Origin of the sequence: Sphaerochaeta halotolerans, assembly GCF_003429665.1 — a bacterium.
GTDB classification, from domain to species: Bacteria; Spirochaetota; Spirochaetia; order Sphaerochaetales; family Sphaerochaetaceae; genus Sphaerochaeta; species Sphaerochaeta halotolerans.
On the sequence record NZ_QUWK01000007.1, the window covers coordinates 1 to 56475 of the forward strand.

The window sequence follows — 56475 nt, forward strand, 5'->3', positions numbered from 1 at the left end:
ATCAACAATCATGCTTGTGGCTTTCTCAATCGTATCCTTCCTCTGGTTGGCAATCTTTTCATGAATGCGGGCAACCTGTATCCTGGCCTTCTCCCTGTTCCTGGAGCCTTTGGCTTTCCTGCTTAGATCCCGCTGGAGCCTCGCCAGTTTCTTCTCCGATTCCGCCAGGTGCTTATGGTTCGGGAACTCCATGCCGTTGGAACATACGGCCAGGGTCTTGATGCCAAGGTCGATACCGACTGTGGTTTCCCTCAGTATGGGTTTTTCGACCGGATATGGGACTGCTGTGGTTTCCACCAGAACCTTGGCAAAGTACTTTCCACTTGGTTCCTTGACAATGGTGACCGTCTTGACATCACCTTTGAACCTTCTATGGAATACACAGGGTACCAAACCGACCTTGGGAACATACAGCTCCTGCTTCTGGAAATCAACCTTGCAGTTCTGGGGACATTGGAAACTCTGGCGTCCGCTTCGTTTCTTGAACCTTGGGAAGCCCGCTTCCTTTCTTTGGAAGAAGTTCTTGTAAGCGGTGTCCAGATTCCTCGATGCCATCTGCAGGGCCTGGGAGTTGACCTCGCCAAGCCAGGGGTAGGCTTTCTTGAGAATGCTTTTGATCCTCTTGTTGCATTCGAAGCAGGAGAGAGACTCCTTTCTCCTCTGGTAGGCCTTGATCCTCATATCCAGAAGCTTGTTGTAAACAAAGCGCACACTGCCGAATGTCTTGGCCAGACACTGAATCTGAGACGCTTCGGGATATAGGCGATAGGAATAGGTCTTCAACATTTATTTCTATTGCAACCATATATTATTCGTTTCTATTTTTCAAGAAAACAAATACACAAGTTCACCTGTTCGTATCCTCAACCTCCGCATATGCTCCGCAGTTCGTGGTCAACCAGCTCAAAGGGTCCACTTCCAGAACATTGAGGCAGAGGCGGAGGTGGTTGAGGAGCAGACGCCAACACTCTGGACCCGTTCCTATTACATTGGCAGTGTGGGAGCGGTCTCATCTGATACTGTTAGGAATTTTATTCCCCAACGGAGCGAGAGGAAAGGAATCAGCATGATGGTTCCTCTCCCGAGCGAGTGCCAGGAAAGCAAGGTGAGATACCCCGTCCCTTGGGGCGGAAAAGGAGGCAACGCCTCCTGAGTCCAGGGCTTGCCCTGAGGTATTGATACCTTTCATTGCCAATCAGAAAAACGTATGAGCACTAGCATCTCCCGCCTAAAGTCGGGAGTCTTCTCGTGCTCTTTCTTATAAAAATTCGTTTCCCTTTGCAATATTGCTTCGCTCATTCATTGCCTGTACACTGCTCCCATGAAATGCTCCTGGGGTTCTCACAAGAAGCCGAATCTATTCACCCTCCTCTTCCTCTACTTCCTGATAGTTCTCATAGTACCTCTGGGCCTTTTCTCTGCATACTATGCAATTGCAGGAAATACAAACCAAGAACGGTACCTGATGAGACAAGCGATGAACATGACCACAGGTGATGCAAACATCGTTGCACAAACTCTCGAGTCATATCGTCACAAGGCATACCAACTCTCCACCAACCCACTGGTTGTGGAAATACTGAAGGCCGATAGTCTTGCTTTAGAATCATCGCAAAGCAGGGAACTCTATGAGCTCCTGTTCACCGTCATGCATGGTGATATCTATCTTGCCAGTGCAAATCTTGTCAGCAATAGCGGAAAGGTGAGAGTATCCACCCATGTATTTCCCGAGGTGTACGACCTGCGTTACCATGGGAATGACTGGGATGTGGCCTCCATCATCAACCAGAACAGCCAGGTCTCCCCTACCGCTAGTCTCATCAGCATCCAGGGCCACCGGATAGCAGAAAACGGAAGGCAGGTCGTTGCATCCATTCTCCGCCGCGTCTATGACCAAGAGGGAACAAATCTTGGTTACCTGGTGGTGGATATCTATGCAGAGGCACTCTCTGCCCAGGTGAACAACGACCAGGTGCTCAATGATGTGTTGCTGGTTGACACCAAGTCTTTTTACGCCACCAGCTTGGTTCATCCTGAACAATTTGGATCTTTTGACCGTTTTCCAGCGCTCAACACCCTTGATGGAGATTACACGCCCCGTTCACTCCACTCTGAGAACTCCATCATCGCTGTATCGGCGATAGGGGGAACGGGTTTGCATCTGGTAGGCTCCCTGAGGAGCACTCCATTCTTCCAGAGCATGGAGAACTGGTTTTCGGTATTCATTACCACCATGTTCATCGGTTTACTACTCGCATTGGGACTCTCCTATCTCTTTTCACGCTCCATAGCTCGTCCGATCAAGAGCCTTGCCAGGCGGATGCGTGAGGTGGAACAAGGAAAACTGGAAAGCCGGGAAGTCAGCAGCTCAATCAGCGAGTTCAGCCAGCTGGAACACTCATTCAATGTCATGATCAAACAGATCATCAGTCTCCTCGACCTCACCCGGGAAGAGCAGGCGAAACTCAGCGAAGCCGAGAGAAAGGCTCTTGAAAGTCAGATGAATCCCCATTTTCTCTTCAACACCCTCAATACAGTCAAGGCATTGGCCCGTCTGCACGGGGAGAAGGACATCTACACCATTACCGTCAAATTGGGCAAACTCCTGCGTTCCTCAGTAGACAACAGGGAACGTGAGGCAACACTTGAGCAGAGCATGGCCTTGATTGAGTCCTATCTCACCATCCAGAAACTACGATTCGCTGACAAACTGACCACCAGTCTGTATCTGGACCCCAGCTGCAAAAATACCAAAACACCAAAGCTCATCATCCAGCCATTGGTGGAGAATGCAATCATCCATGGACTGGAGCCAAAGGTAGGGAGTTGGCATCTCAGTGTTCGTGTAGAGAGAAAGGGAGAAAGAATTTTCATTACGGTAAGCGATAATGGAGTTGGATTCCCTCCTGGCAGCCTACCTGAGAACGTCGACGAACTTGCCAACTCACCGCACGTCGGTGTATACAATGTATATAGAAGATTATTCCTAAAATATGGAAGGGAACTGAACTTCTCCCTGAAATCCAGAGAGGGTGAAGGAACCTGGGCAACCATATCATTTCCGGACGAAGAAGCGGTAAAGGAAGAGAAAAAATGAGTTACAGCGTCGTGTTTGTGGAAGACGAGCAAATCGTCCGTGAGGAGATTGCCTCCTCAATTCGATGGGACCTTCTTGGTCTGGAATTGGTGGGGACCGCTTCTGATGGGTTGAGTGGAGAGAACCTGATCAAGGAAAAGGATCCCGACATCGTCATCACTGACATTCGCCTGCCTGCTCAAGATGGATTGACCATGCTCAGCAACTGTCCGGTCAACCATGCCATCATCCTTACCGGACATGCTGACTTCTCCTATATGAAGAGTGCCATACGTCTTGGTGTATTCGATTACCTGCTCAAACCAATCGATGATGAGGAGCTCGAAGAGACGCTCGCATCCTTGGTGAGAAAATTGCAGGAAGAAGATCGTGAATATGAAGAGCTGAAAAAAAAGGAGCACTCGCAAAGTGAGCTTATTCCCCTCCCCAAGCAGGTGGGCAACCATGTTATCAATGCAACCATCGGCTATATCACCAACATGTACTCAGAACCGGTCGGGCTGCAAGAGGCAGCTACCTTCCTCGATCTCTCAGAGAGCCATCTCAGTCGTCTCTTCAAGGAAGTGACAGGATTGAACTTCCTGCAGTACCTGAATGCATACCGGATTAATCAGGCGGCTATCATGATGAAAGATCCCAAGAAAAACATCAGCGAAATCGCTATCAATTGTGGGTTCCCCACCCCAGGCTATTTTGCAAAAATCTTCAAACGCTTTACGGGAAAGACCCCGACCCAGTTCAGGGATGAGATAGATACGCTCTAAAAATCTTGTAAAGTCTCTCATCCTTTTTGCCGGAAGGAAGGTCAGCATAGAGAAAACTTGCAATGCCAAGACTCCTGCTACTTTCAATATTGTCCATTCTGTCATCAATGAAGAACGCTTGTTCTGCCACTACCCCTTCTGATGCAAGTATTGATGTGTAGAACTGGCTTGATGGTTTACTCAATCCCATCTCGTGGGAGGCATACGCTTTGTCAAACAAAGCCAAGGCACCCATTTCCTCAAGAACGTTCCAATGACTTTGGATGGTGTTGCTAGCACATACCACGCGGTGGCCTTTTGCACGCAGTGCTCCAATCAAGGTAACAATCGGTTCGTTGAATACAGGCTTGAATGCCTCTGCAAACGGGTTGCCAAGAACAGAGACTCCAAAGACATGGGTGATGTGCTGCCAGTACTGTGCTTCAGATACGAGGCCTTCCATCAAGGGGAAAACGTAGTGCCGATAATCGGCAATGAGTGCTTCCTTCTCTATTCCCAAAAGGCCTGAAATCTTCCCAAGCATCGAGATATTGTTCACCACCACATTGCCAATATCAAACATAAAAAGCTTGTGCTTGCTACTGAGCACAGGGTTACAGCTTGCAAACTGAGCTTCAGTACGCTTTGCTTCCAGGCATCCTTCCCTCTCCAAGTTCTTCCTGGCGTCCTCCCGAGCAGCTTCAGACATGCTCACGAGTAGGTACTGGGAAAAGGAATCCTCAGGTGGAGTGGTGACCAGATATGGCTTAAAACGTTCCAATACCGGAAAATCTGCATCATCCTCTTTCAGAAAATCGTACATGATCATCCCTTCCTCGATTCATATATTGCCGCTCCCCCAATGAAGTACTTGGTCAAAGACATGAACAGTATGAACATAGGGATGGATGCAAGCAAGGCAGCCGCCATCATGGCTCCCTCATCCGTGTTTCGTTCAAGTGCAAACGTGCTGATGTACTGCGGAATTGTCTTCATCTCTTTGGTTTGGCTTACCAAGAGCGGCCAGAGCAGGTTGTCCCACTGACTGCGGAAGGAGAGGATGGAGAGCGTTGCAATGACCGGCATGCAGTTGGGAAGCACAATTCTCCAGTAGATGCCAAACTCTCCCATCCCATCGACACGTGCCGCATCAAGGAATTCAGTGGGGAATGTTGTGAGGTACTGGCGCATCTGGAATACACCAAAGGCACTGACGAGAAAGGGAAGAATCAAGCCGGTGTAGGTATTCTGTATCCTGAGCATCATGACAACCATGTAGAGGGGGATCATGATGGCCTCAAAGGGAATCATCATGGTAGCCATAATCATGATGAAGATGGTGTTTCGTCCACGGAAACGGAACTTTGCCAAGCCATACCCGGTGAGACTTGCAATCAAGACTGTGGTAATGGCAACCGTACTACTTACAAAGAGCGAGTTGGAGAGATTACGGACAAAGATGTAGCTCTGGTCGTTCCCTGCGACTGCCTTGATGAAGTTCTCTCTATTGAATGATTCGGGAATCCATGAGAACGGCATACGCATAATCTGGTTCCGTTCCATCATGGATGCGCTGATCATGAAGATGATCGGGGTCATGGTGAACAGGAGCATCACTGCCAAAACAATCCAGATGACTATGTTGGTAACGTTAATTTTCTTGGATATCTGCATCGTTTAATACTCCACCTGTTCACTATTGGTCGTTTTGAATTGCAACAAGGTAAGTACCAGCATCAATAGGAAAAGCACAACGCTCATGGCACTTGCCCTTCCCAGGTACTGTTGCTGGATACCTGTTACATAGATGTTGAATGTGATTACATTGATCGGAGCACGGGGTGCACCGTTGGTGTACAACATGTACTGGGTGCTGAAGGTCTTCAGACACTGCAACATTGCCATGACAGAGACCAGAACCACCGTTGGTTTGAGCAAGGGAAGTGTGATGCGCCAGAATACCTGGTTCTTGGTTGCGCCATCAATGGTTGCAGCCTCATAGATGGTGGAGGGAATGGAGGCAAGGCCGGTGATAAAAAGGATGATAAAATACCCGATGTACTTCCAAAAGTAGATTACCATGGTGGAGACTTGTTCCATGACCGGGTCAACAAGCCATCGATGATCGACTCCTGGGGTATTCATCAGGGTATTTACCCACTGATTCCCCAATCCTCTTGGGTCGAAGATGATCATCCAGATGGTTGCTGCAACCACACTGGAAAGGATTGCCGGGGTGTAATACGCGATCTGCAGGAATTTCTTTGCCTTCCTGCTACTGAGATTGCTGATGAATACCGCAAGCAGCAGGCTGAGGATTAGAAGGGGGATAAACGTACCGACCGTAAAGACCAACGTGGCTCTCAAGCTATTGAGGAACGAGAGTTCACTGGCTGCTCTGCTGGGATCAAAGAGCCTGATGTAGTTTCCCAGCCCCAGGAAATCCGGTGGAGCCTTGCTCAGTGCACGCTTATCAAAGAGGCTGGTGTAAAAGGCGTTGATGATTGGATAAAAACTGAACAAGGAGAAAAAAAGCAGGGAGGGGACCACAAAGAAGAATCCCCACCGAGCTTGTTTTTTCTCGATGCCTCGGTATTTTTTCATACCCATGAAATACTCCTACAAGATTGATGTGCAAGGATTCGGCCCTGCCGGAAGGCAGGACCGAGCATTGGTTACTGTTCGTCGATAATCTCTTGAACAGCGGAGCGAAGGGTTGCCAGTGCCTTCTGGGGGCTGACACCACTGAGCATGACCGACTCTACCGCATAGCGGATCTGGGTCTGGATCTCTGCTGAGTTTGCTCCGTAATAGATCATGTGTGCACGTCCCATATCATTGATGAACACATCACTGTATGGCATGTTCTTCAGTGTATCGCTTGCAAACAGTGCCTTGGTGGGCTGGATGATGTTGCCACCACGGGTGAGGTAGTCCTCTCCATGGCTGAGCAGGAATCCTGCCAGCTTCCATGCTGCCTTCTGCACAGCAGGGTCACTATCTATGTTTACCATGAAGAAGTGACCATAGTAGCAGGATGCCACATCACGTACTGCATCCTCAAATACGGGATACGGAATGACCATCCACTCGCCACTCTCAAAGAATTCTGGGTTGTCTGCTTCAATTCTTCCCTCTTGGTATAAACCAGAGTGGGCCATTGCTATGTCATTGTTATCCAAGTTGAACAATTTCCTGGCATTCTTATAGGTTGGAGAACCCAGATTCCGTCCTGAAGGACCCCATTCCTGCATGTAGGTAAGTGCCTTGATCCAGGCATCATCATTCACAATGGCCTGTTTGCCATCGCTGCTGATAAGTTCTCCCCCGAGCTGTTCAACCATGGGTACGAAGAACGTCAAATAGTAAGGATAACGGAAATCAAATCCACGACGGATGAGGATGTCCCCATCGCGGATTACGAGTTTCTCTGACACATCAGCCATTTCTTCCCAAGTCTTGGGATAATCGGTCTCCGGGTTGAGTCCTGCATCGCGGAAAATCTTTTTGTTCACATAGATTGCCCAGTTGGTAAGTTCCAAAGGCAAGCCGTACACCTCACCATCAACGGTGACGGTATCCAGTACTCCCTCTACATAGTTGTCCAACAAGTCTTGCTTGTTTGCATACCCTGCTGCCTGGTAGTCTACAGGGGCAACCCGGTAGTTGGTTATGTAGGCATACTGGTTTTCAATCGGAAGATTGAACATGTCAGGTCCCTGGTTCGCGGCAAATGCGGTCTGCACCAGTTCAATCTGCTTTGCAGATGACTGGGTTGTCCTCACTACCGTGATGTTCGGGTTCTGCGCCATGAAGGTAGCAATCAATTCATTTTCCAGATCCGTACGAGCGGGATCCTCGTGTGTCCAATACTGCACTGTTACCGGTGCATTTTCATCTACGACAGCTTCTTTCCCGCCTTGCGCAAACAAGGAGAAAGGAATCAGCAATGTGGCCATCAATACCAAAGCAATTGATCGTTTCATGTGTGACCTCCTCAAGTCTTACTACTTTCAGTGTAGATGGTTGAGGGAAATCCTCAAGAAAAAGGTTTTGCGTTTATAGAGACAGGTTTGTGCAGAAAATGAACAGGGCATCAAGATTGATTACGAAATGTAAAAAGTAAAGACCACTAGGAGAACTCTTTTTTTACCGAACGTAGATAACTGGCAAGCTTCTCCATCGTCTCACTGGAGACGTCATGCTCGATCAGGCAGGCGTCTTGTTCTGCAATGACCGGGTCTACACCCAACACTTCCTGAAAGAAACTGGTGAGGGTCTTATGTCTGAAGTAGACCTGGGAAGCTTTCAGCCTCCCCTTCTCGGTCAGGTGAATGTCCCCATAGGTCTCCTGCTTCACATAACCGTCGGAGGAAAGTACCTTCATTGCACGGTTCACACTCGGCTTGGAGACACCAAGACGGAGGGCGACATCGGTCGTCCGAACCTTTTCATGTTGTTCGCTGAGTGCCAAAACAGCTTCAAGATAATCTTCCCCTGACTTTTGCATGGTTAGATAGTATCACGCATACAGGTTTTTGTCATCTTAGATACAATATCTTGACACAGATGTTTGATATGGCTAACTTATAAGCAAGGATGAATGCGATGCAAATGACCATGGATGAATTGACCGTAGGACAGAGAGGGGCGGTAAAAGCGATTCATGCCCCAAAGCAGCTTAAGCGACGACTGATGGACATGGGCTTCACCAAAGGCGTAGCTATTGAAGTTGTCAAGCTGGCTCCGATGGGCGATCCCATCGAGGTATCCGTTCGTGGATATCATCTTTGCCTGAGAAGAGCAGAAGCACGCAAGATTGAACTGAGATAGCCTATGCAAACAATAGCCCTCATCGGGAATCCCAACTCAGGGAAAACGACCTTGTTCAATGCATTAACAGGTACCAGTGCCTACGTAGGTAACTGGCCAGGAGTTACCGTGGAAAAAAAGGAGGGAATGGTGGGCGGCCATACAATCCTGGACCTTCCCGGCATCTACTCCCTCTCCCCCTACAGCCCGGAGGAGAAACTTTCCCGCCGTTACATACTCGATGAACATCCAGATCTCATCATAGACGTCATTGATGCAACCAACCTGGAACGCAGTCTCTACCTGACCACCCAGCTCGCTGAGCTGGGCCGTCCCCTCCTGCTTGTGCTCAATATGGAGGACCTTCTGGAGAAGGAAGGAATCAAGATTGACACCAAACGGCTCAGCCAGATGACCGGCTCTCCTGTGGTAACCGTTTCGGCAAGCAAGGGAACCGGCATTGATACACTGAAGCAAGCAATCGGCCAGAGCCTGGAAGAGAAACATGCAGCACTCTGCCCGCTATTCTCCAATGTTGTTGAACGCTATATATTGCACATAATTGAAGATGACTACCTCCATGCGATACCTAAGGAGAGGCAGAGGCGATGGGCAGCTATCAAACTCATTGAAGAAGATGAACTCTTCCTCTCATCCATGCCTCCCCTTCCAGAAGCCTTCAGCACGTATCTTGCCCAGGTACGTACTGAGTTGGTAGCCCACTATGATGATGACCCAGAAGCAATTATCATTGACCAGCGCTACAAGGTAGCCGAACAGATAGCCAAGGATTGTCAAATCCGAAAGCAGAAAGCGAAGTCTTTCAACTTCGATTCCATTGCCACCAATCGTATCGCAGCAATCCCACTCTTCATTCTCATCATGGGAGCAGTATTCTACCTCTCCATAGGTTTGGTAGGAGGATACACAACCCCGATCCTTGAGAACCTCTTTGGTTATCTGGGCCAACAAATAGTAACGCTCTCTGATTCTTTGGGCGTATACCCCTTGCTCTCAGGAATACTCGTGGACGGAATCACGTCAGGGGTCGGGGCAGTCCTTTCCTTCGTACCCCAGCTCTTTGTACTTTTTCTCCTGCTTTCCATTCTGGAGGATTGTGGCTATATGGCACGAATAGCCTTCATCATGGACAGGATGATGCGCACGCTGGGACTCTCAGGCAAGTCGATCATTCCCTTGGTCATCGGAACCGGTTGCTCGGTACCTGCAATTATGAGCAGCAGAACCATCGAGCACCAGAAACAGCGGGAACTTACTGTCATTGTTACTCCATTCATTCCCTGTGGTGCAAAGATGCCGGTTTTCGCGCTCATGCTTACCTATTTTTTCCCCGGCCAGTGGTATATTGCCCCCCTGATCTACTTGCTTGGCATTGCTGCAGTCATCGTCACTGGATTACTTGCTCGTGCAATCGACAAGCACAAGGAAACCAATGCGTTCATCCTTGAGCTACCCCGATACCAACTTCCTACGGTCAAAAATGTCTGGCTCCAGACGAAGGAGAGGACCCTTGGCTTCATACAGAAGGCGGGAACAATCATCCTGCTCTCTTCGGTGATCATCTATCTACTCTCCTCCTACTCCTTTACCCTTCAGGCAGTTGATGCTGAAGCAAGTATGCTTGCAATCCTGGGACGGATTATAGCACCGTTGTTTGCCCCACTGGGATTTGGTTTCTGGCAGGCTAGTGTTGCGCTCTTGACTGGAATCGCAGCCAAAGAGACCATTGTCAGTACGTTGAGTGTTACCGTCGGGACTGCCAATCTCGGGTCTTTCTTTAATCCTGCATCCGCTCTTTCCTTTATGACATTCATCCTTCTTGCCTCTCCCTGTATTGCCGCTATCAGTGCAATGTTCAGGGAGCTGGGAAGCAAAAGAAAACTTCTGTACGCCCTATTGTGGCAGACAGGATTCGCCTATGTGTCAGCGCTTTTGGTTCATTACATAGTGCTGTTGTGTATATAAGGAATGCCTATGATTACGATTATCGCAAATGTGTTTGTTGCAGCTTTGATCATCTCCCTGGTCGCCTACGCCATAGCTGCCTTGACAAAGCAGAACAAAGCAGGGAGTTGTGCCTCCTGCTCAACAAAGAAAGGGAGTGTATGCGAAGGGTGCCAATTCGCTGATAACTGTAATAAAACTATTCATTAACTGAATATTTATGCAGTAAGTCTGGATATTTCCCTTTGTTTTCGTTACACTCTCCCTAACACCCGAAACGGGTAGTATTGTTTGAGGAGAGATAAATGAAACGAAGCATTGTTGTACTGTTGTCACTGGTATTGGTTTCGGCGAGCCTTTTTGCTGCAGGAACCAAGGAACAAGCGCCCGGTGTTGATAATTCCCTCCAGAAAATCATGGACAAAGGCACAATCGTCATGGGTTTGGATGACAATTTTCCCCCGATGGGTTTCCGTGATGAAAAAGGGGAGCTCGTGGGTTTTGATGTAGACCTCGCCAAGGAAGCAATGAAACGCCTTGGTGTTGAGCTCAAGCTCCAGGCCATCGATTGGAACGCAAAGGAACAGGAATTGAATACCGGAAACATTGACTGTATTTGGAATGGTTTCACGATTACTCCTGAGCGTCAGGAAGCCATGACGTTTACCCCTGCCTACATCCACAATGCTCAAGTTGTTGTAGTGCGAGATGACAGTCCGTATACAACACTGGCTTCCCTTAGTGGAAAGACTGTTGGCTACCAGGCTGGATCTTCCGCCTCCAATGCCATCGATGACACTCCTGAATTCAAGCAATCTGTCAAAAGCTTTGTTGAGTTCAAAGAAAACCTGACCGGTCTGATGGATCTTGAGATCGGCGGAATCGATGCCTTGGTGGTTGATGTCACTGTTGCAGAAGACAACATCAAACGCAGTGGAAAACCCTTCAGAATCCTGGAGGAGGAACTTGCTCCCGAAGATTACGGAATAGGATTCCGCAAGGGTGAACAGAAGCTTGCAGACGCTGTATGGCAGCAGCTTGAGGCTATGGCTGCTGATGGTACACTTGCAAGAATTTCCACCAAGTGGTTCGGCAGCGATATTACTGTTGTCGCAAAATAATGAAAACGTTATGATGACGGGGAGCTTTGCTCCCCGTTTTCTTTTTTCCAACACCTTTCATCGAGGAGACACTGATGGGAAACCTCTTACTACAGATGCTGGTTGCTACAATGACCAGTTTGAAGATATTCGGCCTAACCCTGCTTTTCTCCCTTCCCCTGGGTATGCTGGTAGCAAAAGGCAGAATGGCAAAGAACCCAATCATATCCAATGTGGTAAACGTCTACATCATGATCATGCGGGGAACTCCCCTTATCCTGCAGCTCTTGTTTGTTTACTTTGCACCCTATTACATCTTCGGGTCCTCCTATGATCGTTTCACTGCAGTTATTGTCGGGTATACCATCAACTATGCAGCATACTTTGCCGAGATTTACCGCGGGGGGATTCAATCGATCCCAGTTGGGCAGTATGAGGCTTCCTTGGTGCTTGGGTTCTCCAAGGCACATACGTTCACCCATGTCATCGCGCCCCAAGTCGTCAAGCGTATCATTCCTGCAATGGGGAATGAGGTGATCACCTTGGTAAAAGATACCGCCCTTGCCCAGACAATCGGAGTTGCAGAACTCTTCAGGGTAGCCCAGAATGCCTCTGCCAGGGAGTTCTCGACCATGCCCATCTTCATTGCCGGGGTGTTCTACTTCCTGATGAACGCGATAGTCTCCCGTTCATTCGACCTCCTTGAGAAAAAGCTCAACTACTACCGTTAGGAGACAAAGATGGAAATCATAACCATAGACAACCTACAGAAATCATTTGATGGCCTTGGCGTACTCAAGGGCATCTCATTTACCTTGAATGAGGGTGAGGTTCTCTCCATCATTGGCCCTTCTGGAAGTGGCAAGAGTACACTGCTTCGTTGCCTCACTCAGCTTGAACCGGTCAATGGTGGTACGATCAATGTGTGTGGACAGACTATGGTCTCCTCAACCAAGGAAGGGGTTGTTTCCTACGCAGACAAGCAAACACTGCGGTCGGTTAGACTCAATCTTGGCCTTGTATTCCAAAACTTCAATCTGTTTCCACATATGAGTGTACTCAGGAACATCACTGAGCCCCAGATGCATGTGCTGAAACGGAGCAAGCAGGAAGCTGAGAAAGTCGGACGTGAACTCTTGAAGAAGATGGGCTTGGAAGAGAAGGAGAAAGCATATCCTGACCAGCTCTCCGGTGGTCAGCAGCAGCGGGTATCCATCGCACGGGCCTTGGCGCTCAATCCCACTGTATTGTGTTTTGATGAACCCACCAGTGCACTCGACCCGGAGTTGACCGGTGAGATTCTCCGCGTCATCAAGGACTTGGCAAAAGAAAAGATGACCATGATCGTGGTAACCCATGAGATGGCCTTTGCCCGGGATATTTCCGATCGCATCATCTTCATGGATGACGGTCTCATCGTAGAGGAAGGCACACCAGAAGCGTTGTTTGGCAACCCACAGAACCCCAGGACACAGAAGTTCCTCAACCGCTACGAATAGAGCAAGAGAGACCCACTGGTGCTGTCATGGTACGTCCCACCCTGGTAGGCTACTACACCATTTACAATCACCAGCGAAATACCTGTTCCCGTAACCTCAGGATGCTTGATGTCATTGTGTTCAGCGAGATGTCGCCAATCGAGGAGCACCAAATCTGCTTTGTACCCGGATGTAATGAAAGGTATCAATACGCCAGGGCAAGCTCTGGACTCAGGAGGCGTTGCCTCCTTTTCCGCCCCAAGGGACGGGGTATCTTACCTTGCTTTCCCGGCACTCGCTCCAGAGAGGAACCATCATGCTGATTCCTTTCCTCTCGCTCCCTTGGGGAATGAATCCTCTGTCCTTTAATCCCAATCGTTTTGCAGGTTTGCCTGTCATTCTTGCAATCAAGGAATGGAGGGGAAGCACTTGCTCTTGTTTGCCATACCTGTCAAGCAAGTGAAGGGTACTCTGGTAGGATCGCGGATGAGAGAGTCTTCGCTTTGGGTACTATCGGTCATCAGCGCAGTTCCCTTCTCTCCCTGGATCAAATCAAAGAAGGCATCGTACGGATTACTGCCCCGCTCAATTGCTATCTCACTCAAGCTCATCATTTCATACTGCCTATTGCCCTCCAAACTCAGAATGCTAGCCAGGTTCCATCCACAGAGTTCAGCAATGGAATCCCATCCCTCCGGATGGGCCATCTCTCTCTTTGTTTTCTTCCGGACTGAAGCATCCTTTAGGAGGACCTGTACCTACTCACGGGGCAATCGCAGGTAAGAAGGAGGAAGAAGACTGAACAGACTGGTTGATCCATAGCAGTAGGGATACTGATCAAACTGTACGTCCAGCCCTCTCTCGTGTGCCTGATCGATCAAGGAGAGCGCCTCATCTACCAGATGCTGGTTCTTCTTCCCGATTACCTTGAGATGACTGATTTCCAACCGCACCCCAGTTCGCTCTGCAAGCGAGAGAACTTCTTGGAAGGAAGCGATACTGTCACTCCCTTCACAACGCATATGTACTGCGAAGAGTCTCTTGTACTCAGCGACAACCTTTAGAAGAGCAAGCAATTCCTTCTCTTCGGCAAAGATACAAGGTGCATAATACAAGCCTGTGGACATACCTAGGCATCCTTCCTACAAGCTCTCGCCGAGAAGGGAACACATCCTGGATATCTCATCATCAGTTGCAGGTCTATTCACATTGCCAGTCATGCCCGCTCTACGCAAGGTACTATGAGCCTGCAGGAAAGCCATGTTGGTACCACTTTCCCAGTGCTGTTTGTAGGAAACGTAGAATCTCCAGCCAGCTTGTGGATAGGCACCCAGGACATCCCCACACAGTTCATTCAGAAAGGCACTTCCAGGGACAGAAGGAAATACACCAATGCCGCAGTTCATTCCCTGGCCAATTTTGGAGCGTATCGGAGGATTCCGCAACACTTCAAGGTCACTATGCCCATGCATGTCGATAAACCCGGGACAGAGTACTTTGCTGGTGCAGTCTATCACAGTGTAACCCTTTCCTACCGGGGATAGAGGAGGAAGCACAGCCTTGATTGTATCTGATGCAACAAGAAAATCGCCCCGAAATGGGGCGTAATCAGATCCATCTATGATTTCAGCATTCCTGAGGTGATAGTGATTCATGCTTCACCCTGCAAATTTTTACTCTCACGCAACACTACTTGCTCGATCATCCTAAGCACATTCTGGTAGTTACCTCTGCTCCTGGTAAGAATCATAGCAGCTTTGAACTCATCTTCATGCTCCTTCTCCACCAAGGCTGGAGGAAAGCCTCCATTCATCAGTTCCTGTGCAAAGGCAAGGGAAGCGAGGAGTCCATCATAGGCTCCAAAGGGTTTTATCCTGATCAACTCGCCATAGAGGAAGACTGCCCGTACTACCGGATGGAGCTCCGTCCAATCCCGGTCCCACTGTACAAACAACGTTTCCATCTGTTGAAGAACCGTTACACGCTTGTTTTGGTCGATGACACACTCATTACGGTAGGACACATCCCCTTCCGTATCCAATCCTTGCATCAGCATCTGGTAGAGTTGCATCAAACGCTGTTCACTCATTTGAGGATGACTTTGCCCCACAACAGGGCCAAGTCCGTACTGGTGCAGCATTCTCATCATAATACTTCGGATGTTCAAGGCAAGCACCTGGATGTCGAATTGCAGGGAGGGGACAAAACTTTGACTAAAGAGTACCGCAAGGTCTTGGGGATTGAGTTCCAGATCTTCAGCTGCAAAGGAAGCAAGAACGAAGCGATTCACCAAGTGCTTGTAGGAACGCACAAATTGTTCTGCATCATCGAGGGATTGCAGTGTCATACGTGCCTGTTCCAGTTTGGAGAAGTCCATCATCCCAATGCGAAGGTCGAGGTTCTTCATATGCCTAAGCTGCCTTCCATCGCCAGGTTTCGGGGCATCACTGGGAATATTCCAAGCCCAAGATGAGCGCAGCACTCCATCCACCCTTCCCTCTGCACAGAGAATCCTCACCCGTCTCTCACTGATTCCCCATTTTTTCGCAGCTTCTTTGGCACTGATGTACATACTATTCTTTCCCTCTCATTTTAATCATTCCTATGTAGGTATAGTACTATAAATCTGTGCGCTGTACAAGGCTTCCTATACCCAGAAGGGCTTGAGCAAAGCAGAGAGAAAGGGGATAATTGGTTGGAAAGGGGAACCTTTCCTATCACAACCGGGAGGGTACTCCATGGATCAATATGATGTTGTCATTGTAGGAAGTGGACCAGCAGGAATGGGTGCAGCCTTTACACTCAGGGAGAAAAAACCGGGTATAAAGATTTTGATGCTTGATCGGGAAAAGGTGTCTACAGGTGGCATGCGCAATGACTGTAAGATGAACTTCACCTATCCGATTGGGTTTCCCGTTGAATACTGGACTGAGGAAGCTGCGGAGCACTATCTGAAACAGGTTATCGACTTTCTCAAGCCTACATTTCTGGAAAAAAACAATATAGACATCTATCAGAAGCGTGCCGAGCGGCTGGGCTGTTCACTTTTGGAAATCAAGCAGACCCATCTTGGTACTGATGGGGGGCTTAAGCTCATCAAGGAACTGCTTGCCCGTCTTTCCGAGTTGGGTATCGACCTTGCTCTTGGGGAAGCGATGGAGACGGTGAATGCAGAGAAGCAGTTTATTGTTACTGAGAAACGCGAAATTGGGTACAAACGATTGCTGATTGCACCAGGAAGAAAAGGTTTCCAGTTTCTCCAGGACATGATGCGCATACTCGATGTTCCCTTTATCGACAATATCGTCGACATCGGGGTGAGAATCGAGACAAGAATTGAACACTACCCCATTGTCAGGGATTATTATGACCCAAAATTCTATTTTCCTGAAAAGGTGCGTACATTCTGCACAAATAGTGGCAATGCCCATGTGGTTCGTGAGCGCTACGCAACGAACAGAGGGGACCAGTGGTACTCGGTAAATGGACATGCCTTTGCCCCAGACAACAAACACGACAACGGGTTGGTAAACTTTGCTCTTTTAAAAACAGTACGCTTTACCGCCCCACTTGCCAGTGGTCAGGCTTTTGCAGAAAACCTCGGCCTGCAGGCCGCCCTTATGGGAGGGGGGCACCCCCTCATGCAACGAGTTGGCGATTTCCGACTGGGTTCCAGGAGTAAGGAAGCCAGCTTCAGCGGGGATCTCTATGACTTTGAGCCATCCCTGAGAACTTGTTGCCCCGGAGATATCTCCCTCGCAATTCCTGCGAAGATTCTCCGTGCAATCTGGAAGGCAATGAAGAACCTGGATACCATCGTACCTGGGGTGCTTCATCCCTCCACCATCATGTACTACCCCGAGATCAAGCTGTATGCTAACAAGCCAGCCTACCAGGATGAACGATTTCGTGTGAAAGAGGATATCTGGTTTGCCGGAGATGGTGCTGGCACAAGCCGGGGTATTACCGGTGCCTGGGCCAGCGGAATCCGTAGTGCTGAGGGTATCCTCGACACGCTATAAGGTATGGGCGAAGCGGTTGTTCAGCCAATTGGAGGCAAGCGCCACCCATTGGCGACACGCTTCGTGAGGAGTACCTACCTCCTCAGTGCACATTGAAAGTCCATGGTCCCCGCTTTCGAACAGATGAAGTTCGTAGGGAATCTTTGCTTTCTGTAGGTTCACAGCCAACTGAAGACTATTCTCCACTGGTACACTCTCATCAGTGACGGTGTGCCATATGAATAGGGGGGAGGCATCCTTAGTGACCTGGTTTTCCAAGCTGAGAAGGGAACGAAGTGCAGGATCCTTCCCACTCACCCAGTCCAGACTCTCCTCATGGGCGTATTTCCCACCACTGATCACAGGATAACAGAGTATAGCTGCATCCGGTTTGTTGTTCTCATCCACAATCTTTTGCTTCGCAGTAACCAGGGGATGCTTGTGCAGCAGAGCCAAGGAGGCTGCCAGATGGCCACCTGCACTGAACCCCATGATTGCAATCCTGGTGGGGTCACACATCCATTCAAATGCATGCTCACGAATCTTGATCAAGGCATCACTGGCTTCCAGCAAGGGATTCAGATCCTTTGCCTGCTCCTGCACTGAATAATCAAGGATGAAGACATTATAGCTCATGGAAAGGAAGTGCAACGCCACTGGGTCGCGTTCACGTTCAGAGCGAAATCGATAGCCACCTCCTGGGCAGATGACAATTGTCGGCCGAATGTTCCTGATTCCCCCATCACCGGTGATATCCTGGAGGTATCCTGTCAGCGGAACCTGGTTTGGTCCTACAGCAATCTGTATAATTTTCATAGGTGTATACTACCACATACTTCACTACTGGGAGTATGTAAATTTCTTGTAAACACCTTCTTCCTTATGGGAGAACATCTTTCTTCCATCGCAGCAATTGCCATACAGGGGAGGAAACTGGTACTATCTGGAAGGATGAATTACCTGAACATCTCGATTGCAGAACTCTCTGCAGTACAGAGTATTGGGATAGCCTGCTACCCTGAGACCTTCAATGTTTGGTGACCGGCAGGTGTCACAACAGTAGTAGCAGTTGCTTTGCATATCATGGTACCAAAGAGGAATTAGATGGAACGAGTCATTCTGGATGTCGATACCGGTCTTGATGATGCGGTTGCGCTGTTTCTTGCAGCAGGTTTGGATACACTCCAAATTGAGGCGATTATAGCCACCAACGGGAATGTAGGGTTGGAAAAAACCCTTGAGAACACGCTGAATATTGCTGAGACTGCCGGCCTGTATTGTCCGGTCTACAAAGGTGCAGCAAAACCTTTGGTTCGAGAACCTGTTGCTGCTGGGAATTTCCATGGGGAATCGGGTCTCGATGGTCCAGTATTCCCTCCCCGGCAAAGACAAGAGGTACAAGAAGAGAGCGGCATTGATGCAATTATCCGATTGGTACATACCTATCCTCATGAGATAACCATCATCAGTGTAGGACCGCTTACCGATCTTGCCTTGGCAATGCAGAAAGACAGTGAAGTGGCACACATTGCCAAGCAGATTATCATCATGGGTGGTTCGTTCAGTGCGGGAAATGTCACAGATTTTGCCGAGTTCAACATCTATGCAGATCCTGAAGCTGCACAGATTGTCTTCTCCAGTGGCGCGAACCTGGTACTCTTCCCGCTCGACTGTACCAGACAAGTTACCTTGAGCCCCTCTCGCTTGGAAGGCTACCATACGATCAAGACAAATTCTGCTCAGGTCTTTGCTGCTTGCATGGATACCTACCAGGCAAACTATGCGCGGCAGAAGCAGGGTTGGCCACAGATGCACGACCCCTTGTGTGTTGCCTATCTTGCCGATCCAGAAAAAGTGCAAACGGAGTATAAACGAGTATGGGTGGTGATAGAGAAAGGTCCTACCTACGGAAAAACCGTCAAGGAAGAGACAAAAAACAACGATGGGGTGCATATTGCCACCTCCATCGATATTCCCTGGTTCTGGTCACTGGTCGATAAAGCCCTTGCTGTCCTCCCCTAGTGGTAGACAACCAGGTCTTCCAAGCTCTCACGAATCTTCGGCCGCTCTGCTTCAGCAGGATAGCCGAAGGTGGCGAGCAAGGAAGTTTGCCACTGATTCCCATCGAGTGACAATACATCAAGCACCTGCTGCTCGTTGTAGCCCTCGATGGCACAACTTTGTACTCCCATCATGGCAGCCCCTGTCATCATATTGGCTATTGCTAGATATCCCTGACTCTTCAACCAACAGTCCAGGTGGCCTTCTTGATTGAGATAATCATAGTAGGGACGATAGTCGTCAATGAAGACATCCAGGGGATCGGGGAAGCGTTTTCCACGGCTCTGTACCAAATCTCCATCGGGATCGGCAAATACAGCCTTCCTCACCATCACGGCAACGCTAAAGGCACTGGTTGCCACTGACTCCTGGTCAAAGCAGGCATGAAAAAGTGCCTGTTTCTTCCCTGCACTCCTGATTACATGGAAGGACCACAGTTCAAGACCGAAGGACGTAGGAGTCAATCTGCCGTATTCCAGGATCTGTTTCAGTTGAGCATCACTTACGGTTTTATGTTCATCGTAGCGCTTACAAGCAAAACGATGTTGCATGGCATCAAGAAACTCCATCAGCGTACCTCGCTTGCTACCTGCAAGGCTACCTCAATCATGGGGTACAGCCCCACAGTACGCATTTCATCACCAAAACCCTGACCGGTTACACAGCTGTCTGTCATGGTGAGCAGGCTCAACGCATGCTTCTTTGTCCAGGCAGCAGTACTATACAAGGCATAGGTTTCCATATCTTGTGCCAATGCACCCATTCTAGCCCAAGCTTGCCAACTGTCCTCTCCCAACGCATTGTAGGAGGAGAAAAGATCACTGGAAAATACCATACCTGCATGCATGGGAATCTCAAGCTTCTTGGCTATCGCCATAGCTCTCAAGAGCAGATTGGCATCACAGACGGGGCTGTAGCTCCCTTTCAGGTTGTACTGATGGGCCCAATTGCTGTCAGTGCTTGCTGTCATCGCTGCCACCAAATCCCCAACCTCAATGGAGGGCTGCAACCCTCCACAGGTCCCGATACGAATGATGGCATTGACTCCATAGTCAGTGAAGAGTTCATAGCTGTATATACCAACTGAGGGGCCGCCCATACCGGTAGAGAGCACCGAGACCGGCATGTTCTTGTAGACGCCTGTGTACCCAAGAATATTTCTCACATCCGTGACAAGACGAGCATCTTCCAGGAAGTGTTCAGCTACCAACTTTGCCCGCAAGGGATCCCCAGGGGCAAGCACCACAGGTGCGATATCAGCCTTGGATGCTCTATTGTGAGGAGTCATCAACTTGCCCCCTTTTCATATGGTTGTCCTGCAGCACTTGGTGCATAGTTCTTTCCACTGAAGAGTACCAGTGCCACAAGTGTCACTACATAGGGAAGAATATTGAACACTTCCGAGGGAAGTACCTTTAGTGCGGGAACATTGTTTGCAATGATGGCAAACGCCTGCGCTGTTCCAAAGAGGAATGCTGCACCCGTTACACCAAGGGGGTTCCAACGACCGAAGGAAACTGCAGCAAGTGCAATAAATCCACGACCATTGATTGTGTTGCTCGTATACTGGATGGTCTGGGTAAGCACCACGCATCCACCGGCAAGACCAGCAAGTACACCGCTGGAAAGCACCGCAAAATAACGCATTTTCTTCACGTTGATGCCTACACTCTCAGCTGCTCCCGGATGTTCACCGCATGCTCTCAAGTGCATTCCGAAGGGAAGCTTATAGAGCAGGAACCATGAGAGGATAACTACGGCAACAGCAATGTATGCAGTGGGGTAGATGCCAAGTGCGTCGGTCTGCATGCCCATCATGAACTCCTTGGTCCTGTCGGCATTGAAGAGAATCTGGCTGGCAAAAATCGTCACACCAGTGGAAAGCAGATTGATACCAGTACCACTGATGGTCTGGTCGGCATTGAAGTTGATTGCTGCTACTGCGTGGATAATGGAAAACAGTCCACCAACCACCAGCCCCATGAACAAGGCCAGAAAGAGGGAGAGCGTGTGGGGGACCCCAGCCATCTCCATCAGGACATGTGCTGCTGCAGTGGTGCATGCTCCGATTGCCATCAAGCCTTCCAAGGCTATGTTTACAACTCCTGACTTTTCACAAATCATCCCCCCTATTGCAGTGATAAGGATGGGGGCTACAATCATCAATACAGAAGGAAGCATTCCAAGTATCATACTCATTTGACTCCTACCTCCTTCTGAAGTTTTTTCTTATCAAGGTACTGTTGGTAGAGTATCAAGGCTGAACGAAGGGCAATGAAGATTACAATCATTCCTTGAATGATGAATGTAATCTCCTTGGGAATCTGTTTGCTCTGCATCAGGGCTTGTGCGTTCTTGAGCATTCCGAACAGTAGACCTGCAAGGGCGGTTCCCAGTGCAGTACTGTTTCCTACCAAGGCAACGGCAATGCCGTCAAAGCCATAGTTGTCCATTCCAGAGAGTACCCTTCCATACTTGAAGGAACCAAGTGCAACAATCCCACCAGCAAGTCCTGCAAAAGCACCAGCGATAGCCATGGAAAGTGCAATTGATTTTACTACGGGAATACCGCTGGCCCTTGCTGCTTCCTTGTTGAATCCGGTTGCACGCATGCCGAAGCCAAGACTGGTTTTTTCCATGATGAACCAGAATACAATAACTGCGATGATCATCATGAAGATGCCATTATTCAGCAGTGAGTAGTTCGTAACCTTGGTAAAAAAGTCATTGGTGATCAAGGCTGTCTCAGGGAAATTGGCTGTCTTATAGGTTGTAGCCCCAGGCATCTGGAGCGTAATGATACGGCTCAAGTACAGGGCGATGTAGTTGAGCATAATGGTTGAAACAACCTCACTCACCTCATATTTTGCCTTGAGTACTCCTACCAAACCACCCCAGAGGGATCCTATGATTATTGCACAAAGAATGGCAAGAACCCAATGCAATCCTTGGACCTGAGGTCCAAGAAGGGCAACCATTTGTGCAATGGTCATGCCCATGATGTACTGCCCTTCTCCTCCAATATTGAAGAGACCGACACGATTTGCAAATCCCATCGAGAGTCCACAAAGAATGAAGGGGACCGAATAGTTGATGGTCTCCGCAATATAGCGGATGTTCATCTTTCCGTTGTCGATGTTGTATCCGCTGAGGGCTTGCAAGATTGCCTTGTACATGTTAAGCGGGTTTTTCCCTACCAAGGCAATCAAGATGGTACCTACCAGGAACCCAAGGAATACGACAAGGACCGAGACTGCCCCGTCGCTTTGGATGAGTCGTTCACGGGATAGTTTCATGCCTGTGCCTCCTTATGGGACCCAGCCATCATCATTCCGATTTCTCGTTCGGTGACTTCATGTTGCTTGTTCACTGCTACGATGCTCCCCTTGCTGATGGTCGCGATACGGTCGCACAGGTTCATGATCTCATCAAGTTCAAGTGAGACCAACAATATAGCGCGTCCTTTCATCCTTTCATCAATAATTCTTTTTCTAATGTACTCAATAGCACCAACGTCCAATCCACGGGTTGGCTGGGCAACCACCAAGACCTTCGGGGAGAGGGAAATCTCCCGTGCGACGATGACCTTCTGCTGGTTCCCCCCCGAGAGGCTACCGGCCTTGGTAACCGGTCCCTCAGCACTTCTGATATCAAACTGGTCAATGAGATGTTCGGCTTCCTTTTTCATTGCCTCAAAATCCAAGATACCGAATTTCTTTCTGAAGGGACTCTTATAGTAACTTTTTATGGCAGAGTTCTCAGCGATGGAAAACTCTCCAACAACCCCATATTTTCTACGGTCTTCCGGAATATAGCCGAGCCCTTTTTCGATGCGTTCACGAATGCTGAGTTGCTCGATGTGCTCACCATCCAAGATGATGGAACCGCCAGAGAGTGGAAGGAGTCCGGTAATGGCACCAAGCAACTCACTTTGCCCATTGCCATCAACACCTGCAACACCGACAATTTCTCCATCATGGATGTCAAGATTCAAGTCTTTGATCTTCACAGCACCATTCTCGTCTTTTACTTCAAGATGCTGGAGGCTGAGCATCACTTCCCCGGGCAATTTTTCTGGTTTCTCAATCTCAAATTTAACTGCTCGTCCTACCATCATTTCAGCAAGCTCTTGCTCACTGACATCACTGACATTGACGGTCCCGATGTAGGTTCCTCTTCTCAGTACTGTACATCTGTCTGATACTTCCTTGATCTCCCTGAGCTTGTGGGTGATAAGCACGATGGTCTTACCTTCAGCTCGCAGAGCTTTGAGGATTTCCATCAACTCATCAATCTCCTGAGGGGTAAGAACAGCAGTAGGTTCATCGAAGATGATGATGTTTGCGTTTCGGTAGAGCGTCTTGAGAATCTCTACCCGCTGTTGCTGCCCTACCGAGATATCTTCGATCAAGGCATCAGGGTCCACCTGCAGGCCATACTGTTTACTGAGTTCAGCAACCCGTTTGCTCGCGCTCTTCAGGTCAAGGACTCTACCCTTTACGGGTTCCATTCCCAATACAATATTTTCTGTCACAGTGAAGTTCTGCACGAGTTTGAAGTGCTGGTGTACCATGCCGATCCCTAGTGAGGTTGCCACATTGGGATTCTTGATTTCCACCGGCTCGCCATCGAGCAAGATCTCCCCACTATCAGCAATGTAGGATCCAAACAAGATGGACATCAAGGTCGATTTCCCCGCACCATTCTCCCCTAACAGGGCATGTATTTCCTGTTTCCTTACTTGGAGCGTCACCTTATCGTTTGCCACTACACCGGGAAACGTCTTGGTTATATTCTTCATTTCAATTGCGTATTCACTCACCTTCAGCTCCTCATAGTTAGCTCTCTTTGAATCCACTGATACCAATGAATTCAAAGAGAGCCGGCAGTCTCCTGCCGGCTGAAAAAAAACTTAGTCGTCAAGTGCGGAAAGCCCACGGGGAGCTGCACCATTAGCCAAAGCTTCCTTGTAGGTCTTGTAAAGCTTAATTTTTCCATTGATAACGTCAGCTTTAGCTGCCTCAACCTTTTCGATAACACTCTTGCTGAGCTCAGGATTGGCAGTAGAATAACCAACACCGTCGTCTGCCATGCCCATCTGTACCACGCCACCCTTGAAGGTTCCGTTGGCAACAGCCTCAAGTACCATCAGGGAAGAGTTCTCGACACGTTTGAGCATACTAGTGAGTACAGCACTCTTATTACCACTGTACAGACCGTCAGCATACTGGTCGCTGTCTACGCCGATTGCCCAGACATTCTTGCCCTGCATGCGATACTCTTTTGCCTGTGCAATGGTTCCATTTCCGGTTCCACCAGCTGCACTGAAGATACAATACACTCCCATATCATACCAGTTCTTTGCCTGTGCTTTTGCAAGCTCTGGCTTACCCCAGTCATTGGCATAATAGTCGTAGATTTCTGCATTCGGGAACACTGAGCGGATCCCCTGTACATAGCCCATCTCAAACTTGGTGATGGTAGCACCGGGAACTCCACCGATGAATCCAAACTTCGGATTTGCAATACCGTCTTCCTTGGCTTGAAGTGCTGCAACCATACCTACGAGGTATGAGCCCTGCTCCTCGGAGTATATGAACTCCATGACATTAGGCTGTCCGACCCAGTCAACATCAACGATGGTGAATTTCTGGTTAGGATACTGTGGTGCAACTTCACCGAGCGCATCAGCCCAAGTGAAACCAGTGACCATAATCAGGTCATACCCCTCGTCAGCAGCCTGACGGAGATTTGGGATATACATATCCTGGGTTTGTGCGGTCACCACATCATACAGTGTGCCACGACCAGTAGCATTCTCTACGGTATCTCCGTAGTATTGCACGATTCCTCTCCACGCTGCTGCGTTAAAGGACTTGTCATCGATACCGGTTGCATCAGTGAGCAAACGAATGGTTGGTCTGCCATCAGCCTGTGCGGGAGCAGGCTCACCGCCACCCTGTGCGAACACCATGGTGCCCAGCACCAAAACCAGCAGTAAAATACTTACTTTCTTCATGGATTACCCTCCTAGTAGTAGGTCCGTGATAATAATGTATCTCGTATTGTAACACAAAAAAGCAGAAATGGAATATTGAGTTTTATAGCTATTTTGTCAATATATATCGTTCAAATGCTAAGGCAACTCCGTCTTGTTCATTGGAATCGGTAACCACATGGGCATGAGACTTCACTTCATCAGATGCATTGCCCATAGCCACAGAGAGCGCAGCTATCCTAAACATCGGAACATCGTTGAGACCATCACCAATCACCATCAAGGAACGCTCATCCCTTCCCAGGAGAGAGAGCAATACCTGCAAACTGCTTGCTTTCTGTACGCCCTTGGCAGTGATTTCCATGAAGAAGGGTTCACTGAAACCCAAATCTGCGACATGACCAACCAAGGGCAACAGATCCATTCTTGCCTTCTGAAGCAGTAGCGGCTCACCTACAATCATAACTTTTGGCATCGGGTGGTACACTGCTTCGACTAGATCAGAAACTTTCCTGATGGGGATGGCATTGTTGTATGCTTCTTTGGCGACATAATCATCGTCTTCCATCTCGGTAATGACCCCTACCTCATCATAGGAGAGGGCAGCAAGGTGATGTTCCCGGGCATACCTGAAACACGTGTGGATTGTTTCTAGATCAACTGTGCGTTCCCAGAGCACCTTGCTGGATCGGGTGTCGAAGAGCTGCCCGCCATTATAGGCGAGGATGGTGCCCTCACTTCCCATCAGATCAAGGGAGGAGGCTACATGCTCGATGCCCAAGAGGGGTCTGCCACTGGCCAGTACAATATGGCAACCCTGTTCCCTGGCTCTTTTGATTGCGTTCCTGGTGCGGGGTGTAATTTCCTTCTTCTCGTTGGTAAGCGTACCATCCAAGTCAAGAGCTACTACCGTATACATGGGCATCCCTCCTAAAAAGCAAAAGACTCCCTATTCCATTTCCTGAAACAAGGAGTCTCTTCAACATATCGGGCAGAGAGGATTTGAACCTCCGACCCCCTGGTCCCGAACCAGGTGCGCTAGCCCCTGCGCTACTACCCGTAATCAATACAGCCGAGGTTCAATATACCTAATAGCCGAGACGATTGTCAAGCGAAGCAAAATGGCCTATATTGGCGATTCTCAACCTATTCATTGACAGTGACTAGGTGAAATGGTATTTTTCATAAGACTGTCCGCAAAATGCGGAAAATGCACGGGAGAAAGAGGTTTATCATGTCTTCAAACGACAACACAAATGGAAAGAAACCCGAAGAGAACGGGAAAGAACTCGCCTTCGGTAAGAAGAAGAGCGCAGTAGAGAAAAAAGGTAAGAATGAAGCTGCACTCAAACCGAAGCGCAAAATTACCATCGGATGGGTGTTTGGTATGGTCGTCTTGATTCTGATCGCCATCTCCTTTGTGTTGGCTCCTGCAATTCAGGCCTTTGTTGGCCAGGGCACCAGCAATGGAATTGTGTTTGGAAAATACGGCAAGGAAGAGATCAAGTACTCGTATGGCAACTACTTCTATGACCAGGTCCAGAATTATGCCAATCAGTACAGCGGCTCTGAGGCAAACCAGACACAAGCCCTGTACCAGATATGGAAGAGCGCCTATGACAGTACAGTTTTGTTCACGGCAATCAACCAGCTTGCTTCCAAAGCTGGCATCATAGCAACTGACGAAGTGGTCAAACGTGCAATTATTGAGAGTGGCGCCTATGACAAAGATGGGAAGTTTGATGTAAAGACCTATCAGGATGCTTCTGCAGAGAGAAAAACTTCTGTTGAGAAATCCATCCGAAGGAGCCTTCCCTATCAGATGGTGATCGACGATGTAGGTACCGTCCTTTCTTCCTCTTCTGAAGTCGAATACATTGCTGAAATGGCCGGTAACGGAAGGACATTCCGCTACATCAGCCTTAATCCTGCACTCTATCCTGATGAGCTTGCTTCCCAGTATGCACTGCAGAACAAACAACTCTTCTACAGCATGGATATGAGCATCATCAGTATGGATTCCGAAGAGAATGCAAAGGCTGTCTATGACGCTATCGTGAATGGTGAGACTTCTTTTGAAGAGGCTGCAACCCAGAACAGTCTTGACTCCTATGCAGCTGAAGGGGGCAAGATTGGCCGCCTCTACTACTATGGTCTGGTTTCCAACTTCAAGAATGCCGATGAAGCTGTCACCCTGCTCTCTGCAAAGAGTGGCGATGTCCTTGGCCCCTTTGAAGCGAACGGTGCCTGGGCAATCTACAAGCTGAACAGCACCCCCCAGGAAGCAGACTATGCCAGTGAAGAACTCCTTGCATCGGTAAAGGCGTACTTGGCGACCAGCGATAGTAATAGTATTGATACCTTCCTTGCAGACCTTGCTACAGAGTTGCAGAGAGAGATTGCAAGCAAAGGCTTGGATGAAGTAGCACTTGAGCATGACCTCTCGGTTGTGGAAGTCAGTGCAACCCCCTTAAACCTGGGAGAAAGCCAGTACATGAGCAACTTCTCCTACACAGACAACGCGGGACTACTCGCAAATGCTGCAACCAATCCAGAGATTGCAAAGCAACTCTACACTGCCGAAGAGCACACCTTACTCGATCCCATCAAGTCAGGAGCTTCCTATCTCCTAGTTGAGACTGGCGAGAACGTCCAGGACGAAACCATGGGGAGCTATATCAGGACGTTCTATGACTACTACAGTGGGGCACAGAACCAACAGGACTTAAGTCAAGCGCTCTACTCCTCTGATGCATTTGAGGATAATTTCCTGACCACCTTCCTCAACGTAGTGCTGGGACAGAGCGAATAACTCTTTTCTCTTTATCCTATCAAGCCGGTACAGCGGTACCGGCTTTTTTAATTACTATTTCCGTGGTAGATTACAACTACCCATGAAACCTTCACTGCACTACATCGTCAGAACTCTATTGCTCCTCTTGCTTGCAATGCTCCTCATCGTAGGAATTATTGCGTATGTGATAATCGACCGTTTGACCAACACCGAAATCTTTGAAGATGTCAGTCGTCACACAGAAATTGTTGTACTACCACAAGAACCGTTCGATTTGGAGCGAGCTGTCCAGAACGGAAAAGCCTTTACATTGGAGTACACAGAGAGTGGGGAGTTCACCGTTCTCTGGGGAACCGATTTCCACCTTCGAAGGGGCCCTTTTGCAGGCAGGAATAAAGTCTATGCACTGTTAGAGGCAGCATTTGAAGAAACAGCCCCTGACCTAACCGTTATTACCGGGGACCTGCTGTTCTCTTTTGATGCGGAGGCTATGCTTCATGAGTTTGCTTCTTTCATGGAGGAGCATGACCAATTCTGGGCTTACTCTTTCGGCAATCATGATGGCGAACACAAATATGATCGACCTACACTCGCCGGTATCCTGGATGCCTACCCCCATGCACTCTTCTCTAGTGGAGAAGAATGGGTACGGGGATACAGTGACTATCCCCTTGTATTGACCTCTAACGGAGAGACGAAGCAGGCACTGATACTCCTTGATTCCCATGACAGTAGAATCTATGAAGATGATGTCATTGCACCTGATTATATCTACCCTTCCCAGATTGCGTGGTACCGTTGGGTGGAGGATGGACTGGGTGATATACCGTTGTATGCCTTCACCCATATTCCTCTGCCCGAGTTCAAACTGCTCTGGGAAAGCGGAACAGCCGAGGGAATCAAGCTCGACAAGAAGGTCAACGTACCACTAGAGAATAGTGGCCTTTTTGCGGCCATGCAGGAGAAAGGAAATACCGTGGCTGTATTCAGTGGCCATGACCATTTGAACGACTTTCAGGGAATCTGGGAATCCATCGACTTGCACTACGGCAGGAGTGCCAGTTACGGGTCCTATGGTTCAAGAGACTACAAGAAAGGGCTTAAAACCATCACGCTCTATGCAGATGATACACCCTATACTGTTCAGACATATACGGTCGATCAGTGGCGATTGTAGGAGGAACCGAAATGGAACATGAGGTAACGCAGAAGCAGGACCTACTGGACAAAAAGGGACATATCAAGGAAGAAGGCTGGGCCCGTCACCCGCTCTGGCTCTACAACCGATCCCATGTAAAGGGTGGCCGTCTAAGGGTCAAGGAGTGGGATTACTACGCGATAATCAATACAGAGAAACACTATGCGGTAACTGCCACGATCAGTGACCTGGGATATGCAGCACTTTTTGCTATCAGTTATATCGATTTTGAACGGAAAGCAGTAAGCCAGACTGATGCCTTAAGCGTTTTCCCCCTGGGAAAGATTGGGTTGAGTGCTTCCAGCGGGGAAGACAACCAAGTTGCCTGGTCAAATGAAAAACTCCGGCTTGCTTTCATCAAGAAAGGAACACAGCGACATCTGATGGTTGCTTGCCCTTCACTCGTTCTTCCTGACGGAAGCGTGGGCCTCGACTACGATATCGTGCTTACCCAAGAGCCAGAAAGAGAAAGCTTGAATATTGCAACCAGCTGGAAAGAACAGCGCAAGGCTTTTTATCTCAATGAGAAAATCAATTGTCTGCCTGCAAAAGGGAAAATTCGCAGAGGGATGGAGAATGAAGAGCTGCTTATGGGGGAATCCTGGGGAGTGCTGGATTGGGGACGAGGGAGATGGACCTATCAGAACACCTGGTATTGGGCCAGCGTCTCTGCCTTGGTTGAAAATGTTCCATTTGGCTTGAATCTGGGCTATGGGTTTTCTGATAGGACTCCAGCAAGTGAGAATGCCATATTCTATAATGGAAGGATCCATAAGTTAGGAACGGTGGAATTTGTGTTTTCCCGAGAGGACCTCAGGAAGGCTTGGAGAATCAAGGATGAACAGGGGAGACTCAACTTGGTATTCACTCCGGTGGTAGACCGTTCAAGCAATACAAATTTTATGGTGATAAAGTCTGTACAACATCAGCTGTTTGGGTATTTTAGTGGAACCTGTTTGCTCGATGATGGGAGTGAACTTGCCATCAAAGAGCTCCCTGGATTCGCTGAACAGGTCTACAATCGTTGGTAGGGCTTTTTTAACAATTCAGATGTGTATGTCTTGCAAGAAGTTGTTCATTTGTATAAACTACAAAAGTTGTATTGCATGTCTCGGTATTTAACCGATAATCCACTCATACATTATCAGGAGTTCCATGTCAGAGTTATTAAGCTTTGCGGACCTAGGACTGTCCGCACAAACCATTGCCGCCGTCAAATCCAAGGGATTTGAAGAACCTACCAAAATCCAAGCAGCGTGTATTCCACTGCTTCTCAAGGACCAGGTTGATGTCATCGGCCAGGCACAAACCGGAACCGGCAAAACCGCCGCTTTCGGTCTTCCTATTCTAGAAATCGTAGACCCTTCTATCAAGCAGGTGCAGGCGCTCATTCTCGCTCCGACAAGAGAGTTGGCCGTACAAGTTGCTGAAGAGATCAATTCTCTGAAGGGAGATCGTCATTTGGAAATCGCCGCAGTCTATGGAGGAGCATCCATGGACTTACAGCTCAGAAAGCTACGCAGAGGTGTACACGTAGTGGTAGGCACCCCAGGTCGTATCCTTGACCACCTCAGAAGAGGTTCCCTCAAGCTGGATCAGCTCAAGTTCGTTGTTCTGGACGAAGCTGATGAGATGCTTGATATGGGATTTGTTGATGACATTGAGGAAGTCTTGAAGCAAACACCCGAACACAAACGGATGCTCTGCTTCTCTGCAACCATGCCTGCCCCGATCCAACGTCTTGCCGGAAGGTTCATGCACGAACCCGAAATGGTAAAAATCAAGCAGGAAACCCCAACCAGCGACCTTACTGACCAAATTTACGTCGAAGTAAGAGAGTCGGACAAGTTCGAAGCTTTGACCCGCATCATCGATATGGAAGAAAGCTTCTACGGAATTGTATTCTGTAGGACCAAGGTCCAATGTGATGAGATCGGACGCAAGTTGATGGACCGTGGTTATGACGCAGAACCTTTGCACGGTGACCTTTCTCAGAAACAGAGGGAAAGTATCCTGCACAAAATGAGGGATCGGTCGATCAGCATCATCGTCGCCACGGATGTGGCTGCCCGTGGTATCGACATCTCTGACCTTACCCATGTTATCAACTTCTCACTTCCCGAAGACCCGGAGGCTTATATCCACCGAATCGGAAGAACAGGAAGAGCAGGAAAAACCGGTATTGCCATTACCTTTGTCGGCCCAAGAGAGTTCAGACGCTTCAGCTTCATCCAGAAAGTATCAAAATCAGAGATTCGACGGGAATCAGTGCCTGATGCCAATGACATCATTGAGACCAAGAGAACAAGAATTATCAGTCAACTCTCTGCTATCACTACAGAGGATGGTCAAGATAGCCCATTTATTACCATTGCCGAACAGCTTTTGGAAGACAAACGTCCTGAGGACGTTGTAGCTTCATTGCTTGACCATTTCTACAAGGATGAGCTGGATGTTTCCAAATACCAGAGCATATCTTCAGGAAGAAATGAGCGCAATTCAAGAGAACCACGCAGTGAAGATAATGGGTTTACCCGACTCTTCATTGCTCGTGGCAGGAAAGATGGTTTGGATAAGCGAAGGCTTGTTGACTACTTAATTGAACAGGTAGGAGCAGAGGATCATGACATCCAAAATGTAACGGTTAGAGAGGATTTCTCCTTTGTCAGTGCTCCACTGCAGGTTGCCGAGCGTATCTTGCAGACGTTCAACTCTGTAGGTTCTGAAGGTAGACCAATCATTACCCGCGCAAAGCCGGATAATCCCAATGGAAAACATCTCTCAGGGAGAAGAAGTGACCATTATGATGATCGCCCCAGTTCTTCTGACCGCAGAAGTCAAGGCCGACGTCCTCGCCGCAGCAATGATGACTTCCAGCCGTATGGCAGGGACTCCTATGGTGGTGGTGATGATGATTATCGTCCCCGACCTAGCAGTTTCCAGGATGATCGACAAAGCCGCTCTCATGGAAAATACAGCTCCCCTCAAGGGAAAAGAGGACCTCGTCCCAAGAAGCGGTATCGAGACTAAAAACCCTAAAAACACCCACTTGTACTTTCAAGTGGGTGTTTTACCTGTACTCCTCCGCTATATTGGTAGGCCGAATTGAGTTTGGAGTGGTTCTTTCCTTTGCAGGAAAGCATAGCAAGATGACCTCGGCTTTCATTCTCGTGGTGACAGTTTTCCTTGGGTATCATGCAGCCCATCTGCAGCTCGAGGGCAGATTGCCTCATTCTATGAACAATTAGAATAACAATAACCAGGGAGTTCTCCCCAACCCTACTTTCAGACCAGAGAACGAGCACTTAGGCGGGCTACATCTTGGTATTTCTTGTGGTTCTGATGGCTTTTAGATTGCTATCCCTTGCGTTTTACACTTTGCTGCCATGGTTGTGGGAGCCGGTATCGATGACGCAACCCACTTCCTCATACGATATAAAAACAAAGCAGCTGAAGGGAAACTGCCAATTGAAAGCATTCTCTCTGAGACAATGAAAGAGACCGGTGACCTATCATACTCACTACGCTTTCCATCGTAGCTGGAATGATGGTGTTCCTGCCGGTTCGCTATTTTGGAAGTCTGATGAGTATCGCCCTATTGAACTGCATGGTTTCGACTTTGGTGGTGATGCCCTCTGTTGTTACCCTTACCACAGGTATCAAGCGTCGTTTCACACACTGAGACCAAGGTCTCTGCCCAGTGGGACAGTGAAAATCGTTCACTCGCTTGTTTTGATTTCTCTGCCATCTCCTTCCGTTTTTGCTCGTCAGCGACAAGAGAAGCGAGTGTTGTTACAAATGAGTGGCTGTCGGCACAGATGGCCCCACACCCTTCTTCCTCTACTGAAAAACCTAGACTATGGTCTTCGCGAAGTACTACAGGAAGCGAACTCGCCATAGCCTCCACGAATCCCAAACCTTGTGATTCACGGACAGACGAGGAGATGAAAACATCCGAAAGTCTGTAATATAGATGTACATTTTCCGAGGGGATAGCACCTGCAAATACCACAAGACCTTCCAACCCCAAATCTGCAACTTGCTTTTTCAAACTATCCTCTTTAGGTCCACCGCCTACCAGAAGCAACCGCGCTGAGGGCTCAAGGAATGAGAGGAGGAAGAAGTCATCAATGCTCTTGTTCACTCGTTTCTCACTTGCGAGACGACAGACGGAGACCAGAATACAATGCTCCTTGGAAAAGCCTAGACTGGTGCGTAAGGCATCTATTTCATCACTTCCAACGGGACGTTGGAATCGGGCCAAGTCGATACCACTGGGGAGAACAAAAATTGGTTGCTTTACATGGTATCGCTCCAGCATGTGGCTATGGGAAAGTGATGGACTAATCAGGAGATCACAATAGCGTACCCGTCTCTTTATAATGGTTGCCATCATAGTGTCCCAAAGGGTGTGCCTGATGCGATACTGTGCATCGTACCGGGTAAAATCAGTATGACAGGTGTGAATCAGGGGGATGTCTAACATAGCAGCAATTCTTCTTGCCCATCCCATGGTGAAAAACTCATTATTGGAGTGTATGATATCGGGACTCCAGGAAAGGATATCGGCAAGAAGCGGGTCATGGTATGATAAGGCTACCTGGGAGTCCCTAAGCGGTTGTATCCTGCTACCCTTCATGAAGTAGACGCCATTCTCATACGAAGAGATAGGAGATTTACTGATTGTAAGCAAGCGTACCTCATGACCCAGTTGACCAAGCATGTTTTGTTCATTGACCACCACGGTCGTGACGCCTGTAATATGTGGTAGATAAAAATCTGTAGTGATGAGGATTTTCAAATAGAACGCTCCTGTCTCCCATGATACTCTCATAAAATACGTGATGCAAGCAAGAGAAATGTTTCAAATGCTGTTTCTCTACTTGTCCTTGCCCCCTTTTTACCATATTCTTGACCCATGCACATAGCATTTTTATATGTAGATGCAGGAAAAGGTCACATTACCCCTGCAAAAGCTTTGAGTGATGCTGCACTCCGGCTAGACCATACCACCGTTGTTGCTAATGTATTTGAAACGCTCAAGGCACCTATCATCAATCGGATGAGTAAATCCAATTGGCGTTTGATGTTGCATTATCCACGACTAGAGGCATTCATTGACCCCAAGCAGGACTCCCGGTTCAATGCTAGGCTGTTCCGTTTTCTCGGTACCCATAGCCATGCTGTAAAGGACTTCAAAGCGTGGTACGATACCAATACTCCTGATTGCATCGTTGTAGCCCACTTCCTTGCAGGTTGCCTCATCCAGCCAATCGTTGCTGAACTAGGATTACCAGTACCAGTCTTCGAATATGCGACTGATGTGGTATTTACCCCAAGGCTGGGGATCAATTCTGACTTGGACAGGTTTTACATCTGTACCCAGTTGGGCAAAGAACTCGCAATGCAATTTGGCCAACAGGAAGAAACAATTTCAATATGCCCTTTTCCCTTGAAGACCCAGATGATGCACACCGAAATCCCGGAACAACAACAAGCAAGAAAGAAACTGGGATTACAAGACCGCTTTACTGTTTTGCTCAACCTTGGGGGCGAAGGTATCGGAACAACAGATTTCCTGGAAGAAGTACAGCGACGCAACCTTGATTGGCAGATCATCACCGTCGGAACACTCAGCAGTAGCACAAAACTACACTACAAGCATTTCCGTGAAAAATATCCCTCCTTTCCTATCTATACTCCTGGCTTTGTCGACAATATCCAGGACTACATCAGTGCGTGCGATGTACAGGCAGGAAAGGCAGGGGCAAATGCCTTGATGGAGTCTCTTTATCTCAAGCGTCCCTTTCTTATCTCCAATTTGCTCTATACCGCAAAACCCACCACTCAGTTCTTTGAACGGTATAAGGTTGGCTGGGTTGAGAATTCCATCCACAAACAGGTAGATATCCTGAAAGCTTACAGTGAGGACAACCAAGTACGCCAAGTAATGGCGGAAGCATTTGAAAACCTCCCAACCACCTTCGATAGTGATGCTTTTGTACGAATGATCATCGAGGATACGGAGACATTTCTCAGAAAAATTGGTGTCAACACCCCGTAAAGAATATGATATCTCCCTCCACCTATCAGCGGTGCACACGCTTTACATTGCTTTCCCTCATATAGTATAGTCTTTTTAACGGAGGCCACGTGTAAAGCCAAGGTTTGTGCACGTGCTAAGTCATCCACCAAATCCAATATCTAGGAGCTCTCTATGACTGAAGGAACCGTTTCTTCAGAGGGGAGGCAGGTGGGTGGCTATATCACCCGTGTTTTGAGCGGTATGGCTCAAGGTCTCTTTGCCTCACTCATCATCGGCCTTATCATCAAACAAATTGGGCATTACAGTTCAATCCTCCTACTCGAACACATCGGCATGGTCGCCCAATACCTGACGGGACCGGCGATAGGAACGGGGGTTGCCATAGCTGTTGGCGCAACCCCTTTGGGTGTTCTGGGAAGCGCTGTCGCAGGTGCTATTGGGGCTGGAACCTTCATCTTTGCAGATGGCGTTACCCTGGCACTAGGGGAACCGGTGGGTGCAATGCTGGCAGGGCTGGCAGCAGCAGAAAGTGCAAAAAAGGTCGCTGGTAAGACTGGAGTCGATATCCTCATCGTTCCTCTTGCCACCATCCTGATTGGATCACTGGTAGGATATTTCATTGCTCCTCCCATTGCTGCCTTGATGCATTATATCGGAGCATTCATCAACTCACTAACCATGCTCTATCCACTGCCGATGGGTATCTTAGTATCTACAGTAGTAGGAATGGTACTTACCCTTCCGATCAGCAGTGCCGCCATCTGCATCAGCCTAGGTCTCGATGGGCTGGCAGCAGGAGCTGCTGTCGTTGGCTGTAGTTGTCAGATGATTGGCTTTGCCGTGAGCTCTTACAAGGAGAACAAACTCGGGGGCTTGCTCAGCCAAGGGCTTGGAACCAGTATGATCCAGATCCCGAACATCTGGAAGAATCCCCTCATCTGGATTCCTCCTACCCTTACCTCTGCAATCCTTGGGCCCATCAGTACCGTAGTCTTCAAGATGGAGAACAACAGTGCAGGAGCAGGCATGGGCACCAGCGGCTTGGTCGGCCAGTTCAATGCAATTGCTGTAATGGGCCTAGATGCATGGCCAGTGGTACTCTTGATGCACTTCCTGCTTCCAGCAATAATCACGCTCCTTTTTAGTATGATTATGAGGAAGAAAGGATGGATCAAGGAAGGTGATATGTTGCTGACACTACGATAACTCCTCTCAAGGCAAAAGAAAGCCCAACATATTCGGAGTGTTGGGCATTTTGTTTCATATAATGATGGTTTATCAGAAGAAGAGCTCAAAACTCACTGATAATTCCCATTCCACGTCAAGGGGATCAATTGTTCCTTTCACTGCATCCATAACATCAAAGAGATTGAAGCCGAGGGCGATACGCATCGGGTGACTGGGGAATCGATCAAGGACACCCCACCCTTCCATACCTGCGGTTGCAAGGAGAGAATAGCCTTCCTCGGCGTCAGGATTTCCAAATATGCCTATATCAAGGAAAGGGTTCGCATAGGATTTGGCGAATCCAAAATCAATGAACTCCATCATGAGGTTCAAATTGAGCACGCCACCGTAGGGAATCGTCCCATTTTCAAAGGTAATTGCGGTTGAACGAGAGAGATATCCCCTATAGTACTCGGAGACATTCTTGTCCTCAGAGGGCAGGAAATAATACTTTTTTGGATTTAATCCAGAATAGAATCCATTGAACTGGAGGTGCGGATTGAATCTCCATATAACGAAGGGGAACCATGTGATATTGCTCTCAACATACCAATAACTCTTATACTCGAAGTCTTCACCCTGGTAATCACGATACACATGCTTGAAGTTGAAGATAAATCCTTCCCTGAATTTATCCTTGCTGGACAGGAAGTTTATCCGGCCTCCGTTGCTGAGTGTATTGGTGTACTCCAAGTACTGGGCCAAAGACTCTCTACCATATAGATACTCCACTCCTGGAGAGAACGAGGTAGCCCACCTCCAGCCGATAAAGGGAAGTTTGAAGTTTGTTCCGAGTGTTGTTGAGAGGGTTGCATCATTCAAGTAATCAAGCGCAACCTTCTTGTTCGTGAGAAGCGTTATCTTGAAGGAAAGAGGTCTGGTAAAAAGCTTCAGATCGTGTTGAATAAGATTGGTTTCCGTCTTCACATTGGTGAGCCCGGTATTCCACTCGAATAAGTTATTCAGGGTATAGCGTCCCTCATTCTGTTTGAATGGACCGTAAGCCCAACTGAATCCATGGATGTCTGGATTCATCTGCTCAAATCTAGAGGAAGGATCATACTCCGCCCAAGTCTTCAGGTTCAGCTTTGTACCAAACAGTTTCAAGCCAGTCCAGGAGATATCATAGTTGAACTGCTGAGCAGCATTGGGGTCGATAACACCATCAAAAGAGAAAGCAAGCTTCGTTTCCATGAGACGGATGCCTGTCCAACCGATGTCATACTCGATCTTACCTTCAGGCTTGCGTGTTTTCTCACGTTCATACAAAAAATTGAGACTTAGATTTGTTCCCCCAACTGCTACACCGGTTATGTCAAATTCCAGATGATCCTTGCGGTTATCCCAGCTTTCCAGAGTACCATCATTCTGTGATGTGTAAACGGTAAGATTGAGCAAACCAAAGGTTCCAAGTAGGTTCGTGTCCTTTGCTTTTATTCCAAAAAGGAATCCAGTCTTGTCATTATCAAACTTTGGATAGGGCAAAACGATAAAGGTGTTTGAATCTTCGATGAAAAAGGTGACAGTATAGTAGGCAATGCCATCAGAAAAAGAGGTAAAGGAGTATTCATATTCAACACTTAGGAAGAGCTGTTTGTTGATGAGTGTCTGTCGCTTGGCATTCAGGGCTTTCAGAAATGCATCTTCTGTTTCCCATACGGGGTCCCCGTTAGGAGGAATGATGGCATTGCGCAAGGCAAACTGTGTCGTCTTACCAGAAATCTTAAACTCATATGATGCTATCGCATAACCAGAAATATCTTCAGAAGTCAGCAATGCATCGGAATCAGCGGAAAGGACCCCGATAAAAAGCAATAAAAAAAGGCATAGTAGGAGTACCTGTTTCCTCAATATATTCATACCACCTCAATTTCCTTGATAAACTTATGCTTATTGACAAGATTAGTTGCTTTTTCAGTCAGTGTCAACACTTAGTAAACAGAACTCAGACAAGAAAGTAACAGGGAAAACATAGGTATAGCAATAATCCTAGCAGATAAGTATTAAACCCGGGAATATCTTATGACAAATCCCCGGGTTGCAAAAACAGTTAGAAGAAAATTCTCACTCCAACCTGCACAATGTGGTCTAACTCAGCATCAGACCAGGGGCCGAATTCAGTGGAGCGGCCGTCAAAGGACACATCTTCCTCATTGGTGATAGGACGATCCCACTCTGAGAGGAACTGGTAGGAAGCTGTTATGCTGATCGGAGTACCTTCAAACTTTTTGGTTCCGGTAGCTTTCAGTGAAAGCTTATGGTTGAATACATTGCCCCAGAAATCCTTCTCTGGATACAAGTGATCCTCTGTGTAATACATATATTGATACATATCATACCCATACTGACCACTTCGAGCCTGGTATTTGCCCTGTAACTGGGCGGTCCAACCTTTGGGGAAGCCCAAGTCAAACTGCAGAAGAATTTCCTGGGAGTTTGGATTCAGCGGATAGCCGAGGTTCTCTCCCTTGTTCACGTAGAAGGTCTCTGCATAGGTTTCGTAGATGAGGTACTGTTCACCACTCTTCTTAATCATGGTTCTTCCATCCTCGGAGTACCAGGTGGTTCCACTTGATACATCAATTTCTTCCTCACTACTCCCTTTTTGTGTGAAAGTAATCTTAAGAGGATCCCCATCACTTTCTTGCGTATACGTAAACTCCCTACCCTGATCAGAAATGATAGTTATTTCTGTTTCAGTAGCATCCAGAAGCCCTGGGTCTATCGCACCGGTAAACTCCCTCATTGGGTAGTGGGTGTAGACAAACGGGCCTATATACGTCCACTGGAGGGTCATGGAGGAGAAGTTGCCAATGGGGAGTGGTACAACAAGCCCTGCCTGGAATGCGAACATATTCCTTGGAGCCTTGAGCATGGTAATTGGATCCCCTACAACATTCATCTCATTCACTGCCATGGCACCATAGAGACGTGCCTTGGAAGGAAGGGTGTAAGAGAAGTCGAGTCCTGCAAATACATCATCAATATCCCCGAGGCTGTTCTGTTGGAACATGTAGATGGCAAATGGGTTGAGATAGCTTATCTCAAATCGTTTCTGCCAGATGGTCGATTCAAAAATTGAGAGTGTCAGGTTCTCAGTAGCATCCAACTCCACCCGGTGGGCACTGAAGTTGTTGTTGTAGGTATAGTTTACCTTGTCTTCCTTCGAGCCACCATCATAGTAGTCAGAAAGGAATGGCTGTCCATCGATATCGTGAAGGGAGAACTTGCCTAAGGAACCGTTGATCACTGAATAGCGTAGCCAGTGGGTCAAGTTCACACTGATATCAATACCGTCAAAACTCCTTGCACTTCCACTGAGCATAAGGTTGTTCAAGCCTGGGCCCCAGTCCCTCTTGATCGATCCCCAACGTAGCAACATCTCTCCATCAAAAAGGGAGATGGCCAACTCAGGGGAAAGGGTTAGTCCGCTATAGAATTCTTTAAAGGGAATTGATCCTGGTGTACTACCTCCTTCAGTCAATTCCATGTAGAATCCTTCCCCTGGGATGGTAAACTCAGAAGGGAGGAATACCCGGTTGTTCAACGTATCAAGCAAAAAGCCGAAGTCCATATTGAATGAGACATACCTACCAATATCTCCTTTCATGAAGGCAACCACTGAATTCCTGGAATCATACTCCTTGGTTGCAAGACTTACTGTTTGCTGAGAAGCAAGGGTAATACCAAATGCGGCTCCCAACCCTTTCTCTTCATCAAAAGTACGAATATATCCTGTGGATAACAACGTATCAGCATACGAGTCTGACGTTCCATAGGAAGCCTGTAGCTCAGCAATTAGGGAATCCAATTCATCAATTTCTGCCTTGCTCAAGGCATCTGGTTGCTCTGCTATCTGGCCAAGCAAGGAGAGAACCTTGCTTGCACTGAAGGGCTTCACTGCAGTCTGATTCTCGATCAAACCACGGACTTGGGCAACTTCAAGAATCTGATAAGCACGATGGCCGACTGGCACCGCAGTATGCTGGGCAGGAAAAACGGAGCCCATGGTGAGTATCACCATCAAGCTCATCAATACAAACACACGTTTCATATATACCTACTTATTGGTTCTCTAGCGAGGCAAGTTGATCTTTGAACCAGTTTTGTAATGCGACGATACGCCTCTTGAATGCAGAAGGAAGATCAACTTCCAATCCAAAAATAGAAACTACGGGATCCCTTCCATCAATACTGGTCAAGGCAACAAGCAACAACCCATCATCAAGTTGGTAGGTTCCCATGTTCATTGTAAGCTGGTCCTTCTTCAATGCAGTAAAAATTCCCAGAACTCGAATTGTATTGAGGTTCTTAATCTCTACGAAGATCTCATCATCACTATTGGTATATGTATGCAGGTAACGGTTTCCACCAAAGGAAGTATCACGCTGATAGACATAGCTCTGTGCAGAATAGGGAAATACGGTTGCCACTGGGTCTGGAATCAAATTATTAAGGTTCTTGCTATCTCCCATGTAGGAGGATTTTTCGATGAGCAACTTCGGCTTATTACCTGCTCGCCATGAAATGTAGGTCAACCCCTCCTGGGTAGATATGGCCCTAAGGCTGTTGAAAATTGCCAACTGACGATCAGCCTTGCTCATTGCCTTGAGGGTATCCCCATAGGGGATATAACTCACTGCAGCAACTGAAAAACCATCTTCAATTGATCGTGCCTGGAGAGCACGTTTGTACGCCTCACTTCCCTTCACAAAGTATTGGGTAAGAACTTCTCCCCCAAGGGCATATGCACTGACCATTTCACCTGATTCCAGCGCTTGGTATTGCTCCTGTGACAACTGGGGCAATGCTGTATAAATTTCTGAAGCATTCGCCCAGAGGGCTCCAATGCTGAGGCAGCAAACAAAACAAAACGTCACCACTCTCTTTACCATGAAAAACTCCCTTGTATTTCTAGTATGCATTCTCGTTGACAAATCCCCTGAAGAAGGTGAACAAGATAATCTTGAAGTCAAAAACCATATTCCAGTTTCTGATATAGTACAGGTCAAACTCTATCCTTCTCTCAAGAGAAGTATTCCCACGCCATCCATTGACCTGGGCCCAACCAGTTATTCCGGATTTAACCCGGTGGCGCATTCTATATCCCGGAATTTCCTTGTTGAACCGCTCCACCAACGCCGGACGCTCTGGCCGAGGTCCAACAAGGCTCATTGAACCACCAATGACATTGAATAACTGCGGCAACTCATCCAAACTGGTTCTCCTAAGGAACCTTCCAATTTTGGTCACCCTCGGGTCATTCTCTTCGGTCCAGCGCACAGTATCCTCAGGAATATCGTTACGCATACTTCTGAACTTGTACATCGTAAAGATTTTTTCGTCTTTCGTCACCCTCTGTTGCTTGAAGATAACAGGACCAGGAGAAGAGAGTTTTACCAACAATGCAATAAGGACTAGGATTGGACTGATCAGGATAACTCCAACCATGCAGGAAACTACATCGAATACACGTTTGGCAATTCTACCGAATACATTGATTTCAGCAGCATTGAGCGTAAGAATTGGAATCCAACGGAAATCAGAAATGTTGGTCCCAATATGGGACTCAGGAAGATGGGGCAACATGATTACTTTCTCATTCAACAAATCCAAGCCCTCAGCCACCATTGCTTTCTCGCGGCCATACTCCTCAGGGGGGTAGCTGATAACGACCAAATCTGGGAACGTCGCTTGTACAGCCTCACGCAGGCTAGCAGTTTTCAGTTGCTTGACTCCCCCGATTGGACTCCCCTGTCCGCCGTACTGCCCTACCAGTTTTATTCCTGAAACACGGCTGCTATGCAATGCCTTCTCATATTGCAGCAAACTATCACCAAAGCCAACCAACAGAATTCGGCGAGAATATTTCCCTTTGCGATAACAGGATTTGATGTAACTAGAGACAATAGTGCGCTCTGTTACAAGGAATGCTACCAGCAAGAAAAAGTGCAGAGCAATAGAAAGTCTACTTACCTTTTGAGGGAAAACAAAATAAAGGGTAATGACAAGCAACAGGAATCCTTCAAAACTACTAGAAATAAGCTTGCTTGTCTCCTTTCTCCAAGAGTGTTCCAAATCTTCTTCGTAGAGTCCATTCTTGCTGAGAAAAAACAGGGTGTACGCCAATACCAATATGGAAATTCTTAAGAAGATGAAAAAGTCATTCGGCATACCACCAGGAATGACATAGAATCTAAGGTAACCCGCCAGCAACCAAGATAACAAAATCATGAGGCTATCTAAAACCACCTTCATAGCCAATAACTTCCGATTGCTACTCTTCATGTCTGCTTTATACCCATCCTCTTCTTTTCAGTGGTTCACTCAAGAGAAGGAAATGCAATGCATTACACTTGCCGAACACACTTCACACAATATGTTGATGATATCATACCATGAGGACTTGAGGAACTCCTTTTATTGTTTTAGATGTGCAGGTGATCATCGTACCGGTCGCTGAGAATTTTCCTGCAATAGGAATCTTTTTGCTTTAGGATTTTCGATCCCCTTGTGATCTTGCACAGAGAGATTCCATACGAAGCTGCAATCTCACGCTGAGGAAGCCCCTGATACAGGTCCTTCATCAGATTCCAGCGAAGCAGGATTGCCTTCCGCTCACTGGGGGTAAGCATCTCCTCGAACAATTTTGCCATATCCTCTGGGTTATTAGTCGTACTAAAAACCTCAATCAAATCCTTATATTCAGTATCCATGGATCCTCCATTTCATTTCATACTACAAAGAGAACCTGAAGCGGTCAAGCAACGCTATTCTCAAAACGTTCTGAGATAGCTATACTATCGGCCAAGGAGCAAAGACATGAGCGACACTACTGCCTACAGCAAAAAAACCATGCGTGTACTCTTGTATCTTCAGCAGGGCGAGTTGACTGAACACCAAATCTACAGCTTTCTCGCATCACGGGTGAAAGACGAGCAGAATAGCAGTGTATTACGTCGTATAGCAGGGGAGGAACTTGGGCATGCCAAAATCTGGCAGAAACTGACAGAGAAAGAAGTCAAAACCAATAGAATCAAGTTCTGGTTCTATAGTCTTATGGCACTCATCCTGGGATATACTTTCGTACTGAAGAAAATGGAAAAAGGAGAGGATAAAGCCACCAAGGCATATCGCTCCCTGATTACTGAAGTACCACAGGCAAAACAGATTAGTGAGGATGAGGACAGACATGAACAACAACTACTTGCAATGCTTGATGAAGAACGCTTGCAATACGTCGGCTCCATGGTTCTTGGTTTAAGCGATGCTCTGGTTGAGCTTTCTGGAACATTGGCCGGTTTGACCTTTGCCCTGCAGAACACCCGCCTCATTGCTCTATCCGGTTTGATAACCGGTATATCAGCTACCCTTTCCATGGCATCCAGCGAATATCTCTCGGCAAAAAACAGTGGAGATAAGAATGCAGTCAAGAGCAGCATGTACACAGGCATAGCTTATCTCTTTACCGTGACGTTCATGGTTTTGCCATACCTGCTTCTCGAGAGCTACGCAGTTGCTTTGGGCATTATGCTGGTGGTTGTCATTATCATTATCATGTTTTTTACCTATTACACGTCAGTAGCTAAAGACCTTCCCTTTGGGAAACGATTCTTTGAGATGGCACTCATAAGCCTCAGTGTTGCTGCCATATCGTTTGTAATTGGAATCCTCGTAAAGCGATTCCTGGGAATTGATATCTAGATGAAATACATTGACTTTTACAATCTTAAGCTCTCACAGATTGCCCTTGGGTGCGACCATTACGGAGAGTCAATCAGCGAAGCAATTGCATTGCAGCAACTGGACATTTTTGCAGATGGGGGAGGGACCCTCCTCGACACTGCCCACATCTACGGGCAGGGCAAGGAAGGAACACTGTCCAGCAGTGAATTGGTGCTCGGCAAGTGGATGCAGGAAACAGGGAATCGTGAGAAGATGGTCGTTGCCTCTAAAGGCTGTCATCCATACAAGGAAGACATGCATAGGAGCAGAATCAACAGAGCTGACATGTATCTGGATATCAACCAAAGCCTTGATTCCTTGCGGACAGACCATCTGGATATCTGGTTCTTCCATCGTGATAACCCCCAGATACCAGCTGATGAGATCATAGACATGGCAGGAGAGCTCATACAGAAAAATCTGGTTCGTCACCTAGGAGCATCCAATTGGACCACTAAACGGATTGAGCAGGCCAATACATGGGCAAGCAAACAGGGAAAACCGACTTTTGCAATCAGTGAAATCCAGTGGAGCCTTGCCCATTGCACGCCAGAGACCTGGGGTGATGACACCTTGGTCTGTATGACAGAAGAACAGAGACGCTGGTATGAAAAGGAATCCATGCCGGTTATGAGTTTCTCCCCACAGGCAAAGGGGCTCTTCTCCAAAGTAATTGCAGGAAAGACGGAATCGCTCAGCGATACGGCAAAACGTCGGTTCCTTACCAATACCAACCTACGTCTCGTACCCAAGGTGAAACAACTCTCCATGGAGTTGCACACTTCTCCTTCAGCCATAGCCATGGCCTACCTGACCAGCCAGAAAAACCCCACCATTGCAATAGCAGGATCCAGCAAGCCTACTCAAATCACCGAGACCCTCGCAGGCAGCGACCTAACCCTGAGTGAGGAGCAAATCGCCTTCCTACAGGAAGATCTTTTCTAGTATTGCTTGTGTCAAACACCGTGAGACAGTAGGATACTCTCCATGACGCAAGCCCTTACACAGGTTGCTCTCTTTCTCTTCATCATAATCTTGGCCCAAATCCTGAAGCGGATCGGCCTGTTTACTGAGAAGGAAGGGAGCACACTCTCCAAGATCAGTTTAAATATCACCCTTCCGGCAGCTATCGTGGCTAGCTTCAATACATTCACGATGGATTACTCTCTGTTGGTGTTGATCGGTTACGGAATTGGAGCAAACATCTTGCTTGCTTCCCTTTCCTACCTTTTTATGTGTAAGAAAAGCAATTCCCTCAAAGCATATGCACTCTTGAGTGGATCGACTTACAACGTAGGCAACTTCTCTTTCCCCTTCATCCAGTCACTGTTTGGTGCCCAAGCGTTGGTTGCCGCATCCTTGTTCGACCTTGGCAATGCTCTGATGACCACAGGGTTGACCTACTCCCTGGCGGGTTCCGTTGCACAGGGAAAGCGACCCGAGAGAACCGACATTCTAAAGAAACTCTTCACCAGTGTTCCCTTCATTACCTATTTGGTAATGATTACACTCTCCTTTGCCCACATCAAGTTGCCTCTCTTTCTCCAAGAGTGGATGATGGCCATAGGAAAAGCAAACCCGATCATCGCAATGTTGATGATCGGGATTATGCTTGATATTCATTTTGAGAAGAGTTGGATTAAGTATTCACTGGGATTGCTCTCTATCCGATACGGACTGGGCATCCTGATGGCTTGGTTTTTTATCGTACATACCGATTTCAACCAGATTATCAAGACAACCCTTGTCTTTGTCGTATTCAGCCCGAGCGCAACCAGTTCAGTTGCGTTTCTTGAGAAGCTTACTGATCAGAATAAGCTTGCTTCCTTTACCTCTTCACTTTCAGTCCTGGCAAGCATTGCCAGCTTTACCATCCTCTCACTCCTGGTTGCTTAGCCAAAGAGGTAGGAGTTCATGAGGTTGTTCAGGTACTCCTGCTTTCCGCTGCGCTTCTCAATCTGAACAGTACGACCGATAGCGGCAAGAGAAGCAAGATCCATGGAACCATCCTCAAACTTCTTCCCATCCCCAGCATCGAAGGAGGCATAACGATTCTTCACGAACGTATCGAACAGTCCTTCATCGATGATCTTGTGTGCAACTTCAAGGCCGAGTGCAAAGCTGTCCATACCACCGATATGTGCTATAAAGAGGTCTTCAAGGTCTGTTGAGTTACGTCGTCGCTTCGCATCGAAGTTCAAGCCACCACTACCCAATCCACCATGCCTCAAGATAACCAGCATAGCCATCGTAGTTGCATACACATCGGTCGGGAACTCATCAGTATCCCATCCGTTTATCGGATCACCCTGGTTTGCATCAACACTGCCGAGCATTCCATGGTTTGCAGAAACCAACAGATCATGGTCGAATGTGTGGCCGGCCAAGGTAGCGTGGTTGGCTTCAATATTGCACTTGAAATCCTTATCCAGACCATACTCCTTAATAAACCCGATGGTAGTCGCAGCATCGTAGTCATACTGATGTTTGGTCGGCTCCATCGGCTTGGGCTCGATCAAGAAGGTTCCCTTGAACCCAATACTCCGCCCATAGTCTCTTGCCATGGTCAGGAATCGTGCCAAATGGTCCTGCTCTCGCTTCATATCAGTATTCAAGAGACTCATGTACCCTTCTCTACCGCCCCAGAAGACATAATTCTGCCCACCGAGCTTCACATTTACGTCCAGGCTGTTCTTCACCTGTACAGCTGCTCGGGCTACCACGTTGAAGTCTGGGTTGGTTGCTGCTCCATTCATATAGATGGGATGCGTAAACACATTGGCGGTATTCCAGAGCAATTTCACACCACTTGCCTTCTGCCTCGCAAGCAATTCGTCGGCAATCTTGTGAAATGTCTTCTCATATGCCACTGCATCTTCACTATCGGGGGAAGCATCCACATCGTGGAAACAATAATAGGGAGTCCCCAACTTGGTGAAGAACTCGAATGCTGCATCGGCCTTGGCCACTGCATTTGCATAGGGATCAGACTTTCTGAAGGGGAAGTCCATGGTTGAACTACCAAAGGGGTCCGTACCATCAGCACAGAAGCTATGCCAATAGGCAGTCGCGAAACGAAGATGCTCGGCCATCGTCTTTCCACCAATCATCTTTTTGGCATCATAATACTTGAATGCAAGGGGATTCTTGCTTCCTTTTCCCTCAAACGCAATCTTCCCAATACCCTTAAAATATTCCTGATCTCCGACAAAATACTGCATATGTCCTCCTACTGAAATAAAGGCGTCATCGCCTCAACATACGATTGATAACGCTGGTATGCCTTTGCATACAACGTTCCTGCTTCCTTGTCTGGTTCACAACCCTTTGCATCATCAAAGCGTACGTGCTCAGATGCAAGGTCCACAATCGACCCACCGCTGAGTGTCCATAGCGCCTGGAGTGCTGCGCCGAAGGCCGCACTCTCGCCAACCTTTGGAACGGAAACCGGCAACTGCATCACATCACAGGCAATCTGTCTCCAGATGGCACTCTTTGCACCACCACCGGTGAGAATAATTCGCTTGGGAATAAAACCAAGCTCCCCGAAAGCATCCAATCCACCCTTCATGGCATAGATGGAACTCTCCAAGGCGGCACGCGCGATATTCTCCACCTTCATATTCCCCATATCAAGGCCTGCTATCACACCCTTTCCATGTGGCAGGTTAGGCACACGTTCCCCGTTGAAGAAGGGCAGCATCGTTACTCCCTCACATCCAATTGGAGCCTTTGATGCCAAACGGTCAAGTTCCTTGACATCATAGCCAAAGAGCTGCCTCACCGATTCAGTGGTTATGGTACAGTTCATGGTACATAGCAGTGGCAGATACCCACCAGTAGAAGAACAGAAGGCTGCAAGCCTTCCCTTGCGGTCGGTAATACAGGTATCACTGTACCCGAAAAGGGTCCCACTGGTACCCATGCTCATGGTAAGATCGCCCTTTCCCACACAACCCGTTCCAATGGCTCCTGCCATATTGTCCCCTGCTCCACAGGAGACAGGGATGCCCTCTGGTATACCAAGCTCCTTCGCAGTGGAAGGTTGCACGGAACCTGCCGGTTGCCCTGCCTTGGTAATTGGTGGCAGCATACTGTAGAGATCACGACCATCATCCACCGCCTGCAACACTTCCCTGCTCCATGCTTTGTTCATGACGTCAAAGAATGCAGTGCCTGAAGCATCGCCTGCTTCTGCACTATAGACACCTGTCAGATAAAAATTGATGTAATCATGGGGAAGAAGAATATGAGCCAGCTTTTCGTACGCTTCGCCCCGATGCTGCTTCAGATGGAGAATCTTGGACAAGGTATAGCCGGGGAGAATCTGGTTCCCCAACAGCTCAAACACCCTGTCTTCCCCCCCAAGTTTCTGAGTTAGTTCATCACATTGTGCTTTGGTGGAAGTATCACACCAGAGCTTGACCGGTGCAAGCACCTCTCCGTCCTTTCCAACGGGAACAAAACCATGTTGTTGGGCAGAGACACCGATTGCAACAACCTGCTCCTTAATCTTTGGATCTATCTGGGCAAAGCAGGATCTGATTGCATCCAGATACCATACAGCTTCTTGCTCACGCGTCCCGTCTTCACGACTCTCCAACTCATGGGAGGCACTGACGGTCAACAGGACTTGCTTCGTCTCGGCATCATAACAGAGAACCTTGGTGCTCTGTGTGCCAGTATCAATTCCTACAACAACTTGCATACAAATCCTCTCCTTTGGTATAGCATTACCCATGGTTGGGACAAATACCATAGACAAGATTGTGAAAACATATGTATTATTGACTTATGGAACTATTGGATGCGGTCTTTGTATTCCAGATGCATGAAGAACAGGAACTGCTATGGCATCAGCGGGTGCATAATCACGAACCAGGGCAATTCGAAGTCCATTACTTTGTCAGTGGTTGTGGCACGTTCAGTAATGCCCAAAGCCGGTACACAATCTCTCCAGGGTCACTGTTTGTAACCACCGGTGGAACGGTACACGCAATCGAGGCCGACCGTCAGGCAGGTCTCACCTATTACGCTACCTTGATCAGCTGCCCTGAAGAACAGAATCTGGTAAGCAAATTGGAAAAGATGAACCCAATTCGTCTGGGCAACAACTGGCGATTCTTTTTTGAAGAGGTGAGAGACAAGGGGCTCAGCCAGTTGCGTGAGTTGCGCATCAGCGCCTGCTACCAGATGCTTGGCCTCTTGTACAACCTGGCTGCCGGCACAAAGTTGGAAGAAAACCAAGGGGAAAATGTACATCTTGAGAAAGCCATCCGATACATGCAGCGGCATGTTTTCGACAATCTGAACCTACAGATGATTGCAGACCACGTACAACTCGATCCCTCTTATTTTGTTCGTTTGTTCAAGAAGCGCATGAACACCACCCCAATGCGATATTACTCCAATCTTCAGCTGGAGGCGGCTCGAGCACTGCTTACCAGTACCACCCAATCCATCAAGGAGATTTCAGAAAAATTGCAGTTCTGTTCAGAATTCCATTTTTCCAAACGATTCAAGCAATCCACCGGGAGCAGCCCATCGTCTTATAGAAAGACCCATTTACAATTACTCGGCATATAAGGATGGAAGAAGTTACCAGACTTCTCCCACGCACCTTTTGTCAGAAGTGACAGGGCCTTTCCTTCATGTCTCTTGTCATATCATTGGGTGTGCCATAAGCAATATTTCTTCATTTATAGTCAATACATCTCAGATTTGATGTTTTTACCATGTCATAAGTAAGAACTCTTCGCTTAATCTTCTTAGAAACGTATGCAACAAGAGGTGGTTTTGGTAGATGTTATAGGTTACTTCTTCTAACATATGACATTCTCTAATTTCTTTTATTATAAGAATTTATTTCTTTTTATATATTGACATCTTCTTACATCCTACATACTATATAGATGTAAGATCTACTAAAAGAGGAGTAAGAAGATGAAGAAGTTCAAAGCCATCATACTAACAGTCATCTTGATGACCATCTTATCTTCTGCTCTTTTTGCTGCTGGCATGCAGGAGACAGCAGTGCTCAAGTTGCGCGCCTACATTCCTGAACGAAACACGTTTACTGCCAACGAGTTTGGATCTTTTGAAGTTGATTCAAATGCATACAACTTCTCTTACTCGATTGCAGAAGAGGGATACAGCAGAACGTTATTCGTGGTTGCAAACTAACAAACTTCGAAGCGAGTCCGGACAGACAAGCTTGCACATATTGAAGCCAGTGATGAGGGAAACATCACTGGCTTCTATCTAGTACTGAAACTGTTGATACCTACTTAGTCGAATACCTCACGGGCCAATGGAATGGATGCCATGGCCCCGGGCCGAGAGACCGCAAGACCTGCGGCTTTGCTCGCTGCACGCAAGCACTCCTTGACTGTGAAACCACGGGAGAGGGAAGCAAGATAGTAGCCGATGAAGGTATCCCCTGCAGCTGTGGTGTCCACAACCGGTGTATCATAAATACCTTCACTGATCCGTTCCTCCTTATAGCCGTAGAGGCATCCTTCTTTTCCAATCGTCAAAAGAATCTCGCTCTCAGGATAGTCCTTTACAAGCTGCTCCAGGATATCGGAGAAATCACTGCCCTCAGGAAGATTTGCAAGATTTGCCCCTTCAATCTCGTTCACCACCAACAGATCCAAGAGACCAAGAGGAAGCTCATGCAGACTGGAATCAAAGGGGGCCAGGTTCATGCAAACCTTCATTCCGCGTTTCTTTGCCTCACGAATCAAATGCCCATTGTGGACGATCTCATTCTGAAGTACCAGCATATCACCTGAGGAGAAAAGCTTAAGTGCCTCATCAATCTCATGGGTGGTAATTGCAATATTTCCTCCCCCATAGAGGATGATTGCATTCTGTTTTTGGCTATCAAGCTGTATCAAAGCCTGCCCTGTAGCACCTTCATACCGATGGATGAGAGAGGTATCGACCCCATAGCTCGAAAGTAATTCCAACAGGAAGACACCATCCTCCCCAATCTTTCCGGCGTGAAAAACCTCTGCACCAGCTTTTGCAAGGGCCGCACTCTGGTTTGCGCCTTTACCCCCAGCACTTTTAGCAAGGGAAGTACTCTGTAGTGTCTCCCCTCCCTTTACAATATGATCGACCGTGAAAATCAAATCAATATTGACTGAACCATAATTCAGAAATCGCATCCTTCCTCCTATAACAACGGGGCGGCCAGTTTCAAGACCATCCCGGTAAACTTCTTAATCCACGAGCGATTCTTTACAAAATCCATGGTGATTCTTCTACTTACATCCAACGTATTTCGTATATCAGTATGTACCTTCTGCACTACAGATGAGCCATAGAATGCCACCCCGTTTTCAAAGTGCAGGTAGAATGACCGATAATCCATATTGATTGTACCAATGATGGCAACACGGTCATCGCTGACGAACATCTTTGCATGCAAGAATCCGGGAATATACTCATAAATTTTCACCCCAGACTCCAACAAAGGCCGGTAATTCTCCCTTGTAACAGCAAATACATACCATTTATCAGGTTTATGAGGGGTAATGATACGCACATCTACACCACTTTGGGCGGCAATCTTCAGCGCAGTGAGCATTTCATTATCGAGGATAAGATAAGGGGTCGTTATCCAGACGTACTTTTTTGCCATGCTGATAATCTGGATGTAGGCATTTTCTGCAACATTCTCATTGTCCAACGGGTTATCAGCAAAGGGTTGGACGAACCCATCGGTCTTACAGGTAATTGTCGGACGGTAGGCATAGTAATCCATAGGTTGCCCAATAGAGAAAGCCCAGAGCTGAAGGAACATCTGGGAGAGACTCCATACAGCGTCCCCTCTAAGCTTTACTGCAGTATCCTTCCAATGGCCGAACTTGATCTTCCGGTTGGCATACTCATCGGCAAGATTCATTCCACCGGTGTACCCTACATTGCCGTCAATAACCAAAACCTTGCGGTGGTCCCGACTGTTCGAACGGCTGTTCAGGTGGGCTTTCAATGGATTGAAGGCTACAACCTCAAGGCCCAAGGACCGAAGTTTACGGTCATAATGGTTGGGGATGTCTAAGATGGAACCAACGTCGTCATACATGAGACAGACACGCACTCCTTGCATACACTTCTCAAGGAGTACGGCAAGCACTGAATCCCAGATTTCTCCCTCTCCGATAATGAAAAACTCGAGGAAGATGAACGTCTTGGCTTTTTTCAGCTCGAGCAAGACATCTTGCACCCAGTCCTCTCCACTTTCGAAGTATTCAACCTCAGTATTCCCCCACACAGGATATGAGCTGATATTCGCAATGTATTGTGCTTGCCTTGCCAATGTTCTTGAGTATGCCGAAAGCGCCTTCATTGGAAGGAGGTTACTATATGCCCCACCCTCCATTCCACGTTGGTTGAGTTTCTCCAGTTCTTCAAGGCGTGCACGCAGGCGGGCATTGAGCCCACGGGTGCCAAAAAGGACATAGAACAATCCACCATACACGGGAATGGTCATGAAGATGAGCATCCAACCAATCTTATAGGCAGGGTTGAGGTCTCTTACCACTACGACAAGGGCCATCATAATGGACAAGCCCGATAGAATTCGAATCCAGAGAGTATCATTTTGGGCAAACCCAATAATATTGATACCAATGGCAATCTGAAGGGAGATGAGAACAAGGGAGATGAAGAGTCTTCCTGTGAAGAACTTCAGTAATTTTCGGAACATAGCTACTCTCCCCCTTGGCAGAAGAGTATAGCATTTCAGTCATAGGTAGGCAAAGCCTCTTACTTGTGCATTGAGAATTCACATCCGCAGTAGTGCTGACGATAAAGTCCCAACTCCTTGCTTAAACGTACACTTTTCTCAAATCCACCTTTCTTCTTGAAATCGATTTGCTCAAACCCAGGGAATTGTTCACCAACGCTGAATATGCGTTTACTGTTCTTGAATCGGCTTACCGTCAAAGTGGTGGTGAAATGTCTGAACCCTAGCTCCTCTGCTTTGAGAGAAGCCTCCTTCAAGTTGAAGGCGAAACACAGGCTACACCTGGTCTCCCCTTCTCTTTCACCTTCGTGTCCTTTGACACTCTCCAACCAACGTTCGTGGTTGTAGTGTTCGTGAATTACTTGCAAGGAGTAGGTACGTGCCACCTTCTCCAGCGCATCATAGCGTCTCTGCACTTCTTCCAGGGGGTAGATATTGCTATTTGAAAAGTACAGGACAGGGTTCCACCCATCCTCAAGAAGTCTCTCGATGCTGGCGGTACTGCAGGGGCCGCAACAAGCATGTACCAGTATGTCTTTCTCTTCCATAAGCTCAGCATACGGCAAACCATAATGAACTTGCAACCACCCGTCTTTCTGTGTAGAGTACAATCGTTGAAGGGAGGTCCCAACACTATGAATCGAAAGAAGAATCTTGGCTTGTGGCTTACGTTGTTGATTGTGGTACTCATAGCAGTCATCGATATTCCGACATACAGCAAATTCCTCTTGATAGCCCTCGTCTTGGGCTCCCTGCTGTACTACAGACGGAGCATCATCTATTACATCAGGGGAAACAGCAAGATTACCAGCAAGAATGAGAAAGATTGGCAGTATGCATGGCCTCTCTATCGCAAGGCAATCAAAGCTGGGTTGCAAAAACCCTTTGTCATTACCGCAGCAAGTATGTTCCTACAACGTGGCGATGCAGAGGAAGGCAAACAGATCATTGAAGACTACCTTGCCTCTGGGGAGGGGCGAGATGAAAACCTCGACAATGTTGCGAAGACTATGGTCAGTATGGCCTATTGGATCAACGGAGATCTTGATAAAGCAATTGAATGTGTAAAGGAAGTCCACGAGAATGGGTATCGAGATAAGAACCTGTTCATCAACTACACTACCTATGCCTTGGCGGCAGGCGATCTGGAGAAGGCGGAACAGTTGCTTGATGAGGCTGGGCAATTGGAGTACAGCAGCCCGGGCATCAGAGATAGTCGTGGTTGGTTGTTCCTGCTTCGAGGAAAATGGGAGGAGGCGGATGCACTCTTCGAGGAACTGATCGAAAAAGGGCCTCGTTTTCCAGAGCCTTATGTGCACCATGCACAGGTAAAGATTCACTTTGGTCAGGTAGGGGATGCTATCGAATTACTAAAGAAGGCGTTGGATGCACGGTTTGCAAATACTTCAGGGTTCAGCAAGGAAATTATCCAAGGGATGATAGAAGGCTTGGAAAACCCAGATACTCGGAGAAAATGTGCTCTGGAGATAGACCGCGACACCATTTCAGTAGCAGTAGGGCAAAGCCCCAAATCAATCGAGGAGACATTCCCTCCAGAGGAAGGGTATGTACTGGATGGGTTTGCTAAACCCAAGAAGCAAAAGAAAAGCGCTCCCAAGCAGCAAGAAAAAACGCCGGATGAGAGCGATAATCAATCCCCCAATACCGACCTCACGGAAGAGGACTTGGAATACATAAGAAAGCACAACCTTGAGTAGTACTAGAACGCCACGTTGAAATAAAAGCCCCAGACCAAGGTGTTTACTCTCTGATCCCAACCTCCATAGATGGTGAGCGGCAGTGTACGGATTCCCAGCAGGGAGAGGTCACTGTGCAATTCCAAGCCAAGGGAGAGGTAGGGAACCAAGGTGTTCCTGTTCCAGAGCAGGTCTGAATAGATGGCAACAGAGTTGTTCTGGAAGATGAACAATTCTGCCATCGTCGGATTAAAAGCACTAGGCCGATACCCTACCGATACACCCAATCCTACCAGATGATTCGCTGGATTACTGCTGACAGTCAAATCATGCCCCTGGCTCTTGATCTGGGAGTCAGTGGTTCTAAACCCATCTGAGAAGAAAAAGGGAACATCCCCTTTCCCATCCAGTGCAAATCGTCCAAAGGCATTGATGGAGGCAAATAGATCGAGGTTCTGATTAAGAACCTCTGTATTACCATGAGTTGCAGCAAACGAGCGAACATTGGAGAAATCCCCCAATATCTGATATGAGAGAGAGAGTGCCGTATCGTTGAATACCCATACATCATCATGAGAAGGATACAGCGTTCCTATTGCTGAAATGGTATAGAGGAAGGTATGGCCGTCGAAGAAATCGACGTAGTCACTGTCTTCGAAGTTGTTTATCTGTTCATAGGATTGCAGCAAACTGATTCTCAGTTTTTCATCAAACACAAAAATTCTTCCTTCAAGATTAACTCCACTGGAAAGGATTGGGGCGAGCTGCCCAACATCAAACAAGAAGGAGCTGTAGAGAGAGAGACGAAGATACTTAAGGAAGGTGTAGTCAAACTGTGCCCGGACTGCTGGAGCGGCGGAAAACCGTTCGTTGCTGCGGAAGTCAAAGGAGTACCCCGGGTTCACACTTACTGAGATATCACCTTTCCTATGGAGGAACTTGAACCCCAGGGTGGTATCATCCTTGAGTGCAGAAGTGTCTGGCTCCTGATAGTCACTGTCCAAACCCAACCCAAACAATGTGGAAGGGATGTTCAGGGGAACATGCTGGTATAAACGATAGACAGTAGCACTCTCTTCCATCTTCAATGCCAAGTCACTCCGTATCTGTGAGAGTTCTTGGCTTACTGCACTTTTATGCAAGGTCGATAACTGTTCCTGTTGCTCACTCGCCGAACGATAGCCTTGTTCAACCAAGTATTCCACACGATCAAACTCCATGAAAGAGACATCCTCTACAGCACAACGAATCCAGATGACCTCGGGAAGCGCATTCTTGAGCTCTTCCACCCCCTTCCTTCTCTTTCCGATATCAATGGAGACATTGAGCACAGTCAGTGGATTCTTGAGATTCAAGGTATCCATGTCATAGAATGTTGTGGAAACGATGACTGAATCGGCATAGGAGTAGGCCAAATCAATTGGGGCGAGATTGGTAATGCCACCATCGATTAACAAGTGTCCTCGATATTCTACTGGGGGAAAATACACAGGAAGTGCATAGCTAGCTTGTAAGACAGTGAAGAAATCCCCTTCGCTGATGGCAATTTGACGCTTGGTCACCAAATCTTCCGCCACCACGATAATGGGGATAGGAAGTGTCTCAAGCTGAAGGTCAGAGCCCACTATCGAGGCAACTTTAGCAATGAATCGTGAAGATTCCAGCACCCCTCCCTCAACAGGAAGCGTGAGATCAAACATACTTTGGAGATTTATCGAAGTTATGCTTTCCAGAATCTGATCAGGCGAAAGTCCTGCGGCATAGAGGAGCCCTACAAT

General features: G+C 47.8%; 58 protein-coding genes and 1 tRNA gene (1 of these 59 only partly in view). 26 read left to right on the top strand and 33 right to left on the bottom strand.

Going from position 1 to position 56475, the window contains the following annotated elements:
- On the bottom strand, positions 1 to 786 hold a 786-nt coding region (locus DYP60_RS07440), incomplete at its 3' end, for an RNA-guided endonuclease InsQ/TnpB family protein (RefSeq protein WP_133299314.1).
- Here DYP60_RS07440 and DYP60_RS14750 point away from each other — a divergent pair.
- Positions 720 to 1070, top strand: a complete 351-nt coding sequence (locus DYP60_RS14750) for a transposase (RefSeq protein ID WP_117330354.1) — start codon at positions 720 to 722, stop codon at positions 1068 to 1070. The genes DYP60_RS07440 and DYP60_RS14750 overlap by 67 nt on opposite strands.
- Here DYP60_RS14750 and DYP60_RS13985 read toward each other — a convergent pair.
- Entirely contained in the window at positions 1010 to 1189 is a 180-nt protein-coding gene (locus tag DYP60_RS13985; protein WP_133299315.1) for a hypothetical protein, read from the bottom strand. The genes DYP60_RS14750 and DYP60_RS13985 overlap by 61 nt on opposite strands.
- Before the next feature lie 132 nt (positions 1190 to 1321).
- Between DYP60_RS13985 and DYP60_RS07450 the strand changes: the two genes are divergently transcribed.
- Positions 1322 to 3097: a sensor histidine kinase gene (locus DYP60_RS07450; protein WP_117330356.1), complete on the top strand. Its 1776-nt coding sequence runs from the start codon at positions 1322 to 1324 to the stop codon at positions 3095 to 3097.
- The gene (locus DYP60_RS07455) at positions 3094 to 3861 is read left to right on the top strand and encodes a response regulator transcription factor (RefSeq protein WP_117330358.1); all 768 of its coding nucleotides are present in this window, start codon (positions 3094 to 3096) and stop codon (positions 3859 to 3861) included. Before DYP60_RS07450 ends, DYP60_RS07455 begins: the two co-directional genes overlap by 4 nt.
- Here the strand turns inward: DYP60_RS07455 and DYP60_RS07460 are convergent.
- The 5 genes from DYP60_RS07460 to DYP60_RS07480 form a co-directional block, all read right to left on the bottom strand.
- Positions 3836 to 4663, bottom strand: coding sequence for an HAD family hydrolase (locus DYP60_RS07460; RefSeq protein WP_165849535.1), 828 nt, complete (start codon positions 4661 to 4663; stop codon positions 3836 to 3838). The two genes, DYP60_RS07455 and DYP60_RS07460, sit on opposite strands and share 26 nt — an antisense overlap.
- A gap of 2 nt (positions 4664 to 4665) precedes the next feature.
- Entirely contained in the window at positions 4666 to 5514 is an 849-nt protein-coding gene (locus tag DYP60_RS07465; protein ID WP_117330361.1) for a carbohydrate ABC transporter permease, read from the bottom strand.
- Positions 5515 to 5517: 3 nt separating this feature from the next.
- Positions 5518 to 6450 (bottom strand): carbohydrate ABC transporter permease, encoded by a 933-nt coding sequence (locus DYP60_RS07470; protein ID WP_202384402.1) that lies wholly within the window; start codon positions 6448 to 6450, stop codon positions 5518 to 5520.
- A 65-nt stretch (positions 6451 to 6515) separates the two neighbouring features.
- Positions 6516 to 7826, bottom strand: coding sequence for an ABC transporter substrate-binding protein (locus DYP60_RS07475; RefSeq protein WP_117330363.1), 1311 nt, complete (start codon positions 7824 to 7826; stop codon positions 6516 to 6518).
- Positions 7827 to 7972: 146 nt separating this feature from the next.
- Complete coding sequence (locus DYP60_RS07480) at positions 7973 to 8350, bottom strand: metal-dependent transcriptional regulator (RefSeq protein WP_117330365.1); 378 nt, start codon at positions 8348 to 8350, stop codon at positions 7973 to 7975.
- Positions 8351 to 8448: 98 nt separating this feature from the next.
- Between DYP60_RS07480 and DYP60_RS07485 the strand changes: the two genes are divergently transcribed.
- The 6 genes from DYP60_RS07485 to DYP60_RS07510 all read left to right on the top strand — a co-directional run bounded on the left by DYP60_RS07485 (position 8449) and on the right by DYP60_RS07510 (position 13216).
- Positions 8449 to 8673: a FeoA family protein gene (locus tag DYP60_RS07485; RefSeq protein ID WP_117330367.1), complete on the top strand. Its 225-nt coding sequence runs from the start codon at positions 8449 to 8451 to the stop codon at positions 8671 to 8673.
- Between the two features lie 3 nt (positions 8674 to 8676).
- Entirely contained in the window at positions 8677 to 10638 is a 1962-nt protein-coding gene (gene feoB, locus DYP60_RS07490; protein ID WP_117330369.1) for a ferrous iron transport protein B, read from the top strand.
- 9 nt (positions 10639 to 10647) lie between these two features.
- Positions 10648 to 10827 carry a hypothetical protein gene (locus DYP60_RS07495; RefSeq protein ID WP_117330371.1) on the top strand — a complete coding sequence of 60 codons (180 nt, stop codon included), beginning with the start codon at positions 10648 to 10650 and terminating at the stop codon, positions 10825 to 10827.
- 95 nt (positions 10828 to 10922) lie between these two features.
- Positions 10923 to 11738 (top strand): amino acid ABC transporter substrate-binding protein, encoded by an 816-nt coding sequence (locus DYP60_RS07500; protein WP_117330373.1) that lies wholly within the window; start codon positions 10923 to 10925, stop codon positions 11736 to 11738.
- Between the two features lie 74 nt (positions 11739 to 11812).
- Positions 11813 to 12448, top strand: a complete 636-nt coding sequence (locus tag DYP60_RS07505) for an amino acid ABC transporter permease (RefSeq protein ID WP_117330375.1) — start codon at positions 11813 to 11815, stop codon at positions 12446 to 12448.
- Between the two features lie 9 nt (positions 12449 to 12457).
- A complete protein-coding gene (locus DYP60_RS07510; RefSeq protein WP_117330377.1) occupies positions 12458 to 13216 on the top strand; it encodes an amino acid ABC transporter ATP-binding protein in 759 nt (252 codons plus the stop codon).
- Here DYP60_RS07510 and DYP60_RS13990 read toward each other — a convergent pair.
- Complete coding sequence (locus tag DYP60_RS13990; protein ID WP_133299316.1) at positions 13207 to 13404, bottom strand: hypothetical protein; 198 nt, start codon at positions 13402 to 13404, stop codon at positions 13207 to 13209. The two genes, DYP60_RS07510 and DYP60_RS13990, sit on opposite strands and share 10 nt — an antisense overlap.
- On the opposite strand from DYP60_RS13990, the gene DYP60_RS14235 reads away from it, so the two are divergent.
- Positions 13391 to 13564, top strand: coding sequence for a hypothetical protein (locus DYP60_RS14235; RefSeq protein ID WP_165849536.1), 174 nt, complete (start codon positions 13391 to 13393; stop codon positions 13562 to 13564). The two genes, DYP60_RS13990 and DYP60_RS14235, sit on opposite strands and share 14 nt — an antisense overlap.
- A gap of 38 nt (positions 13565 to 13602) precedes the next feature.
- On the opposite strand, the gene DYP60_RS07515 is transcribed toward DYP60_RS14235, so the two are convergent.
- The 4 genes from DYP60_RS07515 to DYP60_RS14550 are packed head-to-tail and all read right to left on the bottom strand — an operon-like array spanning position 13603 to position 15767.
- Positions 13603 to 13902: a hypothetical protein gene (locus tag DYP60_RS07515; protein WP_117330378.1), complete on the bottom strand. Its 300-nt coding sequence runs from the start codon at positions 13900 to 13902 to the stop codon at positions 13603 to 13605.
- 51 nt (positions 13903 to 13953) lie between these two features.
- A complete protein-coding gene (locus DYP60_RS07520) occupies positions 13954 to 14322 on the bottom strand; it encodes an amidohydrolase family protein (RefSeq protein WP_117330380.1) in 369 nt (122 codons plus the stop codon).
- Between the two features lie 15 nt (positions 14323 to 14337).
- Positions 14338 to 14850 carry an amidohydrolase family protein gene (locus DYP60_RS07525; protein ID WP_117330382.1) on the bottom strand — a complete coding sequence of 171 codons (513 nt, stop codon included), beginning with the start codon at positions 14848 to 14850 and terminating at the stop codon, positions 14338 to 14340.
- On the bottom strand, positions 14847 to 15767 hold the full coding sequence (locus tag DYP60_RS14550; protein ID WP_117330384.1) for a Fic family protein: 921 nt from the start codon (positions 15765 to 15767) through the stop codon (positions 14847 to 14849). The genes DYP60_RS07525 and DYP60_RS14550 overlap by 4 nt, the downstream gene beginning before the upstream one ends.
- Before the next feature lie 166 nt (positions 15768 to 15933).
- On the opposite strand from DYP60_RS14550, the gene DYP60_RS07535 reads away from it, so the two are divergent.
- Positions 15934 to 17217: an FAD-dependent oxidoreductase gene (locus tag DYP60_RS07535; RefSeq protein WP_117330386.1), complete on the top strand. Its 1284-nt coding sequence runs from the start codon at positions 15934 to 15936 to the stop codon at positions 17215 to 17217.
- On the opposite strand, the gene DYP60_RS07540 is transcribed toward DYP60_RS07535, so the two are convergent.
- Positions 17212 to 18012 carry an alpha/beta hydrolase gene (locus tag DYP60_RS07540; protein ID WP_117330388.1) on the bottom strand — a complete coding sequence of 267 codons (801 nt, stop codon included), beginning with the start codon at positions 18010 to 18012 and terminating at the stop codon, positions 17212 to 17214. The genes DYP60_RS07535 and DYP60_RS07540 overlap by 6 nt on opposite strands.
- 66 nt (positions 18013 to 18078) lie before the next feature.
- On the opposite strand from DYP60_RS07540, the gene DYP60_RS14240 reads away from it, so the two are divergent.
- Positions 18079 to 18237, top strand: a complete 159-nt coding sequence (locus DYP60_RS14240) for a hypothetical protein (RefSeq protein ID WP_160525983.1) — start codon at positions 18079 to 18081, stop codon at positions 18235 to 18237.
- Between the two features lie 63 nt (positions 18238 to 18300).
- The gene (locus DYP60_RS07545; RefSeq protein WP_117330390.1) at positions 18301 to 19218 is read left to right on the top strand and encodes a nucleoside hydrolase; all 918 of its coding nucleotides are present in this window, start codon (positions 18301 to 18303) and stop codon (positions 19216 to 19218) included.
- Here the strand turns inward: DYP60_RS07545 and DYP60_RS07550 are convergent.
- The 8 genes from DYP60_RS07550 to DYP60_RS07585 all read right to left on the bottom strand — a co-directional run bounded on the left by DYP60_RS07550 (position 19215) and on the right by DYP60_RS07585 (position 26315).
- Positions 19215 to 19826, bottom strand: coding sequence for an NAD(P)H-dependent oxidoreductase (locus tag DYP60_RS07550; RefSeq protein ID WP_117330392.1), 612 nt, complete (start codon positions 19824 to 19826; stop codon positions 19215 to 19217). The two genes, DYP60_RS07545 and DYP60_RS07550, sit on opposite strands and share 4 nt — an antisense overlap.
- Positions 19826 to 20545 (bottom strand): purine-nucleoside phosphorylase, encoded by a 720-nt coding sequence (locus DYP60_RS07555; RefSeq protein WP_117330394.1) that lies wholly within the window; start codon positions 20543 to 20545, stop codon positions 19826 to 19828. The genes DYP60_RS07550 and DYP60_RS07555 overlap by 1 nt, the downstream gene beginning before the upstream one ends.
- Positions 20545 to 21456, bottom strand: coding sequence for an ABC transporter permease (locus DYP60_RS07560; RefSeq protein ID WP_117330396.1), 912 nt, complete (start codon positions 21454 to 21456; stop codon positions 20545 to 20547). The genes DYP60_RS07555 and DYP60_RS07560 overlap by 1 nt, the downstream gene beginning before the upstream one ends.
- On the bottom strand, positions 21453 to 22553 hold the full coding sequence (locus tag DYP60_RS07565) for an ABC transporter permease (protein ID WP_117330397.1): 1101 nt from the start codon (positions 22551 to 22553) through the stop codon (positions 21453 to 21455). Before DYP60_RS07565 ends, DYP60_RS07560 begins: the two co-directional genes overlap by 4 nt.
- Positions 22550 to 24079, bottom strand: a complete 1530-nt coding sequence (locus DYP60_RS07570) for an ABC transporter ATP-binding protein (RefSeq protein ID WP_117330548.1) — start codon at positions 24077 to 24079, stop codon at positions 22550 to 22552. Before DYP60_RS07570 ends, DYP60_RS07565 begins: the two co-directional genes overlap by 4 nt.
- 90 nt (positions 24080 to 24169) lie before the next feature.
- The gene (locus DYP60_RS07575) at positions 24170 to 25276 is read right to left on the bottom strand and encodes a BMP family lipoprotein (RefSeq protein WP_117330399.1); all 1107 of its coding nucleotides are present in this window, start codon (positions 25274 to 25276) and stop codon (positions 24170 to 24172) included.
- Positions 25277 to 25364: 88 nt separating this feature from the next.
- The gene (locus tag DYP60_RS07580) at positions 25365 to 26174 is read right to left on the bottom strand and encodes a Cof-type HAD-IIB family hydrolase (protein ID WP_117330401.1); all 810 of its coding nucleotides are present in this window, start codon (positions 26172 to 26174) and stop codon (positions 25365 to 25367) included.
- Positions 26175 to 26242: 68 nt separating this feature from the next.
- Positions 26243 to 26315 (bottom strand) — tRNA-Pro (locus DYP60_RS07585).
- A 174-nt stretch (positions 26316 to 26489) separates the two neighbouring features.
- On the opposite strand from DYP60_RS07585, the gene DYP60_RS07590 reads away from it, so the two are divergent.
- The 5 genes from DYP60_RS07590 (at position 26490) to DYP60_RS14245 (ending at position 32786) form a co-directional block, all read left to right on the top strand.
- Positions 26490 to 28067: a peptidylprolyl isomerase gene (locus tag DYP60_RS07590; protein WP_240622843.1), complete on the top strand. Its 1578-nt coding sequence runs from the start codon at positions 26490 to 26492 to the stop codon at positions 28065 to 28067.
- An 82-nt stretch (positions 28068 to 28149) separates the two neighbouring features.
- Positions 28150 to 29226: a metallophosphoesterase gene (locus DYP60_RS07595; protein ID WP_117330405.1), complete on the top strand. Its 1077-nt coding sequence runs from the start codon at positions 28150 to 28152 to the stop codon at positions 29224 to 29226.
- Positions 29227 to 29237: 11 nt separating this feature from the next.
- Complete coding sequence (locus tag DYP60_RS07600; protein ID WP_117330407.1) at positions 29238 to 30278, top strand: DUF2804 domain-containing protein; 1041 nt, start codon at positions 29238 to 29240, stop codon at positions 30276 to 30278.
- A 124-nt stretch (positions 30279 to 30402) separates the two neighbouring features.
- The gene (locus tag DYP60_RS07605; protein WP_117330409.1) at positions 30403 to 32277 is read left to right on the top strand and encodes a DEAD/DEAH box helicase; all 1875 of its coding nucleotides are present in this window, start codon (positions 30403 to 30405) and stop codon (positions 32275 to 32277) included.
- 356 nt (positions 32278 to 32633) lie between these two features.
- On the top strand, positions 32634 to 32786 hold the full coding sequence (locus tag DYP60_RS14245) for a hypothetical protein (protein ID WP_160525989.1): 153 nt from the start codon (positions 32634 to 32636) through the stop codon (positions 32784 to 32786).
- A 56-nt stretch (positions 32787 to 32842) separates the two neighbouring features.
- Here DYP60_RS14245 and DYP60_RS07610 read toward each other — a convergent pair whose 3' ends face one another.
- Complete coding sequence (locus tag DYP60_RS07610) at positions 32843 to 34048, bottom strand: glycosyltransferase (RefSeq protein ID WP_165849537.1); 1206 nt, start codon at positions 34046 to 34048, stop codon at positions 32843 to 32845.
- Positions 34049 to 34165: 117 nt separating this feature from the next.
- On the opposite strand from DYP60_RS07610, the gene DYP60_RS07615 reads away from it, so the two are divergent.
- Complete coding sequence (locus DYP60_RS07615; protein ID WP_117330413.1) at positions 34166 to 35311, top strand: glycosyltransferase family protein; 1146 nt, start codon at positions 34166 to 34168, stop codon at positions 35309 to 35311.
- A gap of 153 nt (positions 35312 to 35464) precedes the next feature.
- Positions 35465 to 36499 (top strand): PTS sugar transporter subunit IIC, encoded by a 1035-nt coding sequence (locus tag DYP60_RS07620; protein WP_117330414.1) that lies wholly within the window; start codon positions 35465 to 35467, stop codon positions 36497 to 36499.
- A 72-nt stretch (positions 36500 to 36571) separates the two neighbouring features.
- On the opposite strand, the gene DYP60_RS07625 is transcribed toward DYP60_RS07620, so the two are convergent.
- The 5 genes from DYP60_RS07625 to DYP60_RS07645 form a co-directional block, all read right to left on the bottom strand.
- Complete coding sequence (locus tag DYP60_RS07625; protein WP_117330415.1) at positions 36572 to 38380, bottom strand: hypothetical protein; 1809 nt, start codon at positions 38378 to 38380, stop codon at positions 36572 to 36574.
- A 190-nt stretch (positions 38381 to 38570) separates the two neighbouring features.
- Entirely contained in the window at positions 38571 to 40574 is a 2004-nt protein-coding gene (locus tag DYP60_RS07630) for a hypothetical protein (RefSeq protein ID WP_117330416.1), read from the bottom strand.
- 10 nt (positions 40575 to 40584) lie between these two features.
- Positions 40585 to 41415 (bottom strand): DUF6675 family protein, encoded by an 831-nt coding sequence (locus tag DYP60_RS07635; RefSeq protein WP_237446274.1) that lies wholly within the window; start codon positions 41413 to 41415, stop codon positions 40585 to 40587.
- A 19-nt stretch (positions 41416 to 41434) separates the two neighbouring features.
- Entirely contained in the window at positions 41435 to 42808 is a 1374-nt protein-coding gene (locus tag DYP60_RS07640) for an undecaprenyl-phosphate glucose phosphotransferase (RefSeq protein ID WP_117330418.1), read from the bottom strand.
- Between the two features lie 140 nt (positions 42809 to 42948).
- Positions 42949 to 43236: a Trp family transcriptional regulator gene (locus tag DYP60_RS07645; RefSeq protein ID WP_117330419.1), complete on the bottom strand. Its 288-nt coding sequence runs from the start codon at positions 43234 to 43236 to the stop codon at positions 42949 to 42951.
- A 106-nt stretch (positions 43237 to 43342) separates the two neighbouring features.
- Here DYP60_RS07645 and DYP60_RS07650 point away from each other — a divergent pair, with 106 nt between their 5' ends.
- The 3 genes from DYP60_RS07650 to DYP60_RS07660 are packed head-to-tail and all read left to right on the top strand — an operon-like array spanning position 43343 to position 46141.
- A complete protein-coding gene (locus tag DYP60_RS07650) occupies positions 43343 to 44224 on the top strand; it encodes a VIT1/CCC1 transporter family protein (RefSeq protein ID WP_117330420.1) in 882 nt (293 codons plus the stop codon).
- On the top strand, positions 44225 to 45190 hold the full coding sequence (locus DYP60_RS07655) for an aldo/keto reductase (protein WP_117330421.1): 966 nt from the start codon (positions 44225 to 44227) through the stop codon (positions 45188 to 45190).
- A gap of 42 nt (positions 45191 to 45232) precedes the next feature.
- Positions 45233 to 46141, top strand: a complete 909-nt coding sequence (locus DYP60_RS07660) for an AEC family transporter (protein WP_117330422.1) — start codon at positions 45233 to 45235, stop codon at positions 46139 to 46141.
- Here the strand turns inward: DYP60_RS07660 and xylA are convergent.
- Positions 46138 to 47466, bottom strand: a complete 1329-nt coding sequence (gene xylA, locus DYP60_RS07665; RefSeq protein ID WP_117330423.1) for a xylose isomerase — start codon at positions 47464 to 47466, stop codon at positions 46138 to 46140. The two genes, DYP60_RS07660 and xylA, sit on opposite strands and share 4 nt — an antisense overlap.
- Positions 47467 to 47474: 8 nt before the next feature.
- A complete protein-coding gene (gene xylB, locus DYP60_RS07670) occupies positions 47475 to 48953 on the bottom strand; it encodes a xylulokinase (protein WP_117330424.1) in 1479 nt (492 codons plus the stop codon).
- 86 nt (positions 48954 to 49039) lie between these two features.
- Between xylB and DYP60_RS07675 the strand changes: the two genes are divergently transcribed.
- Both DYP60_RS07675 and DYP60_RS07680 read left to right on the top strand, forming a co-directional pair.
- Complete coding sequence (locus DYP60_RS07675; RefSeq protein WP_117330425.1) at positions 49040 to 49831, top strand: AraC family transcriptional regulator; 792 nt, start codon at positions 49040 to 49042, stop codon at positions 49829 to 49831.
- Positions 49832 to 50188: 357 nt separating this feature from the next.
- A complete protein-coding gene (locus DYP60_RS07680) occupies positions 50189 to 50428 on the top strand; it encodes a hypothetical protein (protein WP_117330426.1) in 240 nt (79 codons plus the stop codon).
- 104 nt (positions 50429 to 50532) lie between these two features.
- Here DYP60_RS07680 and DYP60_RS07685 read toward each other — a convergent pair whose 3' ends face one another.
- The 3 genes from DYP60_RS07685 to DYP60_RS07695 are packed head-to-tail and all read right to left on the bottom strand — an operon-like array spanning position 50533 to position 53548.
- Positions 50533 to 51417 carry a ribokinase gene (locus tag DYP60_RS07685; RefSeq protein WP_117330427.1) on the bottom strand — a complete coding sequence of 295 codons (885 nt, stop codon included), beginning with the start codon at positions 51415 to 51417 and terminating at the stop codon, positions 50533 to 50535.
- A gap of 8 nt (positions 51418 to 51425) precedes the next feature.
- Positions 51426 to 52961, bottom strand: coding sequence for a cardiolipin synthase (gene cls, locus DYP60_RS07690; protein WP_117330428.1), 1536 nt, complete (start codon positions 52959 to 52961; stop codon positions 51426 to 51428).
- A 59-nt stretch (positions 52962 to 53020) separates the two neighbouring features.
- Complete coding sequence (locus DYP60_RS07695) at positions 53021 to 53548, bottom strand: epoxyqueuosine reductase QueH (protein ID WP_117330429.1); 528 nt, start codon at positions 53546 to 53548, stop codon at positions 53021 to 53023.
- 87 nt (positions 53549 to 53635) lie between these two features.
- On the opposite strand from DYP60_RS07695, the gene DYP60_RS07700 reads away from it, so the two are divergent.
- Positions 53636 to 54718, top strand: a complete 1083-nt coding sequence (locus DYP60_RS07700; RefSeq protein ID WP_117330430.1) for a tetratricopeptide repeat protein — start codon at positions 53636 to 53638, stop codon at positions 54716 to 54718.
- A 2-nt stretch (positions 54719 to 54720) separates the two neighbouring features.
- Here the strand turns inward: DYP60_RS07700 and DYP60_RS07705 are convergent, their stop codons facing one another.
- A protein-coding gene (locus tag DYP60_RS07705; RefSeq protein ID WP_165849538.1) for a patatin-like phospholipase family protein crosses the window boundary here: on the bottom strand, positions 54721 to 56475 show its 3' portion. It continues 303 nt past the right edge of the window; the window shows 1755 of its 2058 coding nt (coding positions 304-2058); the start codon falls outside the window, past its right edge; it ends in the stop codon at positions 54721 to 54723.

Bases quoted from the DNA above. Each gene is read 5' to 3' on its own strand.
- DYP60_RS14750 (WP_117330354.1), top strand. From the start codon at position 720: ATGTCTTGGCCAGACACTGAATCTGAGACGCTTCGGGATATAGGCGAT.
- DYP60_RS13985 (WP_133299315.1), bottom strand. From the start codon at position 1,189: ATGAAAGGTATCAATACCTCAGGGCAAGCCCTGGACTCAGGAGGCGTT.
- DYP60_RS07450 (WP_117330356.1), top strand. From the start codon at position 1,322: ATGAAATGCTCCTGGGGTTCTCACAAGAAGCCGAATCTATTCACCCTC.
- DYP60_RS07455 (WP_117330358.1), top strand. From the start codon at position 3,094: ATGAGTTACAGCGTCGTGTTTGTGGAAGACGAGCAAATCGTCCGTGAG.
- DYP60_RS07460 (WP_165849535.1), bottom strand. From the start codon at position 4,663: ATGTACGATTTTCTGAAAGAGGATGATGCAGATTTTCCGGTATTGGAA.
- DYP60_RS07465 (WP_117330361.1), bottom strand. From the start codon at position 5,514: ATGCAGATATCCAAGAAAATTAACGTTACCAACATAGTCATCTGGATT.
- DYP60_RS07470 (WP_202384402.1), bottom strand. From the start codon at position 6,450: ATGGGTATGAAAAAATACCGAGGCATCGAGAAAAAACAAGCTCGGTGG.
- DYP60_RS07475 (WP_117330363.1), bottom strand. From the start codon at position 7,826: ATGAAACGATCAATTGCTTTGGTATTGATGGCCACATTGCTGATTCCT.
- DYP60_RS07480 (WP_117330365.1), bottom strand. From the start codon at position 8,350: ATGCAAAAGTCAGGGGAAGATTATCTTGAAGCTGTTTTGGCACTCAGC.
- DYP60_RS07485 (WP_117330367.1), top strand. From the start codon at position 8,449: ATGCAAATGACCATGGATGAATTGACCGTAGGACAGAGAGGGGCGGTA.
- feoB (WP_117330369.1), top strand. From the start codon at position 8,677: ATGCAAACAATAGCCCTCATCGGGAATCCCAACTCAGGGAAAACGACC.
- DYP60_RS07495 (WP_117330371.1), top strand. From the start codon at position 10,648: ATGATTACGATTATCGCAAATGTGTTTGTTGCAGCTTTGATCATCTCC.
- DYP60_RS07500 (WP_117330373.1), top strand. From the start codon at position 10,923: ATGAAACGAAGCATTGTTGTACTGTTGTCACTGGTATTGGTTTCGGCG.
- DYP60_RS07505 (WP_117330375.1), top strand. From the start codon at position 11,813: ATGGGAAACCTCTTACTACAGATGCTGGTTGCTACAATGACCAGTTTG.
- DYP60_RS07510 (WP_117330377.1), top strand. From the start codon at position 12,458: ATGGAAATCATAACCATAGACAACCTACAGAAATCATTTGATGGCCTT.
- DYP60_RS14235 (WP_165849536.1), top strand. From the start codon at position 13,391: ATGAAAGGTATCAATACGCCAGGGCAAGCTCTGGACTCAGGAGGCGTT.
- DYP60_RS07515 (WP_117330378.1), bottom strand. From the start codon at position 13,902: ATGGCCCATCCGGAGGGATGGGATTCCATTGCTGAACTCTGTGGATGG.
- DYP60_RS07520 (WP_117330380.1), bottom strand. From the start codon at position 14,322: ATGTCCACAGGCTTGTATTATGCACCTTGTATCTTTGCCGAAGAGAAG.
- DYP60_RS07525 (WP_117330382.1), bottom strand. From the start codon at position 14,850: ATGAATCACTATCACCTCAGGAATGCTGAAATCATAGATGGATCTGAT.
- DYP60_RS14550 (WP_117330384.1), bottom strand. From the start codon at position 15,767: ATGTACATCAGTGCCAAAGAAGCTGCGAAAAAATGGGGAATCAGTGAG.
- DYP60_RS07535 (WP_117330386.1), top strand. From the start codon at position 15,934: ATGGATCAATATGATGTTGTCATTGTAGGAAGTGGACCAGCAGGAATG.
- DYP60_RS07540 (WP_117330388.1), bottom strand. From the start codon at position 18,012: ATGAAAATTATACAGATTGCTGTAGGACCAAACCAGGTTCCGCTGACA.
- DYP60_RS14240 (WP_160525983.1), top strand. From the start codon at position 18,079: ATGGGAGAACATCTTTCTTCCATCGCAGCAATTGCCATACAGGGGAGG.
- DYP60_RS07545 (WP_117330390.1), top strand. From the start codon at position 18,301: ATGGAACGAGTCATTCTGGATGTCGATACCGGTCTTGATGATGCGGTT.
- DYP60_RS07550 (WP_117330392.1), bottom strand. From the start codon at position 19,826: ATGGAGTTTCTTGATGCCATGCAACATCGTTTTGCTTGTAAGCGCTAC.
- DYP60_RS07555 (WP_117330394.1), bottom strand. From the start codon at position 20,545: ATGACTCCTCACAATAGAGCATCCAAGGCTGATATCGCACCTGTGGTG.
- DYP60_RS07560 (WP_117330396.1), bottom strand. From the start codon at position 21,456: ATGAGTATGATACTTGGAATGCTTCCTTCTGTATTGATGATTGTAGCC.
- DYP60_RS07565 (WP_117330397.1), bottom strand. From the start codon at position 22,553: ATGAAACTATCCCGTGAACGACTCATCCAAAGCGACGGGGCAGTCTCG.
- DYP60_RS07575 (WP_117330399.1), bottom strand. From the start codon at position 25,276: ATGAAGAAAGTAAGTATTTTACTGCTGGTTTTGGTGCTGGGCACCATG.
- DYP60_RS07580 (WP_117330401.1), bottom strand. From the start codon at position 26,174: ATGTATACGGTAGTAGCTCTTGACTTGGATGGTACGCTTACCAACGAG.
- DYP60_RS07590 (WP_240622843.1), top strand. From the start codon at position 26,490: ATGTCTTCAAACGACAACACAAATGGAAAGAAACCCGAAGAGAACGGG.
- DYP60_RS07595 (WP_117330405.1), top strand. From the start codon at position 28,150: ATGAAACCTTCACTGCACTACATCGTCAGAACTCTATTGCTCCTCTTG.
- DYP60_RS07600 (WP_117330407.1), top strand. From the start codon at position 29,238: ATGGAACATGAGGTAACGCAGAAGCAGGACCTACTGGACAAAAAGGGA.
- DYP60_RS07605 (WP_117330409.1), top strand. From the start codon at position 30,403: ATGTCAGAGTTATTAAGCTTTGCGGACCTAGGACTGTCCGCACAAACC.
- DYP60_RS14245 (WP_160525989.1), top strand. From the start codon at position 32,634: ATGGTTGTGGGAGCCGGTATCGATGACGCAACCCACTTCCTCATACGA.
- DYP60_RS07615 (WP_117330413.1), top strand. From the start codon at position 34,166: ATGCACATAGCATTTTTATATGTAGATGCAGGAAAAGGTCACATTACC.
- DYP60_RS07620 (WP_117330414.1), top strand. From the start codon at position 35,465: ATGACTGAAGGAACCGTTTCTTCAGAGGGGAGGCAGGTGGGTGGCTAT.
- DYP60_RS07625 (WP_117330415.1), bottom strand. From the start codon at position 38,380: ATGAATATATTGAGGAAACAGGTACTCCTACTATGCCTTTTTTTATTG.
- DYP60_RS07630 (WP_117330416.1), bottom strand. From the start codon at position 40,574: ATGAAACGTGTGTTTGTATTGATGAGCTTGATGGTGATACTCACCATG.
- DYP60_RS07635 (WP_237446274.1), bottom strand. From the start codon at position 41,415: ATGGTAAAGAGAGTGGTGACGTTTTGTTTTGTTTGCTGCCTCAGCATT.
- DYP60_RS07640 (WP_117330418.1), bottom strand. From the start codon at position 42,808: ATGAAGAGTAGCAATCGGAAGTTATTGGCTATGAAGGTGGTTTTAGAT.
- DYP60_RS07645 (WP_117330419.1), bottom strand. From the start codon at position 43,236: ATGGATACTGAATATAAGGATTTGATTGAGGTTTTTAGTACGACTAAT.
- DYP60_RS07650 (WP_117330420.1), top strand. From the start codon at position 43,343: ATGAGCGACACTACTGCCTACAGCAAAAAAACCATGCGTGTACTCTTG.
- DYP60_RS07655 (WP_117330421.1), top strand. From the start codon at position 44,225: ATGAAATACATTGACTTTTACAATCTTAAGCTCTCACAGATTGCCCTT.
- DYP60_RS07660 (WP_117330422.1), top strand. From the start codon at position 45,233: ATGACGCAAGCCCTTACACAGGTTGCTCTCTTTCTCTTCATCATAATC.
- xylA (WP_117330423.1), bottom strand. From the start codon at position 47,466: ATGCAGTATTTTGTCGGAGATCAGGAATATTTTAAGGGTATTGGGAAG.
- xylB (WP_117330424.1), bottom strand. From the start codon at position 48,953: ATGCAAGTTGTTGTAGGAATTGATACTGGCACACAGAGCACCAAGGTT.
- DYP60_RS07675 (WP_117330425.1), top strand. From the start codon at position 49,040: ATGGAACTATTGGATGCGGTCTTTGTATTCCAGATGCATGAAGAACAG.
- DYP60_RS07680 (WP_117330426.1), top strand. From the start codon at position 50,189: ATGAAGAAGTTCAAAGCCATCATACTAACAGTCATCTTGATGACCATC.
- DYP60_RS07685 (WP_117330427.1), bottom strand. From the start codon at position 51,417: ATGCGATTTCTGAATTATGGTTCAGTCAATATTGATTTGATTTTCACG.
- cls (WP_117330428.1), bottom strand. From the start codon at position 52,961: ATGTTCCGAAAATTACTGAAGTTCTTCACAGGAAGACTCTTCATCTCC.
- DYP60_RS07695 (WP_117330429.1), bottom strand. From the start codon at position 53,548: ATGGAAGAGAAAGACATACTGGTACATGCTTGTTGCGGCCCCTGCAGT.
- DYP60_RS07700 (WP_117330430.1), top strand. From the start codon at position 53,636: ATGAATCGAAAGAAGAATCTTGGCTTGTGGCTTACGTTGTTGATTGTG.